53 protein-coding genes and 1 riboswitch (1 of these 54 cut by a window edge) are annotated in these 56608 nt (G+C 59.9%); of the genes, 15 read left to right on the top strand and 38 right to left on the bottom strand.

All coding sequences use genetic code 11. From position 1 onward, the window contains the following. The 3 genes from OKC28_RS02015 to OKC28_RS02005 all read right to left on the bottom strand — a co-directional run. Positions 1-898: the 5' portion of an adenosylhomocysteinase gene (locus OKC28_RS02015; protein WP_021137850.1), read on the bottom strand. The gene continues 224 nt to the left of window position 1, outside the view; only the first 898 of its 1122 coding nucleotides appear in the window; the start codon lies at positions 896-898; the stop codon falls past the left edge of the window. Between the two features lie 186 nt (positions 899-1084). Next, a complete protein-coding gene (locus OKC28_RS02010) occupies positions 1085-1810 on the bottom strand; it encodes a hypothetical protein (protein WP_270687026.1) in 726 nt (241 codons plus the stop codon). Further along, positions 1810-2370 (bottom strand): YceI family protein, encoded by a 561-nt coding sequence (locus OKC28_RS02005; RefSeq protein WP_058395707.1) that lies wholly within the window; start codon positions 2368-2370, stop codon positions 1810-1812. Before OKC28_RS02005 ends, OKC28_RS02010 begins: the two co-directional genes overlap by 1 nt. 110 nt (positions 2371-2480) lie before the next feature. Here OKC28_RS02005 and OKC28_RS02000 point away from each other — a divergent pair, with 110 nt between their 5' ends. Next, positions 2481-3383 carry a LysR family transcriptional regulator gene (locus OKC28_RS02000; RefSeq protein WP_270687023.1) on the top strand — a complete coding sequence of 301 codons (903 nt, stop codon included), beginning with the start codon at positions 2481-2483 and terminating at the stop codon, positions 3381-3383. A gap of 8 nt (positions 3384-3391) precedes the next feature. On the opposite strand, the gene OKC28_RS01995 is transcribed toward OKC28_RS02000, so the two are convergent. Further along, positions 3392-3793: a hypothetical protein gene (locus tag OKC28_RS01995; RefSeq protein WP_010674174.1), complete on the bottom strand. Its 402-nt coding sequence runs from the start codon at positions 3791-3793 to the stop codon at positions 3392-3394. 66 nt (positions 3794-3859) lie between these two features. Between OKC28_RS01995 and OKC28_RS01990 the strand changes: the two genes are divergently transcribed. Continuing rightward, a complete protein-coding gene (locus OKC28_RS01990) occupies positions 3860-5593 on the top strand; it encodes a formate--tetrahydrofolate ligase (protein WP_270687021.1) in 1734 nt (577 codons plus the stop codon). A gap of 265 nt (positions 5594-5858) precedes the next feature. Here the strand turns inward: OKC28_RS01990 and OKC28_RS01985 are convergent, their stop codons facing one another. The 3 genes from OKC28_RS01985 to folE all read right to left on the bottom strand — a co-directional run bounded on the left by OKC28_RS01985 (position 5859) and on the right by folE (position 10916). Beyond that, entirely contained in the window at positions 5859-7946 is a 2088-nt protein-coding gene (locus tag OKC28_RS01985) for a methyl-accepting chemotaxis protein (RefSeq protein ID WP_270687019.1), read from the bottom strand. Between the two features lie 255 nt (positions 7947-8201). Then, positions 8202-9857: a methyl-accepting chemotaxis protein gene (locus OKC28_RS01980; RefSeq protein ID WP_270687017.1), complete on the bottom strand. Its 1656-nt coding sequence runs from the start codon at positions 9855-9857 to the stop codon at positions 8202-8204. Between the two features lie 402 nt (positions 9858-10259). Continuing rightward, a complete protein-coding gene (folE, locus tag OKC28_RS01975; RefSeq protein ID WP_059113584.1) occupies positions 10260-10916 on the bottom strand; it encodes a GTP cyclohydrolase I FolE in 657 nt (218 codons plus the stop codon). A gap of 320 nt (positions 10917-11236) precedes the next feature. Between folE and moeA the strand changes: the two genes are divergently transcribed. After that, positions 11237-12463, top strand: coding sequence for a molybdopterin molybdotransferase MoeA (gene moeA / locus OKC28_RS01970; RefSeq protein WP_270687013.1), 1227 nt, complete (start codon positions 11237-11239; stop codon positions 12461-12463). Further along, a complete protein-coding gene (gene moeB / locus OKC28_RS01965) occupies positions 12460-13215 on the top strand; it encodes a molybdopterin-synthase adenylyltransferase MoeB (protein WP_270687011.1) in 756 nt (251 codons plus the stop codon). The genes moeA and moeB overlap by 4 nt, the downstream gene beginning before the upstream one ends. A gap of 67 nt (positions 13216-13282) precedes the next feature. Here the strand turns inward: moeB and OKC28_RS01960 are convergent, their stop codons facing one another. From OKC28_RS01960 to moaA, 16 genes are all read right to left on the bottom strand, one after another. Then, complete coding sequence (locus tag OKC28_RS01960) at positions 13283-14062, bottom strand: alpha/beta fold hydrolase (protein WP_270687009.1); 780 nt, start codon at positions 14060-14062, stop codon at positions 13283-13285. Positions 14063-14192: 130 nt separating this feature from the next. Continuing rightward, positions 14193-15293: a molybdenum ABC transporter ATP-binding protein gene (modC, locus tag OKC28_RS01955; RefSeq protein ID WP_270687007.1), complete on the bottom strand. Its 1101-nt coding sequence runs from the start codon at positions 15291-15293 to the stop codon at positions 14193-14195. Next, complete coding sequence (modB, locus tag OKC28_RS01950; RefSeq protein WP_017411633.1) at positions 15290-15970, bottom strand: molybdate ABC transporter permease subunit; 681 nt, start codon at positions 15968-15970, stop codon at positions 15290-15292. The genes modC and modB overlap by 4 nt, the downstream gene beginning before the upstream one ends. A gap of 217 nt (positions 15971-16187) precedes the next feature. Then, complete coding sequence (gene modA / locus OKC28_RS01945; protein WP_270687005.1) at positions 16188-16916, bottom strand: molybdate ABC transporter substrate-binding protein; 729 nt, start codon at positions 16914-16916, stop codon at positions 16188-16190. Positions 16917-17003: 87 nt separating this feature from the next. Further along, positions 17004-17477, bottom strand: a complete 474-nt coding sequence (gene moaE / locus OKC28_RS01940; RefSeq protein WP_270687003.1) for a molybdopterin synthase catalytic subunit MoaE — start codon at positions 17475-17477, stop codon at positions 17004-17006. 2 nt (positions 17478-17479) lie between these two features. Beyond that, positions 17480-17725 (bottom strand): molybdopterin synthase sulfur carrier subunit, encoded by a 246-nt coding sequence (moaD, locus tag OKC28_RS01935; RefSeq protein WP_042655941.1) that lies wholly within the window; start codon positions 17723-17725, stop codon positions 17480-17482. Continuing rightward, entirely contained in the window at positions 17722-18216 is a 495-nt protein-coding gene (gene moaC, locus OKC28_RS01930) for a cyclic pyranopterin monophosphate synthase MoaC (protein WP_059113847.1), read from the bottom strand. Before moaC ends, moaD begins: the two co-directional genes overlap by 4 nt. A gap of 49 nt (positions 18217-18265) precedes the next feature. Next, complete coding sequence (gene moaB, locus OKC28_RS01925; RefSeq protein ID WP_270686997.1) at positions 18266-18772, bottom strand: molybdenum cofactor biosynthesis protein B; 507 nt, start codon at positions 18770-18772, stop codon at positions 18266-18268. Positions 18773-19033: 261 nt separating this feature from the next. Continuing rightward, on the bottom strand, positions 19034-19624 hold the full coding sequence (locus OKC28_RS01920) for a cytochrome c3 family protein (RefSeq protein WP_005309887.1): 591 nt from the start codon (positions 19622-19624) through the stop codon (positions 19034-19036). A gap of 94 nt (positions 19625-19718) precedes the next feature. Beyond that, on the bottom strand, positions 19719-20174 hold the full coding sequence (locus tag OKC28_RS01915; protein ID WP_005309884.1) for a nitrate reductase cytochrome c-type subunit: 456 nt from the start codon (positions 20172-20174) through the stop codon (positions 19719-19721). After that, on the bottom strand, positions 20174-21049 hold the full coding sequence (gene napH / locus OKC28_RS01910) for a quinol dehydrogenase ferredoxin subunit NapH (RefSeq protein ID WP_270686994.1): 876 nt from the start codon (positions 21047-21049) through the stop codon (positions 20174-20176). Before napH ends, OKC28_RS01915 begins: the two co-directional genes overlap by 1 nt. Next, on the bottom strand, positions 21046-21780 hold the full coding sequence (gene napG / locus OKC28_RS01905) for a ferredoxin-type protein NapG (protein ID WP_005309879.1): 735 nt from the start codon (positions 21778-21780) through the stop codon (positions 21046-21048). Before napG ends, napH begins: the two co-directional genes overlap by 4 nt. A 15-nt stretch (positions 21781-21795) precedes the next feature. Continuing rightward, a complete protein-coding gene (gene napA / locus OKC28_RS01900) occupies positions 21796-24285 on the bottom strand; it encodes a nitrate reductase catalytic subunit NapA (protein WP_058394997.1) in 2490 nt (829 codons plus the stop codon). 129 nt (positions 24286-24414) lie between these two features. Then, positions 24415-24678: a chaperone NapD gene (locus OKC28_RS01895; protein WP_059168583.1), complete on the bottom strand. Its 264-nt coding sequence runs from the start codon at positions 24676-24678 to the stop codon at positions 24415-24417. Positions 24679-24706: 28 nt separating this feature from the next. Then, entirely contained in the window at positions 24707-25216 is a 510-nt protein-coding gene (gene napF, locus OKC28_RS01890) for a ferredoxin-type protein NapF (RefSeq protein WP_058394998.1), read from the bottom strand. Positions 25217-25481: 265 nt separating this feature from the next. Continuing rightward, on the bottom strand, positions 25482-26462 hold the full coding sequence (gene moaA, locus OKC28_RS01885) for a GTP 3',8-cyclase MoaA (protein ID WP_021137874.1): 981 nt from the start codon (positions 26460-26462) through the stop codon (positions 25482-25484). Beyond that, positions 26450-26589, bottom strand: a riboswitch (molybdenum cofactor riboswitch). (Overlaps the previous gene by 13 nt.) Before the next feature lie 79 nt (positions 26590-26668). Between moaA and narQ the strand changes: the two genes are divergently transcribed. From narQ to OKC28_RS01870, 3 genes are all read left to right on the top strand, one after another. Then, entirely contained in the window at positions 26669-28381 is a 1713-nt protein-coding gene (gene narQ, locus OKC28_RS01880; RefSeq protein ID WP_270686988.1) for a nitrate/nitrite two-component system sensor histidine kinase NarQ, read from the top strand. Beyond that, positions 28381-29019 carry a two-component system response regulator NarL gene (gene narL / locus OKC28_RS01875; RefSeq protein ID WP_017411638.1) on the top strand — a complete coding sequence of 213 codons (639 nt, stop codon included), beginning with the start codon at positions 28381-28383 and terminating at the stop codon, positions 29017-29019. The genes narQ and narL overlap by 1 nt, the downstream gene beginning before the upstream one ends. Positions 29020-29122: 103 nt before the next feature. Then, positions 29123-29698 carry an LON peptidase substrate-binding domain-containing protein gene (locus tag OKC28_RS01870; RefSeq protein WP_005309859.1) on the top strand — a complete coding sequence of 192 codons (576 nt, stop codon included), beginning with the start codon at positions 29123-29125 and terminating at the stop codon, positions 29696-29698. Positions 29699-29927: 229 nt separating this feature from the next. On the opposite strand, the gene OKC28_RS01865 is transcribed toward OKC28_RS01870, so the two are convergent. Together OKC28_RS01865 and OKC28_RS01860 are read right to left on the bottom strand one after the other, a co-directional pair. Continuing rightward, positions 29928-32024, bottom strand: coding sequence for a hybrid sensor histidine kinase/response regulator (locus OKC28_RS01865; RefSeq protein WP_234577661.1), 2097 nt, complete (start codon positions 32022-32024; stop codon positions 29928-29930). Positions 32025-32044: 20 nt separating this feature from the next. Further along, a complete protein-coding gene (locus OKC28_RS01860; RefSeq protein WP_058395001.1) occupies positions 32045-33229 on the bottom strand; it encodes an FIST signal transduction protein in 1185 nt (394 codons plus the stop codon). A gap of 113 nt (positions 33230-33342) precedes the next feature. Here OKC28_RS01860 and OKC28_RS01855 point away from each other — a divergent pair, with 113 nt between their 5' ends. Then, positions 33343-34254, top strand: coding sequence for a gluconeogenesis factor YvcK family protein (locus OKC28_RS01855; RefSeq protein ID WP_059168588.1), 912 nt, complete (start codon positions 33343-33345; stop codon positions 34252-34254). Between the two features lie 51 nt (positions 34255-34305). Here the strand turns inward: OKC28_RS01855 and OKC28_RS01850 are convergent, their stop codons facing one another. The 3 genes from OKC28_RS01850 to lpcA all read right to left on the bottom strand — a co-directional run bounded on the left by OKC28_RS01850 (position 34306) and on the right by lpcA (position 36340). After that, positions 34306-34641 (bottom strand): Hpt domain-containing protein, encoded by a 336-nt coding sequence (locus OKC28_RS01850; RefSeq protein ID WP_005309846.1) that lies wholly within the window; start codon positions 34639-34641, stop codon positions 34306-34308. A gap of 320 nt (positions 34642-34961) precedes the next feature. Further along, positions 34962-35744, bottom strand: coding sequence for a class II glutamine amidotransferase (locus tag OKC28_RS01845; RefSeq protein ID WP_234577657.1), 783 nt, complete (start codon positions 35742-35744; stop codon positions 34962-34964). 17 nt (positions 35745-35761) lie between these two features. Beyond that, positions 35762-36340 carry a D-sedoheptulose 7-phosphate isomerase gene (lpcA, locus tag OKC28_RS01840; RefSeq protein WP_005309841.1) on the bottom strand — a complete coding sequence of 193 codons (579 nt, stop codon included), beginning with the start codon at positions 36338-36340 and terminating at the stop codon, positions 35762-35764. Between the two features lie 246 nt (positions 36341-36586). On the opposite strand from lpcA, the gene fadE reads away from it, so the two are divergent. Together fadE and OKC28_RS01830 are read left to right on the top strand one after the other, a co-directional pair. Continuing rightward, positions 36587-39043: an acyl-CoA dehydrogenase FadE gene (gene fadE, locus OKC28_RS01835; protein WP_256688065.1), complete on the top strand. Its 2457-nt coding sequence runs from the start codon at positions 36587-36589 to the stop codon at positions 39041-39043. A gap of 165 nt (positions 39044-39208) precedes the next feature. Further along, positions 39209-40726 carry an HD domain-containing phosphohydrolase gene (locus tag OKC28_RS01830; RefSeq protein WP_021137880.1) on the top strand — a complete coding sequence of 506 codons (1518 nt, stop codon included), beginning with the start codon at positions 39209-39211 and terminating at the stop codon, positions 40724-40726. A 79-nt stretch (positions 40727-40805) separates the two neighbouring features. Here the strand turns inward: OKC28_RS01830 and OKC28_RS01825 are convergent, their stop codons facing one another. Further along, positions 40806-42062: a TIGR03503 family protein gene (locus OKC28_RS01825; protein WP_096118410.1), complete on the bottom strand. Its 1257-nt coding sequence runs from the start codon at positions 42060-42062 to the stop codon at positions 40806-40808. Beyond that, entirely contained in the window at positions 42059-42793 is a 735-nt protein-coding gene (dnaQ, locus tag OKC28_RS01820; RefSeq protein ID WP_021137882.1) for a DNA polymerase III subunit epsilon, read from the bottom strand. The genes OKC28_RS01825 and dnaQ overlap by 4 nt, the downstream gene beginning before the upstream one ends. A 75-nt stretch (positions 42794-42868) precedes the next feature. Between dnaQ and rnhA the strand changes: the two genes are divergently transcribed. Beyond that, complete coding sequence (gene rnhA, locus OKC28_RS01815; RefSeq protein ID WP_005309827.1) at positions 42869-43333, top strand: ribonuclease HI; 465 nt, start codon at positions 42869-42871, stop codon at positions 43331-43333. Here rnhA and OKC28_RS01810 read toward each other — a convergent pair. Beyond that, on the bottom strand, positions 43321-44043 hold the full coding sequence (locus OKC28_RS01810; protein ID WP_270686975.1) for a class I SAM-dependent methyltransferase: 723 nt from the start codon (positions 44041-44043) through the stop codon (positions 43321-43323). The genes rnhA and OKC28_RS01810 overlap by 13 nt on opposite strands. A gap of 71 nt (positions 44044-44114) precedes the next feature. On the opposite strand from OKC28_RS01810, the gene gloB reads away from it, so the two are divergent. Together gloB and OKC28_RS01800 are read left to right on the top strand one after the other, a co-directional pair. Next, positions 44115-44879 carry a hydroxyacylglutathione hydrolase gene (gene gloB / locus OKC28_RS01805; RefSeq protein ID WP_270686973.1) on the top strand — a complete coding sequence of 255 codons (765 nt, stop codon included), beginning with the start codon at positions 44115-44117 and terminating at the stop codon, positions 44877-44879. A gap of 69 nt (positions 44880-44948) precedes the next feature. Then, positions 44949-46496: a lytic transglycosylase gene (locus tag OKC28_RS01800; RefSeq protein ID WP_034523263.1), complete on the top strand. Its 1548-nt coding sequence runs from the start codon at positions 44949-44951 to the stop codon at positions 46494-46496. A gap of 85 nt (positions 46497-46581) precedes the next feature. Here OKC28_RS01800 and OKC28_RS01795 read toward each other — a convergent pair whose 3' ends face one another. Then, positions 46582-47427: an endonuclease/exonuclease/phosphatase family protein gene (locus tag OKC28_RS01795; RefSeq protein ID WP_270686970.1), complete on the bottom strand. Its 846-nt coding sequence runs from the start codon at positions 47425-47427 to the stop codon at positions 46582-46584. A 111-nt stretch (positions 47428-47538) separates the two neighbouring features. Between OKC28_RS01795 and OKC28_RS01790 the strand changes: the two genes are divergently transcribed. Beyond that, positions 47539-47763: a hypothetical protein gene (locus OKC28_RS01790; protein WP_034523267.1), complete on the top strand. Its 225-nt coding sequence runs from the start codon at positions 47539-47541 to the stop codon at positions 47761-47763. Positions 47764-47769: 6 nt separating this feature from the next. Here OKC28_RS01790 and yciA read toward each other — a convergent pair whose 3' ends face one another. The 5 genes from yciA to OKC28_RS01765 form a co-directional block, all read right to left on the bottom strand. Then, positions 47770-48168, bottom strand: coding sequence for an acyl-CoA thioester hydrolase YciA (yciA, locus tag OKC28_RS01785; RefSeq protein WP_005309782.1), 399 nt, complete (start codon positions 48166-48168; stop codon positions 47770-47772). Between the two features lie 149 nt (positions 48169-48317). Next, complete coding sequence (locus tag OKC28_RS01780) at positions 48318-49130, bottom strand: NAD-dependent epimerase/dehydratase family protein (RefSeq protein ID WP_270686965.1); 813 nt, start codon at positions 49128-49130, stop codon at positions 48318-48320. A gap of 260 nt (positions 49131-49390) precedes the next feature. Further along, positions 49391-50389, bottom strand: a complete 999-nt coding sequence (locus OKC28_RS01775; RefSeq protein ID WP_034523272.1) for a LacI family DNA-binding transcriptional regulator — start codon at positions 50387-50389, stop codon at positions 49391-49393. A gap of 179 nt (positions 50390-50568) precedes the next feature. Beyond that, a complete protein-coding gene (locus tag OKC28_RS01770; protein WP_265466971.1) occupies positions 50569-52485 on the bottom strand; it encodes a transglycosylase SLT domain-containing protein in 1917 nt (638 codons plus the stop codon). A 103-nt stretch (positions 52486-52588) separates the two neighbouring features. Continuing rightward, a complete protein-coding gene (locus OKC28_RS01765) occupies positions 52589-55087 on the bottom strand; it encodes a putative bifunctional diguanylate cyclase/phosphodiesterase (RefSeq protein WP_265466950.1) in 2499 nt (832 codons plus the stop codon). A 371-nt stretch (positions 55088-55458) separates the two neighbouring features. On the opposite strand from OKC28_RS01765, the gene hpf reads away from it, so the two are divergent. Further along, positions 55459-55797 (top strand): ribosome hibernation-promoting factor, HPF/YfiA family, encoded by a 339-nt coding sequence (gene hpf / locus OKC28_RS01760; protein WP_005309768.1) that lies wholly within the window; start codon positions 55459-55461, stop codon positions 55795-55797. A 102-nt stretch (positions 55798-55899) separates the two neighbouring features. Here the strand turns inward: hpf and OKC28_RS01755 are convergent, their stop codons facing one another. Further along, positions 55900-56409: a VC2046/SO_2500 family protein gene (locus tag OKC28_RS01755; protein WP_270686952.1), complete on the bottom strand. Its 510-nt coding sequence runs from the start codon at positions 56407-56409 to the stop codon at positions 55900-55902. Positions 56410-56608 lie beyond the last annotated feature (199 nt).

The following is a 56608-nucleotide window of genomic DNA, read 5'->3' as shown; positions in this document are numbered from 1 at the left end:
GGCGCGTCAGCGCCAGTACATGGGGGCACACCTCCTGGCTTGGCCAGGGCAACTGAGAAAGACAAAATGCAAACTCGTCATCCGCCGAGGTGACCGACGCCAGCATGGTACCGGGGCGCAATCGCTGCAAATCGGCCAAGTCCAGCGAGCCGTTGCCGGTGGAGCAGATCACCAGCTCGGCCCGGCTGAGGGCCTCTTCTTTTCCCACCAGCTTGAAGCCGTGGGAGAGCGCCTCCACCTGGCGCAGCACATCTGTCTCCACCAGCTCCAGGTGCAAATTGCGGCACCTGAGCTCGCGGGCAATGCTGCGCCCCACCTTGCCATAGCCAAACAGAGCAGCTTGGCAGACGTTGAAGGTACGGTTGAGGGTACGGACCAGAGACTCGGCGGAATAGACAACACTCAAGCCAATCTGGATATCCTCGGCCTGCTTGAGGGGACTGCGCGCCACCGAAATGACAGGGGTGGCCAGCACCTCCTGCTCGTAGCGCTGATGACCATTTTCGGTCATCTCCACCACACCGAGAAAACGGGGACCGAAATACTCACTCAGGGTCGCCTGGGTCTTGGCAAAGTAGCCACCTATATCCAGTATGATGAGCCGCTCGTGGGGGGCGACCAAGGGGGCGATATGATCGATCACCCCCTGCGGCGCATTGGTCCACTGCCGGTTCAGTGGTAGCACGGGATAGTGCTGCTGGGCCCAGGTCAGAGTCGGTCCGTGTACTGACTTGGGTTTGGGCAAGATGGCGCCGATCCGCCCGATTTGCGCGAGGGCCTGGATAAACTGGGGGCGATCGGGAAGCAGATGGGTAACCAGCAGGATGCAGAGACCGTCGAGACGTCCCTGCTCGGTGAAATGGCGAAAAAACAGATGCTCAGATCCTTGACTGCGCAACTGTGGCCTCCTTAGCGCGCCGCAAACATGCAGGCAAACAAAACCCGGCATGACCGGGTTCTGTGTGTGTCCAGATAATTGAAAATCCTTTTTATCTGAAACCACCAAGTGGCTCAATCTTTATCTGTACAGACTATGACGAGGTCGGCAACTTTAGCGTTAATAGCCTGTTTTTTATGCTAAAAATCAGTAAAGAGAGGCCTCGGGCCACACCTTCCACAGACTCAACCCCGTGCCCGCACCCGCCAGCAGGATCAGCACAAGCCAGCGCTGTAGCCAAGGTTTGTTGCGCAGGGCCCACTCCAGCAGGGGCAGCAGCCAGACCGGCAGCAAGACAGTGAGCGGTACTTCCACATACTGCCAGGCAAGCATCTGCATAAAGGCGAGCGCCAGGGCCAGGGCCGCAGGGGTGGCGGTCACACCCGCAAACACAGCGATCAGGGCACGGAAACCGGCAAAGGCAGCGAGCGCCCCGGCCAGCTGGGCAATCAGCAGGCTGCCATCGATACCGATCACCAGCGCCAGCCAGATAAAGCCAAGGGCAAAGCCCAGCCCTTCCCGGCTGTCACCACGCAGATCAGCCCAGCCAACCCAGACGATGGCAGGCAGCAGCGCCAGCCAGATCCGCGGTTCACTGGTCAGCACAGAGGCGAGCCCCTGCCACCACACCAGGGCACCGAGCCCCGCGAACAGCAACAAACCGGCCCGTTTATCCGCCAGTTGCGCAGCAATCGCCGGCACCAGCAAGGCCAGTGGCAGCCACTGCCACGCCTTGACCGGCAGCCCATAGACGCCACCCAGCAAGCAGCCTACCAGCCAGAGCGCCAGGGCCCCCCACAGATACCCGAGTCGTGGCCAACGCCATGACAGCAAAGGGGCCGCCAGGGTTTGTAGCAAGAGTGCTGCGCCCATTACTTGCGCACACCTTCGACGAACAGATTGATGCTCATCTCGTCCGGGATACCCGGCAACATGTAGTTCACGCCAAAGTCGCTGCGCTTGATGGTGGTAGAGGCGTTGAAACCGCTTCGATAGCCGCCCCAGGGATCCTTGCCTTCACCAATCTTGACCAGGTCAAACGCCACTTCCTTGGCAACGCCGTGCAGGGTCAGGGTACCTTTCAATACGCCCTTCTCCTTGGTCCCTTCATACGCTGTGCTGACGAAGGTCATCTTGGGATACTGCTTCACGTCCAGAAAATCGGGGCTGCGCAGGTGTTTGTCGCGGGCTTCATGGTTGGAGTCCACGCTGGCGGCGTCGATTTCGAAGCTCGCCTTGGCCGCTGCCGGGTTGGCATCGTCCATGCTGAAGGTGCCGCTGAAGGTGTTGAAACGGCCTACCAGCTCGGAGAAGCCGAGGTGCCCCACCTTGAACTGGACTGTGGTGTGAGCCGCATCGACGTCGTAATCGGCCGCCATCAGGGGAGCCGCCATAAACAGGCAGGAGGCCAGCAGGGCCTGAGTCATTTTCATCCGTTCGTTCCTTCATATTGGGGGTTCACAACAACAACCAAGATGCTAACCTCCATATCGGAATAGATAATCAGCGATTTATTAAAATAATTATCAACTGAGAGTGAAAGATGGACCAGATAGCCGCCATGCGCACCTTCATCAAGGTGGTTGAATGTCAGAGTTTTACCAAGGCCGCCAACCAGCTCGGCATCTCGGTCGCCATGACCTCCAAGCTGATGCAGCAACTGGAGGAGTCCCTCTCCACCCGCTTGTTGTCGCGCACCACCCGTCAGGTCAACCCCACTGAGGCGGGACAGTTCTACTACCAGCGCTCCCAGGCCCTGCTGGCAGAGCTGGAAGAGACCCACAGCCAGCTCACCCGCAACAACCAGCAGCCCCAGGGCACCCTCAAGCTGTCCGTGCCGATGGACTTTGGCTACCTGCATCTCTCCCCTGCCCTGCCGCTGTTTCGTGAACGCTTCCCGGATCTGAAACTGGAAATAGAGTACAGCGACCGGCGGGTGGCTCTGGTGGAAGAGGGATTCGATCTGGCGCTGCGCATCGGCAACCTGCCGGACTCCTCTCTGGTCGCCAAGCCGCTGGCCATGATGAAGTTGGAGGTGTGTGCCAGCCCCACCTATCTGGCCCGCAGGGGCACCCCGAACAGCCCCGAGGATCTCAAGCAGCACGACTGCCTCATCTATACCCTGACCCAGCCTGACTGGATCTTCAAGCAGGGAGGAGAACAGCTGAGCGTGCGCCCGCAGGGGCCGCTTCGGGCCAACAATGGCGTGGCCCTGACCCGGGCCGCCTGCGATCATCAGGGCATTATCTTGCAGCCCACCTTCATCGTCGGGGATGCGCTGCGTTCGGGGGAGCTGGTCCCCTTGCTGCCGGAGTGGGAGAAGGGGCAGGTGGGTCTCTATGCCCTCTACCCGCACCGCCGTTTCGTGTCGGCCAAGGTGCGCTGCTTCATCGAATTCGTGCAGGAGCGCTATCTGGCGCCCCACTACTGGGACAGGGAGAGCTGAGCCCGGGCTCAGGGGGTGGGCATCAGCTCGGCCACCAGCAGGTGATCCTGCTGGCTCATCTGCCAGCGTGGCAGACGCTGGCGCAAGGCGGCGAGCTCGGCCTCCCCCAGCGCATAGGGCAGGGTGACGTGCAGGCAGTGGCAATCCAGCATGGCCGCCAACTGCATCATCAGGGCGAGGTTTGCCTCGTCGCTCTTGTGCTTGTTGATGCGCTTGCCGAGCTCGTGGCGAAAGTGGGTCTCGGGATCCTGGGTCATCGCCTGCCAGCCGTAACCAAAGAGCGGGATGAAGGCGCTGACGATGCCAAGGGCGGTGAGGGGCCGTTTGGGCGGGTGATAGAGGGCGTTGAGATCCAGCAGGATGGGGCTTTGATGGGGCTCACGACTGCCGGATAAAATAGTATTGCTCATTGGATTACCCTGTTGATTCCTCTAGACTTCGCCGCATATTTGACCTGACATGCCAACGAGGTGCTGATGCTAAGCGATATCGAGATCTCCCGCCAGTCCCCCCGCCTGCCCATCGCCGAGGTGGCAGCACAGCTCGGCATAGCGGCCGCCCATCTCCACCCCCATGGCCATTACAAGAGCAAACTCGACCTCGCGCGGCTCCATCACGCCCCCGCCCGCGAGCCCGGCAAGCTGGTGCTGGTGAGCGCCATCACGCCCACCCCCCTTGGGGAGGGCAAGACAGTCACTACGATCGGCCTCTCCATGGGGCTCAACCACATCGGCCAGCCCAGCATCGCCACCATTCGCCAGCCGAGCCTAGGTCCCGTATTCGGGGTCAAGGGGGGCGCCGCCGGGGGCGGTATGGCCCAGGTGGTGCCGATGGAGGAGATGAACCTGCACCTCACCGGGGATTTTCACGCTCTCACCGCCGCCCACAACCTGGCCTCTGCCGCCCTCGATGCCCGCCTGTTCCATGAACGCAAACTCGGTGACCAGTTCAGCGCCAGAACCGGTCTGGCGCGGCTCGATATCGACCCGGCCAACATCCTCTGGCCCCGCACCCTGGACATGAACGACCGGGCGCTTCGCCACCTCACCCTCGGCCAGGGCGGTGCTGCCGATGGTGTCGAGCGCCCCGATCGCTTCGTCATCACCGCCGCCTCCGAGCTGATGGCCATTCTGGCGCTGGCCAGGGATCTCAAGGACTTGCGCGCGCGTATCGGCCGCATCCAGCTCGCCCTCGACCATCGCGGCAAGCCCATCACCGCCGAGCAGCTGGAAGTGGCGGGGGCCATGACGGTGCTGCTCAAAGAGGCCCTCAAGCCCACCCTGATGCAGACCACGGAGCAGACCCCTGTGCTGGTCCACGCCGGCCCCTTTGCCAACATCGCCCACGGCAACTCCTCCGTCATCGCCGATCGCATGGGGCTGGGTCTTGCCGACTATGTGGTGACCGAGGCGGGTTTTGGCTCCGACATGGGGCTGGAGAAGTTCTTCAACATCAAGTATCGCCAGTCCGGCCTCGCCCCCGCCTGCGTGGTGCTGGTGGCCACGGTGCGCGGCCTCAAGGCCAACAGCGGCCTGCTCGACATCCGGCCGGGCCAGCCGCTGCCGGCCAGCCTGCAAGGGGAAGATCTGCCCACCCTGACAGCGGGGTGCGCCAACCTCGCCTGGCATATTCACAACGCCCGCCGTTACGGGGTGCCCGTGGTGGTCGCCATCAACCGCTTCCCCACCGACAGCGATGCCGAGCTGGCCCTGCTGGAGGCGGCGGCGCGCCAGGCCGGTGCCTGTGGTGTCGCCCTCTCCCGGGCCTTCACTGACGGTGGCGCGGGTGCGGTGGATCTGGCTCACGCCGTGGTGGCGGCCTGCAAGCAGCCCAGTGAGGTCAGGCTGCTCTACCCCGATGAGATGAGCCTTGCCGCCAAGCTCGCCACCCTGGTGGAGTGCGGCTATGGCGGCCGGGGCATCACCCTCTCGGACAAGGCGCGCCAGCAACTGGCCAGACTCTCGGCAGAGGGCCAGGATCACCTGCCCGTCTGCATGGCCAAGACGCCGCTCTCCATCAGCCATGACCCGGCCAGGAAGGGCGTGCCGACGGACTTCGAGGTGCCCATCGAGGAGGTGAAACTCTGCGCGGGGGCAGGCTTCGTCTATGCCCTGGCGGGCCCCATCATGACCATGCCGGGCCTGGGCAGTCTGCCGGCCTATCGCCATATCGACATCGACGATGACGGGGAGATTGTCGGCCTGAGCTGACGCGCAGGCTGGCAGCCTGCCCTCCCTGAACGCCATATGGACATCGACGATGACGGGGAGATTGTCGGCCTGAGCTGACGTGCAGGCTGGCAGCCTGCCCTCCCTGAGCGCCTGACGGCGAGATAGCCCGATTGCGCCACATGATCGGACAAGCAGTCTGGCGCCGACCGTACGCGGCGCTAATCGACTCTGACATCAACAGACCCGCCATCAACAACAAGGCCCCGCCGATTGGCGGGGCCTTGTTGTGCATATCAGAACGCCATCAGTAGTGGAAGCGTCCCAGCTTGCTCATGACCGTCTCGGTCAACCCGTGCATCTGCCGGCTCTGGGCATCCTGCTCCCGGGCCACCCGGGTGGAGGCGCTCGCCAGCTCGTGGATGTTGCTGACGTTCTGGTTAATCTCCTCGCTCACCTTGGATTGCTGCTCGGCGGCGCTCGCAATCTGGGTCGCCATGTCCTGGATACGGTCGGCGGCCTGCACTATGGTCGCCAGCTCGCTTACCGCCTGCTCGGCATCACGCAGCGCCAGGCTGCTCAACTGGCGTCCCTCTGTCATGGTGTCGACCGCGGCGCGCGTGGTATCCCGCAGCCTGTCTATCATCAGCTGGATCTCCTGGGTCGAGGCCCGGGTCTTGGATGCCAGGGTACGCACCTCGTCGGCCACCACGGCGAAACCGCGACCATGTTCACCGGCCCGTGCCGCCTCGATGGCTGCGTTTAGCGCCAGCAGGTTGGTCTGCTCAGAGATGGTCCGGATCACATCCAGGATGCTGCCAATCTGCACCCCCTGCTGCTGCAAGGCGGTGATCCTGTCCGACACCTCGCTAACCTGGGCACTCAACTGGCGGATGCCGTTGGCAGAGGCGCTCACCACCTGCTGACCCTTGTGCACCGCATGACGGGTCTCATCCACCGCCTGGGCCGTGATCTGGGCGCTGCTGGAGACGGAGTCTGCGGTTGATGACATTTCATGGATGGCCGTGGCCACCAGCTCGACCTGCTCCAGCTGGTGATGGCTGTTCGCCAGCCCCTGCTGGGCCGGCCTGGCCGAGTTCACCGCCGCCTGCTGCAACTCGTGCACGCTGGTGGCGGTGTCGGTCACTATGCCCTGCACGGTCGCGACGAACTGGTTGATCCCCTCCGCCAGCACCCCGGTCTCATCGCGCCGGTGCTGGGTCAGCCGCTGGGTCAGATCCCCTCCGGCGCTGGAGAGACGCGCCACCATGCGAGCCGTCTCCTGCACCGGCCGGGAGATGGACCCTGCCGCGAAAGCGAGTCCGACCAGACCTATACCCGCCACCAGGATGCCCACCATCAGCTGGGTCCAGACCCCCTTGCCAAAGGCCTCGGCACGGGCCTGCGCCATCCGCTCGTACTCGGCATAGAGGGCGCTGCCCGGCACCTCGATGGCGATCCCCCAGGCCTGTGTGACCTTGTTGAGGCTGATGGGTGCGAAGACCCTCAAGCCATCGGCATGCTCGTCGCTGCCCCTCTCGCCGCGTTGCAACTGGGCCAGCAAGGATGGATCCTGCAAGCGCTGCCCTACCCCGTCGCCATCGCGGGAGTCGGCGGCGATGATGCCCATGGGGCTGATGATGCGCACCCTGCCCTGCCCGTCGAATACCCGTCGGCTGATGTCAGCGGCCAGCCGTTGCAGGTAGTTGAGGGAGTAGTCGATGCCCACCATGCCGAGGTATTGATCCCCGTTCAGCACAGGCACCACGAAGGAGGTGAGCAGGGTGGGCTGACCGTTGACCTGGTAGACGGAGGGGTCGACGGCGCAGCTTGCCTTGCTCTCCTGCGGGCAGAGATACCACTCGGAGGCCCGGATCCCGGTCGCGCTCGGCGTCTTGCTGTAGAAATCCCCCAGGGGTTTGAGGTCAAAACCGGCCGGGCCGCGGCTCCAGTAGGGGGCGAAGTTGCCCGATGCCTGGCTATGCCGGCCATCACCGGTATGGAGCGCATCCTGACCGTCGAAACGATCCGCCTCCCAGCCACTGTAGATGCTGAGGAAATCCGGGTTGCGATCCCCGATGTCCTTGAGCAGGGCCGTGACCTCGTCCCGATCGAGAGGCTCGGACTGATGGACATTGCCCGCCAGCAGTGCCGCCAGGGTTTCGGCCGCATCCAGCGCCAGTTCGAAGGAGCGTGCCACCTCGCTCGCCTGACCATCCGCCAGGGTCAGCAGCCACTGCCTGGCCTGCTGGTGGGCCGCATCGTGGCTCTCCTGCTGGATCTTCTCCTGCATGCTGGCCAGGGAAACATAGCTGTAACCCACCACGCTGAGGACGGTGGTCAGCAGGATGCAACCCGCAAAGAACATGACTTGATACTTGATGGAACGGAACATGGCGGATGGTGGGTCTCTTGAGCCAAAACAGGGGGCATTATACGGGATACGGGCTCGCAAACAGGTCGTAAACGGCCCCGCATGAAATTAATCGCCGATTTGTGAGCGAATTCGAACATCCGGCCTGTCATCCCCCCATCCGGTAGGTGACGGGGCAGGCGGGCCGGTTGAAACGGGCACAGGGGGGGCGATGACAAACAACAAGGCCCCGCCGATTGGCGGGGCCTTCTGCGCTGTGCCGGGTGGCAACAAGACTCAGAGGGTGAAGCGCTGGGTCATATGATGCAGCGAGGTGGCCAGCTTGCTCAGTTCGACGCAGGCCTGGGCAGTCTGCTGCGCCCCCTGGGCGTTCTCGTCGGCGGCATTGTGGATGTTGACTATGCTGCGGTTGAGCTCCTCGGTCACCGCATTCTGCTCCTCGGTGGCGGTGGCGATCAGGGTGTTCATGTCGGTGATCTGGGTGACGGCACCATTGATGGTATCTATGCTGCTGCCCGCATCCCGCGCCAACCCGACGCTCGCCTGCATCTGCTGACGGCTCAGCTGCATGGCGCTGCCCGCCTCGGCGGCGCGGCTCTGCAGCAGCTCTATCATCTTGCTGATCTCGGCAGTGGAGTCCTGGGTACGCTGCGCCAGGGAGCGCACTTCGTCCGCCACCACCGCAAAACCGCGACCCTGCTCACCGGCGCGAGCGGCCTCGATGGCGGCGTTGAGCGCCAGCAGGTTGGTCTGGCCGGCGATGTCGCGAATAACGTCCAGCACCATGCTGATGTTGGCGCTGTCGGTCTCCAGCTGCTGCACCACGGCGCCCGCCTGTTCAATCTTGACCGACACATCCTCGATGCTGCTGATGGCGCTGCGCACCACCTGGTTGCCCTGGGCCGAGGTATGGGAAGCATCCTTGGCCGCACTCATGGCATCCGTGGTATTGCGGGCCACTTCATTGACGGTGGACTGCATCTCGTTCATGGCGGTAGCCACCTGGGAAACCTCGCTCTGCTGGCGCGCCATGCCGGTAGCAGACTGCTCGGAGATGGCACTCACTTCCTCCACAGCACTGCTGAGCTGGCTCACGGAGCCGGCGATTTCGCTCACCAGATTGGCCAGCGCGTTTTGCATCCGGTTGAGGGCCGAGCCCAGTTGACCCAGCTCGTCGCGGTTGAAGCGGTTGTCCTGGATCCACTCCTGCAACTCTCCCTTGCCCAGATCGCCGTTGGCAATGCGCTGAGCCTGACGGGCCAGCATGATGAGCGGATCCCGGATTTGACGGGTCAGCACCACAGAGAGGCCGACCACCAGCACCAGACCGACCAGCAGCGACACTGTGACGCTCAACTTGGCGGAGTCATAAGCGGCCACCACCACCTTGCGCGACGCCTTGGCATAGCCATGGTTGATGCGAATGAGGTCACTGACCGACTTGGTCAGGTTGAGGTAGAGCGGGATCCCCTCGCTCATGAAGACCTGCTGGGCAGCCGCCAGCTGATTGCTATCCTGCAACTGCTTCACCCTCTGGTGCAGCGCCGCGTAGCGGGCCCAGTCAGCCTTGACGGTATCGAAAGTGCGGCGCTCTTCCACATCTTCCGCCCAGATAGTGGCGTCATGCTCGACCAGTTGCTGGGCGACCTGTTCAAACCTGCGGCTGGTTTCGCTGCGATACTCCGCTTTTTTCTGCGGATCCGAAGCCACCAGGAAGAATCCCAGCTCATAGCGACGCAGATCACTGATGCTCTCGCCGATGGCACTGGTGCGGTTGACGGCGGGCAAAATGCTGTCGGTGAAACCGATGGCGGCCCGGTTCATGTTGCTGAACTCGAGCAGCGAGAAGCCGCCGATAAAGGCCACCATCAGGCCGAGCACGGCAAAGCCGGCGGTGAGCTTCTTGCCTATGGTCATGGTACTGGTATTCATGGCATGTCCTGGATATGAGTGAACAGATAGCGCCCGTTTGATCCGCGCCTGTCGGCACGGACCTGTGACTGCCATCCATGGCGGCTCATCCAGCCCTGATGAATATGTATCCTTACATGAGCGAGGCGAGAACCTTTCAAGGGTGCGGGGTGCCTGCCTGACAAGCCCGTTCAGGCCCGCTGGGAGGCATGGCGGCGGCCAACATAACCACAGATGCCCGCCCCTTGTGGCTCAACATGGGCCCAAAAGAGAGCCAAAGTGAACCATACCGAGGTATATCGACCGCACTGGTCAATCCCTTAAGGAAATTTGTGGATGAAACAGGAGAGATGGCCGACAGGCCCCATGAGCTGAAGAGGGAGAAAGGAGGCATGCCACCATGGCGCCATGCCTCCTGACAGATCAGCCCTTCAAGCCGCCCAGAAACTCGGCGCGGGTATCGGGTTGGGTCTTGAACACACCACCGAGGGAGGTGGTGGTGGTGTAGGAGGTGGAATCCATCACGCCCCGTGCCTTCACGCAGAAGTGGGTCGCCTTGATGCTGATGGCCACATCCTTGGTGCCGAGCAGGGTCTGCAACGCCAGCAGGATCTGCTGGGTGAGGCGCTCCTGCACCTGGGGACGGCGGGCGAAGAACTGCACTATGCGGTTGATCTTCGACAGCCCGATCACCTTGCCACGGGGGATATAGGCCACATGGGCCAGCCCGTCTATGGTGACGAAGTGGTGTTCGCAGGTGCTGGTGAGGCTGATGTCCCGCACCATGATCATCTCGTCCACCTTCATCTTGTTCTCGATCACAGTCACCTTGGGAAAGGTGGTGTAATCGAGGCCTGAGAAGATCTCGTTCACGTACATCTTGGCGATGCGGTGCGGCGTCTCCGCCAGACTGTCATCGGTCAGATCCAGCCCCAGCGTCTCCATGATGGCGCGCATGTGGCCTTCGATCTTCTCCTTCTTCTGCTGACCATTCAACGCATTGGCCACCAGAGGTGTCTCGAGGCCCTCGGCCTCGAGGGCTGCCCTGACCAACAGGGCTTCCTGGCTTAAGCTCGTCATCTTGTTCCTCTCCCACGCTCAGGGACTGTAATGGCCACCTTGTCTGTGGCGGCACTTTGTTGTGGCGCAATAGTAAACGGCGATTATTGCCATAATTCAAGCTAACTCAAGTCCGTCTCCTGACTTTATGCCAATCCGTCGGGTTTTACCCCTTGATGACCCACCCCATACGGGGAGGATTGCGACAAACAATCTCTATTCCGCCGCCATTCCACCACCACCCTGTGTCAGGCAACCTGGTGCCAGCCCTTGATAAGCCTGCCCATCCACACTGATTTTTGGGATAATCTGCCCTCAACCACACCAAAGAGGTAATGACGATGGGATTTGATACCAGCGGACTACTCCCCCTGAGCGATGCCCTGCAAGGGATGCTGGACCAACTCGCCTGCTGCTGCGACACAGAGCAAGTTCCCCTGCCCCACGCCCTTGGCCGCGTGATCGCTGGCGATATCGCCTCCCCTCTGTCAGTGCCTCCCTTCGACAACGCGGCCATGGACGGTTACGCAGTACGGCTGGCGGATCTGGCTACCGGCACTCCGCTCACCATGGCAGGCAAGGCGTTTGCCGGTCAGCCCTATCAGGGGGAGTGGCCCGCCGGTCACTGTGTGCGGATCATGACCGGTGCTCCGATACCCGTGGGCACAGACGCTGTGGTGATGCAGGAAGAAACGCAGGCCGACGGCAACCAGATCACCTTTCTGGTGCCGCCCACCCCGGGCCAGAATATCCGCCGCTGCGGGGAAGACATTCGCGAGGGGGCCAGCGTACTGAGTGCAGGTTGCCGCCTCACCCCGCGAGAACTGCCACTGCTGGCCTCCTTGGGCATCGCCACCGTGCCGGTGCGCCGCCCGCTAAAAGTCGCCATCTTCAGCACGGGGGACGAGCTCAAGCCGGTCGGTACCCCGCTCGCCCACGGCGACATCTATGACTCCAACCGCTACGGGGTCAAGGCTATGCTGGCGCGCCTTGGCTGTGAGTGCCTCGACCTTGGCATCATACCGGACGACCCTGCCGCCCTTCGCGCCGCCTTCCTGCGGGCCGACAGCGAGGCCGATGCCCTCATCACCACGGGTGGCGTGTCGGTCGGTGAAGCAGATTTCACCAAGCAGTTGCTGGAGGAGCTCGGCGAGATCGGCTTCTGGAAACTGGCCATCAAGCCGGGCAAACCATTCGCCTTCGGCCGCCTGCCCCGCGCCTGGTTCTTTGGCCTGCCGGGCAATCCTGTCTCTGCCATGGTCACTTTCGATCAGCTGGTGCAACCGGCACTGGCCAAGCTGGCCGGCCAGCAATTCGAGCGTCCGCTGCAACTGCGGGCCATCGCTGCCGAGCCCCTCAAGAAAGCCCCGGGTCGGCTCGATTTTCAGCGCGGCATTCTGAGCCAGGGGCCAGACGGCCTCGAAGTGCGCAGCACAGGCTCCCAGGATTCCGCCGTGTTCAGTTCATTGTCCCACGCCAACTGCTACATAGTGCTGGAGCGTGAGCGGGGCAAGGTGGCTGCAGGGGAAACCGTCACCGTCGAGCCGTTCGGGAGCTTGCTGTTGTGAGCGACATTCTCTCTGACGCAGAACTCTTGCGCTACAACCGCCAGATAGTGCTCAAATCCTTCGACTTCGAGGGGCAGGAGGCGCTCAAACAGGCCAGCGTGCTGGTCATTGGCGCGGGGGGCCTGGGCTGCGCCGCCAGCCAGTATCTGGCGGTGGCTGGGGTCGGCCAGCTCACCCTGGTGGATTTTGACAAGGTGGAACTCTCCAACCTGCAACGCCAGGTGCTGCACACGGATGCGCGCATTGGCCAGCTCAAGGTGGCGTCAGCGGCAGAGGCGCTGCGCGCCCTCACTCCCTGGCTCAAAGTAGAGACTCACGCCGCGGTTGCCGACGAAGCACTGCTCGATGCTCTGTTGCCCCGGCACCAGCTGGTATTGGATTGCACCGACAACCTGGCCATCCGCAATCTGCTCAACCAATACGCGTGCAAACACGGGGTACCGTTGGTCAGTGGTGCCGCCATCCGGCTCGAAGGGCAGTTGTGCAGCTTTACCTGGCAGGAGAGTGAACCCTGTTACGCCTGCCTCAGCGCCCTGTTTGGCGAGCAAGCGCTGACCTGCGTCGAAGCGGGGGTGCTCGCCCCCGTGGTCGGACTGGTCGGCAGCCTGCAAGCGCTGGAGGCCATCAAGCTGCTGGCGGGGATGGGCCGCAGTTACAGCGGCCGCCTCCTGATGATCGACGGCCTCACTGGCACCTTCCGCGAGATGAAGCTGCCAAAACGCCCCGACTGCCCGGTCTGCTCTCACCCTTGAACCCGGTTGATACCCACAAAAAAGCCGAACCTGCAGGTTCGGCTTTTTGCTTTCTGGCAGGATCTGTTCAATGGGTCGAGAGGATCCGCTGCAGCAGGTGATTGAACCCAGAGGGATCTTCTGCCGGCCAGGCATGGTGGCCATTGGGGGTATGAATACTGGCGTTAGGCAGGGCGGCGAACTGCTCCACCCGTTTGGCGAGCGGCAGGTAGTCGTGACTGGTGGAGATGATGGCCACCGGCTGCCAGATGGTGCCAAGCCGTGCGCGTACCGACCAGCCGGGCAGCGCATCGAGCAGCGCCCGATAGGTCTTCTTTTTGTTGCTGCGCACGAAGCGCAGCCGAAAAGTGTGGCGCACCTGGGCGAGATCGGGCCCTGGGAAGAGCTCGCGCCCCAGCCACCAGGCAAGAGGGCGCATGCCAAACCAGCGCAGCCACTTGAGGCGCTGGGCGTAGCGTTCCTGCTCCTTGGGGGTCTCCAGCAAAAACTCGCTAAAGCCGTTGACCAGCACCAGACCTCGCACCTTGTGCGGCAGTTGCAAGGCCAGCTCCAGCGCCACCATGGCCCCCAGCGACAATCCCACCACCCAGGCGGGCTCAGGCTGTTCATCAAGCCAGTTCACCACGTCGGCCGCCAGGGTCGCCACGTCGAACGGTCCCTCCTGCATGCTCTGGCCGTGGCCGCGCAAGTCCAGCGCCACCACCCGGTAGTGTTCGGAAAAACGCTCTATCTGCGCCTGCCAGTCGAGGCTGGAAGAGCCAAGCCCGTGCAACAGCAACAGCAAGGGGCCCTCCCCCGCACTGCGCAGGGCAAGACCATTGGATTTCATTACCTGATTGCGACGCATCAGTTCATCGCCTCTCGACTCATTGCCTGAACCATGCCCTGTTTATCCCGATAGTCACCAGCCAGCTTGCGGGCATATCCTCTGCGCTAGCCGGGTATGCCGCACCACAATGTATCAGATCACCACCCATTCAACCTTCACTGACCAGACTGACCGCCTTGATATAGGCGTATATCTGCTGCTCCGGCGCCAGCGCCAGACGGGTGGCGGAGCGACTGGTGATCCGGGCCAGCAGTATCTGCTCACCCAGCGCCAACTGCAACAGGGTCTGGCCGGGGCGCACCTCGCGCACCGCCATCAAACGGGTGGTGAGACAGTTGGAGAGACTGGAGTGCTCGATAGGCGCCGTGGCGATCACCACATCCCGCCCCGCCACCTTGATCTGCAAGGGGCCACTCTCGTCCGGCATCCGGTTCATGGTGACCCGCAATGTCTGCTCGCCGAGCTGCAGGGTCGCCATCTGCTCGTCGTCATCGTAGTGGGCCAGGGTGGCATCCAACATCACACCGGCATCGTCGCGACTGGCGAGCGACAGATCCGTGCGGGCAAAGATCTCGCTCGGCCTGCCTTGCGCTTCCACCCTGCCACCTTCCAGCAGCACCAGCTGATCGCAGAGCAGGCTCACCTCCTCCATGGCGTGGCTGACGAAGATCATGGGGACGCCGCTTTCGCGCTGCAACCCCTTGAGCACGTGGGCCTGATGGATGCGGCTGCGGCTGTCCAGCGCCGAGAAGGGCTCATCGAGCAGCAGCAGATCGGGCTCGGCCAGCAGCGCCCGCCCCAATGCTACACGTTGGCGTTGACCACCAGAAAGCGCATGAGCAGGCTGCGCCATCAGATCGGCAAAGCCGAGCCGCGCCGCCAGCGCCTCGGGCTGCCAGCGTCCTCGCCCCTTGCGGGCCGCCAGTTGCAAATTGCCGAGCACCGTCAGATGGGGGAAGAGGCGCGAATCCTGAAACACCAGCCCGATACGGCGTGCTTCGGGCAGCAGTTCAGCGCACTCCCGATCGCCCCACCACAAGCGATCCCCGCTTTGACGATCGAGCCCGGCGAGGATGCGCAGCAGGGTGCTCTTGCCGCAGCCGGAGGGGCCAAACAGACCGAGAATGCCCCCCAGCTCCAGGGTCAGTGCACAATCGAGGGTAAAGGGACCAAACTCGCGCCGGGCCTCAAGTTGCAAGGGATGGCGGTACAAGGCGTTGCCCTGCGACATATTGGCTGGCTGGTTCATCCGAACAGTCTCCGTTGCCTGCGCTGCAACACCCCGTAGACCAGCACCAGCATCACCAGCGAGAAGCCCATCAAGCCCCCCGCCAGAATATGGGCGTTCTGGTAATCCATCGCCTCCACGTGATCAAACAGGGCGATGGAGAGCACTTGCGTCTCCCCAGGGATATTGCCGCCAATCATCAGCACCACGCCAAACTCCCCCAGGGTGTGGGCAAAGCCGAGGGCCGCCGCCATCACGAAGCTGGGCAGGGTCATCGGCAAAATAATGTGGAAGAAGCGCTCAACCGGCCCCAGCCCCAGGGTGGCGGCGGCTTCCAGCTCCTTGTTACCCATGTTGACGAAGGCGGAGGTGAGCGGCTGTACCACGAACGGCAGCGAATAGAGGATGGAGGCGAACAGCAGGCCAAGAAAACTGAAGGCAAGCGGGGCGCCGAAGGTGTCACGCCACCAGGCACCAAAGCCATATTCAGGGGAGAAGGCGAGCAACAGATAAAAACCCAGCACTGTGGGGGGCAGCACCAGCGGCAAGGCCACCAAGGCCTCCACCAGCGGCCGCAATCTGTGCTGGCTGCGGGACAACCACCAGGCCAGCGGCGGCGACAGCAGCAATAATATGCCGGTGGTACAGGCTGCCAGCTTGAGGGTGAGCCAGATCGCCAGCAGATCCCCTTCACTCATCGGACTCACTCCCAACGCCAGGCTCAGCACCAGACATTGCAAATGAGCCGCACTCCCAGTAGACCTGATCCTGAGTCAGGCAGGTCATCGCCAACAGATATCTACTCATCGTCAGGCTCCCGGTTGAATGCAGCCAACGGCATGGTGTCCATCCTCATTGCAAAGAGTGGCCGACCCTAAGGCCGACCACTCAGGGTATCGCGTCAGCCCCATGTCCTTATCGGGGCAGGGCATAGCCCGCGGCCTTGATCTGCGCCTGACCCGGCCCCTTGAGCCAGGCGACCAGCGCCTCCACCGCGGCCCCTTCCTTCAATACCAGCCCCTGCTGCTCGATGGCGGGATAGAAGTTGGCAGGCACAGCCCAGGCTTCGCCGGTCTTGCCCGCTTCCACCAGATTGGCCCAGGCCACGAAGCCCAGCTCGGCATTGCCGGTATCGACAAACTGCCAGGTCTGGCCGATGTTGGCGCCGGTCAGCAGCCGGTACTGCTTGGGATCGATCTTGAGATGGGTGAGGGTCGCCATGGCGGCAGCGCCATAGGGAGCTGTGCGGGCATTGGCGATGGCAAGGTTGCCTTTCCAGCTGCGCAGGGTCGCCTCGTCAGGAGCAGGCCCCCCCTTCTTCCACAGTCCCAGCTGACCGATGGCGTAGGTGAAGCGATCGCTCCCCTTGCCCTCTGCCTCCAGTTTTTGAGGGGTGGCCACATCAGCGGAGAGGAAGAGATCGAACGGCGCGCCGTGACTGATCTGGGTGTAGAGCACCCCGGTGGCGGCAGACGAGATGGCCAGGGTATGGCCGGTCTTGGCCGTGAACGCCTTGCCGATGCGCTCCATGGTGCCCTTGAAGTTGGCAGCCACAGCTACCTTCACTTCATCGGCCTGCACGGCACCGATATGCAAGGTGGCGGCGCAGACCCCTGCGATGACAACAGATAACAGCGGTTTCATTCCCTTTCTCCTGATGAGGCCCGAACATCCGCGCCCCGAAGCGGGGCCGTGGTTCCCGTTGAACCTGCGCCCCTCATGATGAACAGGTCAGGCTTGCCAGCGGGCGGCGGCGGCGTTGTCGCTATCCTTGGCCTCGACCCAGCGTTGCACACCCTCGGCGGTCAGCTCTTTTTTCCAGAACGGCGCCCGGGTTTTCAAGAAATCCATGATGAAGTGACAAGCATCAAAAGCGGCGTCGCGGTGGGCGCTGCTCACCGCCACCAGCACGATTTGATCGCCAAGCCACAGCTCGCCGATACGGTGGATCAGGGTACACTCCTGCAACGGCCAGCGGCGACGGGCCTCTTGCACGATATCGGCCAGCGCCTTCTCGGTCATGCCGGGGTAGTGCTCGAGGGCCAGCCCCTTCACCTCCTCCCCCTGATTGAAGTCGCGCACCTTGCCAACGAAAGTGACAATGGCGCCACTGTCAGCGCGGGTGGCGAGGCGGGCATATTCGTCCGCCAGCGAGAAATCGGCCCGCTGCACCAGAATGCGATCTGTGATGGTTGCGTCGCTCATCGTCAGCCTCCGGTCACCGGCGGGAAAAAGGCCACTTCATCGCCATCATTGAGGGGCGTGTCGAGGGGCACCAGGGTCTGGTTGACCGCCACCAGCAGTTTGCCAGCCTCCAGCGCCAGCGCCCACTTGTCGCCGCGCTCACAAAGCGCCGCGCGCAGTTGTTCGGCGGTGGCGTAGTCGCAGGGCAGGCTCAGCTCGTCACACGCTACCAGCTCTCTTACTTGCGCAAAAAACAGTACCTTGATCATGCGTTATCTCCTGCATTCGATCCCAACTGAAAGTGGCCGGACTTGCCGCCCTTTTTCTCCACCAGTCGAACCTGTTCGATCACCATGTCCTTTTGCACCGCCTTGCACATGTCATAGATGGTCAGCGCTGCAACCGATGCGGCCGTCAGTGCCTCCATCTCCACCCCTGTCTTGCCGGAGAGTTTGCAGAGGGTGCGGATATGAACCCTGTTTTGCTCAGGCAACGGCACTATCTCCACCTCGACCCTGGTCAATGCCAGCGGATGGCAGAGCGGGATAAGATCCGAGGTCTTCTTGGCCGCCATGATGCCGGCGATGCGGGCGGTAGCGAACACGTCACCCTTGTGGTGCTGACCGCTCAGGATCAGGGCCAGGGTGTCAGATGCCATGGCGACGAAGGCCTCGGCGCGGGCCTCACGTTCGGTGACCTGCTTGTCGGTCACGTCCACCATGTGGGCTTCGCCGCTTTGGTTGAGATGGGTCAGGTTCATCACGCTCCCCTTTAAGGCTGACATAGTGTTGGGATCAATGACTCGCGACTCAGAGATGGGCCACGAAGTTGCAGGGCTGGGTACGGGCATCGAGCTGATCCCGGATAAGCTGCTCCCAGCCGAGCTGGCAAGCACCGGGAGAACCGGGCAGGCAGCAGACCAGAGTACGGTTGGCGAGCCCGGCCAGGGCACGGCTCTGCATGGCCGCCCCTTCGATTTCGGCAAACGAGAGCTGGCGGAACAACTCGCCAAAGCCCTTGACGGTGCGATCGAACAGTACGCCGACCGCCTCCGGCACCCAGTTCTGATCGGTAAAACCCGTGCCGCCATTGATCAGCACCACCTGTATGGTTTCATCGGCAATCCACTGGCTGACCCGGGAACGAACCTGATAAAGGTTGTCGGCGAGCAGGGCACGATCGGCCAGCTGGTGACCTGCTTCTGTCACGGCAGACACCAGATAATCACCCGAACTGTCATTGGCACTGGTACGACTGTCGGAGACCGTCAACACGGCGATCTTGAGAGGAATGAATGCGCTGTTTTTCTGTCCCATGGGCAGCTCCTGATAGCAAAAGACCGTGAGAAAAGAGAAGAAGAGAGTGGTCAGGATCCCGGCTTGCGGTACCTGCTCTCGGGATGGCCAGTGCCTGCTCGGGCATAACCTTGACCACCCGCTCACTCCCTGCGACTCACGGCGGCCCGATTCTACCAAAACTCGCGCAAGAGGGGGGATTTAAAGGAGGCACAAATACCGTTTCAAGCTGGCTGGCGGGAATATGAACAGACCGGACAACCCCGGTCTGTTCAAGATGGCTTAAAAGCCCTTGACCCCCGTCATGTCAGGCAATTGGTGAGCTATGCCCTTGTGACAGTCGATGCAGGTGTTCTCGCCACTGGCCAGACTGGTGGAGTGCATCTGGGCACCCCGCTTGCCTTGCAAAGAGAAGTCCATGTACTCGAAGTTATGGCAATTGCGGCACTCCCTCGAGTCTGTATCCTTCATGCGTTGCCACTCCCGCTCGGCCATTTCGCGCCGGTGCGACTCGAACTTCTCGCGGGTATCCACCTTGCCAGTCAACATGCCCCACAGCTCTTTCGAGGCCTGTACCTTGCGAATGATCTTGTAGGTCCACTCGTGAGGCACGTGGCAATCCGGGCAACTGGCCCGCACACCGGAACGGTTGGCATAGTGAATGGTGTCGCGGTACTCCACGAACACGTTGTCTTTCATCTCGTGGCAACCGACACAGAACTTCTCGGTATTGGAAGCCTCCATGGCGGTGTTGAAGCCGCCCCAGAAGATGACGCCACCGAAAAAGCCCATCAGCAGCAGCACCCAGAGTGCCGCCTTTGACGGTGACTTGAACGTGGTCCACAGACGCTGGATAAAGCCGGGTAATTTCATCTATGGGTTCCTCAGTTCAGTGCTTCGTTCACTGGAGTGTTAAAGGTGTTCCAGACTCGCTGAACAACGCCGAATAATGTCATCTGCGAACTCCTCAGTTCAGTGCTTCAACCGGTTTAAAGGTATTTTCCACCAGCGGCTTGGCATCCGCTTGCGGTACGTGGCACTGCAGGCAGAAGTAGCGACGCGGCGACACTTCACCCAGGGTCATGCCGTCACGGGTCTCAAAGTGAGTGGGACTGATCTTGGGGGCCTTCATCTTGCTGGCATTCTTGAAGCTGTGACAGGCCAGACACTTGTTGACCTTGGTGTCCACTTCATAGTTGCGAACATCGTGGGGGATCAGCGGCGGCTGATGCATGTACTGGCGATCGTAGAGATCCCCGTCCTTGCGAAAGTTCTTCAAAGGGGCGGCTTCAGCCTCCGTGGTGAGATCCGTGCTCCCCCGCTCGGATTTGATCCCCCCTGTGCTATTGGTGATCTCGGGGATGGCGGCCATCAAGGAACCCGCCATCAGGCAGGCCAGCATTGCTCCAATCAGCTTTTTCATTATGTGTTCTCCGACATTTTCTCTGCCTTGACGGCAAAACCTACAGTGATTTCAAAAACTTGCTCCGCGCAGACATCAATGCAACGGCCGCAGTTGGTACACTCTTGAGCCGCAATCAGGGGCCCGTGACCACGCTTGGCACCGTGAACGGGGCCGCGCAGAATGGGGCGCTCCGGGCAGACCGCATAACAATCCATGCAGTTGCTGCACCGCTCGCGTCCCTTGGCAGAAATTTTGATAAACCCGACCCGGTTTATCAGGGCGTAGAAGGCCCCCACAGGACAGAGATGACCACACCAGCCCCGCTCCACCACGAACAAGTCGAACAGGAAGATCATCGCCAACAGTGCCCAGCCAGCCCCCATCCCAAACAGCAGACCGCGCATGGCCAGGGACACCGGATTGACCAGCTCCCACACCAGCACGCCCGCAATGGCCGGGGCCACCAGCACCATGGCCAGCAACCAGTAGCGCGTATTGCGACTGAACTGGCCATTGCCCTTGAGGCCAAGTCTGGCCCTGGCCCAGGCGGCGGCATCCGTGACGAGGTTGACCGGACAGACCCAGGAGCAGAACACCCGCCCCCCGACCAGCCAGTACCCCAAGAGCACAATGACAGCCCCGATCCAGAGGGTGGTGATGGGCCAATGACCCGCCGCCACCGACTGCAGCAGGGTCAAGGGATCGCTCAGCGGCACCGTTTCCAGCAACAGCGAGCTGGAGAGGTTGCCCTTGAGGATCCAGACACCCGCCAGCGGCCCCAGCAGGAAGAACCCCAGCACGCTGAACTGGGTCAGACGACGCAGCAACAGGAAGCGGTGTGACCGCCACCAGCCCAGTCGCACCCTTGCCTCTGCTCCCGGATAACGACTCATAACCCCTCCGGTTTACGGGTCGGCAGTGTGAGCCGCTCACCGATGAGTGACTTGCCCGCTTTGCGCTTCTCTTCCCAGCCGAGCCGGTAGTGATGGCCAAGCTCCCCTTTGGCGAGCTGGCGCGGCACCACCTTGATGGCGGACTCCTCCAGCACGCAGGCATGCTCGCACTTGCCACAACCGGTGCAGATGTCGCTGTGCACCGTCGGCAAAAACATGGCGTGTTTGCCGGTGCGCGGGTTGCGCACCAGTTCGAGCGAGATGGCCTTGTCAATCAAGGGACAGACCCGGTAGCAAACATCGCAGCGCAGACCCAGATAGTTGAGGCAGGTCTCATGATCGATGAGCACAGCCACCCCCATTCGTGCCTGATCGATGTCGGTCATCCCCTGATCCAGGGCTCCGCTTGGGCAGGCCACCACGCAGGGGATGTCGTCACACATCTCGCATGGCACGGCGCGCGCCTGGAAATAAGGGGTGCCCGTGGTGACAGGTTCAAACAGCCGGGCAAGCTTGAGGGTGTCGTAGGGACAGGCGTCGACGCAGAGCCCGCAGCGCACGCAGGCACTGAGGAACTCGGCCTCGTCGAGGGCTGCCGGCGGACGCAGTGCCTGGGCGGGCACCGCCGCTGCCTGCTGACGCGCCATTCCGCCCAGACCGACACCAAGCAGGCCCACACCGCAGGCCCCCTTGGCCATGTCGGCCAGAAACTGGCGGCGACTACGACTCATCTCGCGCTCCCCGCCTTACGCCTTGACGACCTTGACGGCGCACTTCTTGTAATCCGTCTCTTTGGAGAGCGGATCCGTCGCATCCAGGGTCAACTTGTTGACCAGCTGGCTTGCGTCAAAGAAGGGCATGAACACCAGGCCTTTGGGCGGACGGTTGCGACCACGGGTCTCGACCCGTGTCTTCACCTCGCCACGGCGAGAGGAGACGATCACCTCTTCGCCACGGCGTACGCCACGGGCCTTGGCATCTTCCGGGTGCATGAAGAGCACCGCATCCGGGAAGGCACGATAGAGCTCGGGCACCCGACGGGTCATGGTGCCTGTGTGCCAGTGCTCCAGCACACGACCGGTGGAGAGCCACATGTCGTACTCTTTGTCCGGCGCCTCGGCGGCCGGCTCGTAAGGCAGTGCGAAGATAACGGCGCGGCCATCGGGCTTGCCGTAGAAACGCACCCCCTCGCCCGCCTTCACATAAGGGTCGAACCCTTCGCGATAGCGCCACAGCGTCTCCTTGCCATCCACTACCGGCCAGCGCAGACCGCGCGCCTCATGGTACTGATCGAACGGCGCCAGATCGTGACCATGGCCACGGCCGAAAGTGGCGTACTCCTCGAACAGACCCTTCTGGACGTAAAAACCGAAGGACTCGGACTCGTCATTGAACTCGCCCTTGCTCTGCTCTTTGGGGAACTGATCGACCTGACCGTTGGCGTAGAGCACATCGAACAGTGTCTTGCCCTTGAGCTCGGGTTGTTTGGCGATAAGCTCCGCCGGCCATACTTCCTCTACCTTGAAGCGCTTGGCGAATTCCATCAGCTGCCACAGATCGGACTTGGCCCCTTCCGGCGGCTTGACCTGCTGGTGCCAGAACTGGGTGCGACGCTCGGCATTGCCGTAGGCCCCCTCTTTCTCCACCCACATGGCGGTGGGCAGAATAAGATCAGCCGCTTGCGCCGTGACGGTCGGGTAAGGGTCGGACACCACTATGAAGTTGGCCGGGTTGCGATAACCGGGCAGCGCTTCTTCGTTCATGTTGGGGCCGGCCTGCATGTTGTTGTTGCACATCACCCAGTAGGCATTGAGCTTGCCATCTTTGAGCATGCGGTTTTGCAGCACGGCGTGATACCCCACCTGCTCAGGGATAGTGCCTTCCGGCAGTTTCCAGATCTTCTCGGCGATGGCGCGGTGCTTGGGATCAGTCACGACCATGTCGGCGGGCAGGCGGTGGGCAAAGGTGCCGACTTCCCGCGCGGTACCGCAGGCAGAGGGCTGGCCGGTGAGGGAGAAGGGACCACTGCCCGGAGTGGAGATCTTGCCGGTCAGCAGGTGGATGTTGTAGCAGAGGTTGTTGGCCCAGACCCCACGGGTGTGCTGGTTGAAGCCCATGGTCCAGTAGGAGACCACCTTCTTGCTCGGGTCGGCATAGAGCTGAGCCAGTTTTTCCAGCTTCTCTTTCGACACGCCACTGAGCTTGGAGACAGACTCCAGGTCGTAGTCCGCCACAAACTTGGCGAAGTCATCGAAACTCATCGGCGTGGAGTCGCCATTGCCAGGGTTTTTTGCCCTGGCTTCGGTCGGGTGCGTCGGACGCAGGCCATAGCCGATGTCGGTGGTGCCCTTGCGGAACTGGGTGTGCTTGTTGACGAACTCCCAGTTCACCTTGTCGTTCTGGATGATGTAGTTGGCGACATAGTTGAGGATCGCCAGATCGGTCTGGGGCGTGAACACCATGCCGTTGTCTGCCAGTTCGAAGCTGCGGTGCTCGAAGGTGGAGAGCACATGCACCTGCACATCCGGGTTGGAGAGGCGACGATCGGACATCCGTGACCAGAGGATGGGGTGCATCTCGGCCATGTTGGATCCCCACAACACGAAGGCATCAGCTTGCTCGATGTCGTCATAGCAACCCATGGGCTCATCCATGCCGAAGGTACGCATGAAGCCAACCACGGCGGAAGCCATGCAGTGACGAGCGTTGGGATCCAGGTTGTTGGTACGAAAACCCGCCTTCATCAACTTGGCGGCGGCGTAGCCTTCCCACACTGTCCACTGACCGGAGCCGAACATGCCGACGGCGGTGGGGCCCTTCTCTTTCAGGGTCGCCTTGAACTTCTCGGCCATGATGTCGAATGCCTGATCCCAGCTGACGGGGGCAAAGTCACCATTCTTGTCGAACTTGCCATTGGTCATGCGCAGCATGGGCTGGGTCAGACGATCCTCGCCATACATGATTTTGGAGAGGAAGTAACCCTTGATACAGTTGAGGCCACGGTTGACCGGCGCATCCGGGTCACCCTGGGTCGCCACGACACGTCCATCCTGGGAACCCACCAGCACGGAACAGCCGGTACCGCAGAAGCGGCACGGGGCTTTATCCCACTTGATGGCGGTCTTGTCGGTACTGGTGATCAGGTTCGCCGCCAGGGTGGGGGCACTGACACCGGCCACGGCTGCGGCAGCTGCCACCGCGTTGGCCTTCATAAAGTCGCGTCGACTCAGCTTCATGACATCTCCTCGCATTGCGTAATCACATCAATGACAGCCATTGTGACGAGCCGCGCTGGCTCAGCTTTATGGCGCTTTATTGCTTTTATCGGGCATCGTGAACCTCGCGGCTCCGGCCTCACGGCGTTTCTATTCCTTGCATTCGACATCGAGCTCATCGAACTGGTGGTAAATCAAGGCAGCGGACAGCACGCCCGGCATTGCCTGTATCGCATCAATGGCTGACATGATGGGACGCTGGCTGGGACCTTCCAGCGTCACTACCAGCTTGCCCTCGTCGCTGACAGCGTGGACCTCGGCCCCTTCAAGGGTCGCAATCTGCTGCGCGAGCTGGTGACGAAAGGGGGGTTGGGTCAGCACCACCAGGCTCGATACATGGAACTCTTGGTTCATTTTGGCTCCTGCTTCACACATACATGATTCATGTTGGAGCCTCGGATCTGGGCGCACCGACCCGGATGCTGCCCACCGGGCAATCCATCACGCAGGCGCCACAACCGGTACACGAGGCAGTATCTATGCTGGGAGTCGGCACGCGGCCCAGCATGGGAGAAAAGCGGATCGCACGGGTTTCGCAGCTGTCCTGGCAGCGCTGGCAAAAGACCTGCGCACTGGCCAGACAGTTGGCTTCAATATGGGCTATGTATTGCCAGGGCGCCTCCGTCACGGAACGAAATACCGGCGCCTTGCAGGCTGTGACGCAGTCACCGCAGAAGGTGCACTCACCGCGCAGGAAGTCCACCGCAGGGAAACCACCGTCACCCTTGATGAGGATCTGCTCCGGACAGGCCGTCAGACAGTCACCACAACGGGTGCAGTCGGCCACAAAATCGGGCCAGGCGACGGACCAGGGCAACTGCACCTGAGGCTCGCTCGATGTCAGGCGTCCCCGAAACAAACCACGACGTGACAGGTTGACCCTATCCGGCATATCAACTCCTTCCTGGTGGTAACGTCTGGTGCCATATAGCGCACAAGCGAGTCTCATGACAGGCATTTTCAATACCTATTATAAGAGTGGGTGTATATTGCGGCCCTGACAAGTTCAGGGATATACCACCAGGGAGATAAACAGGGGGTATTATTGCGCTGGATCAAACCCTTGGCGCAGGAACAAAGAATGGGGGCAGGTCAAAATACCCCCATTTGAGGATTGCTTATTAATCGATGGCTATTTTTGCAGAGGGGTTGGCGGCTTAACCGCCGATGGAAGCCAGATGAGGGGTCATACCGGCATTCCCCTCATGCAACCTGTGAGTGGCCGCCTTGCCGATGAGGGCCTGACGAATGCGCTGTTGCAACGCATCCTGCTGGCTGTCGGCTGACAGCAAGTCACGCAGTTCCACCCCGTTATCACCGAACAGACACAGGTGCAGCTTGCCCACCGAGGAGACCCTCAACCGGTTGCAACCGGCGCAGAAATCCTTGCTGTAGGGCATGATGAGCCCCACTCCCCCCAACGAAGCCGGATGCATGAATACCTGCGCCGGACCATCATCAGTACCGCGCAACTGCTGTACCCAGCCGCCATCCAGCAGCCGCTGCTTGATGAGCTCGCCGCTGGCGTGGTGGTCACGAAACAGGGTGTCCATCTCGCCGGTCTGCATCAGTTCGATGAAACGCAGTTCGATGGGCTTGTGCCTGATCCAGGCCAGAAACGCATCCAGCTGATGGTCATTGAGCCCCTTGAGCAGCACCGCATTGATCTTCACCGATTTGAAGCCGGCGGCCAGCGCCGCCTCAATACCATCCATCACTTCCGCCAGCTTGTTCTCACCGGTGATCTGGTGAAACTGGCGGGGATCCAGGCTGTCGACGCTGACATTGAGGGCGGTGAGGCCCGCATCGAACCACTCCCGGGCCCGCTCTTTCAAGCGATAGCCATTGGTGGTCATGGCCACCTTTTCGATACCCGGGGTATTGGCCACTGTCTCTATGATGGAGGTGAAATCACGACGCAATGACGGCTCCCCCCCGGTCAGACGTACCTTGCGGGTGCCCATGGCGGCAAAGCCGGAGACAATGCGGCGGATCTCATCGAGAGACAGGAACGACTTTCTACCCTCGGGACGATAACCGTCGGGCAAACAGTAGGTACAACGAAAATTGCACACGTCGGTAACCGACAGGCGCAAATAGTAAAAACGACGGGAAAAACCATCTTGCAGTGGCAACATAAACACCTTTCCAAATACGGGAGGCCAGGGCATTTCTTTCCTGACCCTTACAGCTCGAACATCGGCTGACGGCGGCTTTCCCCTATCCCAAGGACTTAGGCAAAACAGCTCGGAGTTCATCTAGTTTTTCGATGCTAGCACAAGTTGGAGTACACTCCCACGCAACTTTATGGGGTTATTGCCAGAGGTCGGGGACGCCAGCCAGCATGGGAAAATGGTTCAAAGTACATTCGGTCAGCAGCGCCATCGGGCGTTCCATGGTACTCATTCTGTTCATGGCGAGCCTGATCGCCGTCGTGGCCATGGTGACCCTGTTCTACTCGGTGCCCGATGCCAAGGCGATCAACCTGTCGGGTTCGCTGCGGATGCAGGCCTATCGCATGGCCTACGAAATAGAGCAGGGCCAGCCAGTGCTGGGACGGCTCGATCAGTTCGAACAGACCCTGCATGCACGCGAGCTGCAAGAGACACAGCGCTGGATCACTCCGGCCTCCCTGCGCCGAACCTATGGCGAGGTATTGCTGCAATGGCAGATGATGCGCGAGCACATCGAGAACGCCACCCCCAAACGCTACACCGACAATACGGAACAGTTTGTCGCGGCCATCGATGACTTCGTCAATCAGATGCAGTACCACGTGGAGTTCAAGGTGCGCATGCTGGCATTGGCGGAGGGGCTGGGCCTGCTCTCCATCATCACCATCGCCTGGTTTACCGTCCGCTTTACCCGTCAGCAGGTGGTGGCCCCGCTCAACCAGCTGGTTTATTGCGCCCGCCAGATCCAGCGCCAGGAGTTCGATCTCACCCTGCCTCCCCATTGCGAGAATGAACTGGGAGAATTGTCGGCCGCCTTCGTCACCATGGCAGATGAGCTCGGCAAGCTCTATCGGGAGCTGGAGAGCAAGGTAGAAGAGAAAACGGCCAAGCTGCAACAGGCCAACGACACCCTCTCCTTTCTCTATTCCACCGCCCAGAAGCTGCATGCGGCGCCGCTGAGTCGGCGCACTCTGCTCAAACTGCTGGAGCGGGCCGCAGCCCATCAGCACATAGACCATATCCGGCTGACCCGCTTTGAACACAACGCCATGCCGGACTACATCGCAGGCCGCAAGGGCTGGCCCGGCGATCTCGACTCAGTGGTGAGCTTTCATCTGCAGATGGATGAGCAGGAGTACGGCCGGCTCGACATGATAAGCACTCACCCCATCGACGAGCGGCTGATGAAAAACTTCTCCATGCTGCTGGCTCAAGTGCTGCACAAGGATCAGACCCTGCTGCAACATCAGCGGCTGTTGCTGATGGAAGAGAGAGCCGTCATCGCCCGCGAGCTGCACGACTCGCTGGCCCAGGCGCTCTCCTACCTCAAGATCCAGTCAACTCTGCTCAAACGCTCTTTTGCCAAGGGCGATAACGCCAAGGCAGAGGCGGCCATGCAGCAGATAGACGAGGGACTCAGCAGCGCCTACACCCAGTTGCGCGAGCTGCTGGGCACTTTCCGCCTCAGCATCGGCGATGCCAATCTGGGGGAAGCCATCAAGGTGATGCTGGAGCAGCTCAAGCCTCAGACCCAGGCCGAGATCAGGCTCCATTACGGTCTGGCTGATACGGATCTTGAAGCGGGTCAGCACATTCATATTCTGCAGCTGATCCGTGAGGCAGTGCTCAATGCCATCAAACATGCCAGCGCGCAAGTGATTGATGTTAGCTGTGAGACCCTCGCCGATGGTAACATTCAGGTTCAGATTTCAGATGACGGTGTTGGAATAGGGATCGCAAGCTCGGCGGTCAACCACTATGGCCTCAGCATCATGAATGAGCGTGCCAGCAAGCTGCATGGTCTGCTGACCATCAGCGAACAGCCGCCCAGAGGCACCTGCGTACATCTGACCTTTCCCACCAGCCTAACAAGAGATGCCTGATGGACGAGATGAAATATAGTGTTCTGGTCGTGGATGACCATCCCCTCATGCGCAAAGGGATTGTGCAACTGCTGGCCCTGGAAGAGAACATAGAGGTGATTGGCGAGGCGTCCAACGGCACCGATGCCGTCGCCATGGCCAAAGAGTCCGAACCGGATCTGATCCTGCTCGATCTCAACATGAAGGGGCTCTCCGGTCTGGATACCCTCAAGGCGCTGCGCACCGAGGAAGTCACCTCCCGCGTGGTGATCCTGACCGTCTCCGACGCTCGCCAGGACGTGGTCGCCCTGCTCAAGGCCGGCGCCGATGGTTACCTGCTGAAAGATACCGAGCCAGAGATGTTGCTGGCCCAGCTGGCAGACGTGATGACCGGCAAACAGATCCTGAGCGAGCCGCTGCGTCCCTACCTCGAGAACATCTACGAGCTGGACCACCTGCAACAGAAGCTGGAAAGCTTAACGCGTCGCGAAATGCAAATCCTGCGCGAAATTGCAAAGGGCCTCTCCAACAAACAGGTCGCTTCCGTGCTTCATATCTCCGAAGGCACGGTCAAGGTTCACGTCAAGAGCCTGCTGAAGAAACTCGAGGCGCAAAGCCGCGTGGAAGCGGCTGTCATGTACCTGGAGCAGCGCAACTAACCATCCCCTTCCCCACAAAAAGCCACCATTCGGTGGCTTTTTTCATCCTCTGGCACAGTCGCTGCATTGTCCTATTCAGCAACTACTCAATGGAGGACGGAACATGAAACTTCAACCTTTGGCATTGTTCCCCTTGCCTTCCCACATACTGCCTGGTGGCAAGCTTCCGCTGCGTTTGTTTGAACCGCGCCACCTGCAGATGCTCAAAGAGTCATTCATCAATGACCAGGGGTTCGGCATAGTGATGGAAGAGGCGACCACCACGGGTAAATCCGGGCGGATCCTGCCGGTCGGTACCCGGGTCAAGGTGACCGACTTTTATACCCTGAATGATGGTCTGCTCGGCGTCACTGTGCTCGGCATGGAACGCTTCTGCATTCATGAGATGGAAACGGACGAGATGGGATTGCGCCGTGCCAGGGTCGAAGCCCTGCCGAACTGGCCAAGCGCCCATTCAGACTTCAGTGACAAGCCGCTGGTCACCCGGCTGCGGGAAGTGTTCGAGCAGTATCCCGAGCTCGATGAGCTCTATCCGGACAAGCAGTTTGACGATGCGGCCTGGCTCTGCCAACGCTGGCTCGAGATCCTGCCCATGCCGATCTATGAAAAACAGATGTTGATTGCCAAACAAAATAGCGAAGCGGCTCGTCAATTCTTGCGCCGACTGATCGCACAGTGAGTCAAAGAGTCTTTGCAAAATGCGAATATTCCCACAATGAAAATAACAATTTCGCATTTTGCAAACAGCGGATAGCAATAAAAACAGACAATACCGCTGCAAGCCGCATAAACAGGTTCTGAAAAAGTTGGCACGACTTTTTCATATAGAACAGTACAACCCGATTTATCCCGTGCTTTCTTCAGTATTTGCTGAAGAATTGGTCAACCACCCAGGTTGACCATTTTTTTTACCTGCGAGCCGGCAGTTCGGGATGAAAATAGCGTTGCAGGCACTCTCTCAGCCGCATCAGGCTGATGGGTTTGGCCAGAAAGTCATCCATTCCCTGAGCCAGACAACGAGCCCTGTCTTCGGCCATGGCATTGGCCGTCAAGGCGACGATGGGCATCTTGCAGCCCAGCTCCCGCAGGCGGCGAGTCGCCTCCAGCCCATCCATCTGCGGCATCCGCATGTCCATCAGGATGAGATCCGGCTTTTGCTCCGCCACCTGGGCCAGCGCCTCCAGACCATTGGCCGCCAGCCGCACCCGGGTCACCAGTTTTTGCAGCATGAGCGAGACCACCAGCTGGTTGACCGGGCTGTCTTCCACCACCAGCACATCAAGATCCTGAATGGGCAATTGATCCGGCTCGGGCCGGCTGCTGCACTCGCATGGCAGCGCCATGCCGGGCAGCTCGAACCAGAAGCAACTGCCCTGACCAGGGGCACTCTGCAATCGGATCTCGCCGCCCATCAGCTCCACCAGCCGTTTGCTGATGGCCAGCCCCAGGCCAGTGCCGGAGAAACGGCGGGTCGCCGAGCTGTCGACCTGGGAGAAAGGCTCGAACAGGAGCGCCTGATCTTCGGCCGAGATACCGATGCCGGTGTCGGTGACCGAGACTCGCAGCCGCTCATGGCGCCAACCCAGTTGCAAGGATACGCTGCCCTGACTGGTGAACTTCACCGCATTGCCGAGCAGGTTGCTGATGACCTGTGACAGGCGTACCGGATCCCCCTGTAACTGGGGGGGCACCGCCTCATCCACCAGCCAGCGCAGGATAATCCCCTTGCTACTGGCACGCGCTTGCAGCGGCTCGATCAGGGATTGGCACAGCTGGGTCGGGTGCAGGGTCTCGCAATGAAACTCCAGGGTGTGGGATTCGATTTTCGAGAAGTCGAGCACATCGTCGATGATGGTTTGCAGCAGGCGGGCCGAGTGGGTGGCATGTCCCAGCAGAGTCTGCTGCTGGGGTTCAAGCTGGGCGTGCTGCAACAGGTCCAGCATGCCCAGCACCGCGTTCATGGGGGAACGAATTTCGTGGGTCATCATGGCCAGGAACTGCGACTTGGCGCGGTTGGCTGCCTCAGCCTCATCTCGTGCCCGTGCCAATTCCTGCTCGCGGCGGATCTGGTTGCCCACATCCCGCGCAGTCCCCCGATAGCCGATGAATACACCGGCGGCATCGAAGCAGGGCTCGGCGTTGATCTCCATCCAGCAGGGGCCCTTGACCAGGCTGACCTGGGCCCGTACCGCCCGCACCGGCAGATGCAGCGCGATGAGACGACGGTACTTGCCCCACTCGGGATCCCGTCTGTCATAGGCGTAATCGTAGAGGCTCTGGCCAGGCTGATGCACCAGCACGTCCCCGTGATAGCCGGGCGCCGACACATAGCTGAGCCTGTGCTCCGTGTCCGTCTCCCAGAACCAGTCGGAGGCCATGCCGGCGAAGCTGCGAAAGCGCTGTTCGCTGGTCTGCAATGCCAGGGTCTTGAGTTCAACCTGTTCTTGCAACCGGGCACGATAGGCGATGTTGACCAGGGCTTGGGAGATGAGCGGGCGGCAGCGCTGCATCGCGGCCTTGCTCTTGAGATCGAAGGTACCCATGACGGCGTGACGGCAGATGAGGACACCGGAGAAACCGGGGGCACGCAACCCCGTCATCATGACGCTGGCCCAGCCGGATACGTGGGCCAGCGGCGCCAGCTCAGGCAATTGGGTGGGATCATAGATGACCAGTGTTTCCCCCTCGATGGCACGGGAGAAGAGGGGCGTCAGTTGCCAGTCCCGACCCACTTCGCCATCCTGGGTGCTGAGGTGAGTGACGCCGACATCCCCCTCCCAGGCCACCACGTCTGCATGTTCGAAACCGATGAAGGGCTTGAGCACCTGGATCAGGCTGTCCAGCACCTGCTCCAGGGTCTGGGCATCAGCCAACGTAGCCACGCCACACAGCAGGGTCTGCGACTCCTGGCGATATTTGGCCTCGCGTTCCCGACAACGCACCAGCTCCACCAGCGTGGTCTGCAGCTTGTCCCCGAGGGCTTCCAGTTCGGTATTACCTATCATCTTGTTTCCAGCGCCATATATCAGCTGTCGAGGAAGATCACGCTCGATACCATCAGGTTGCCGTGTGCCAGCTCACCGTGGGGTAAACGCCCCTGCTCACCGAAGGTAAACGGGGTAATGAAGGGGATATCCCCCAGCCGTGTGTGAAATTGGTCGACGAATTGGCATAAGCTATCACCAAGAGCCAAGCGACAACCAGCACAAAAGATCACTAGGGCCCCGAACGGCCGCATCTCTGTGGTCATGCCGTATTCGGGTTCGATGCGGGTCGCGTTCAGACTCCGCTGCAACAGCCCCTCCTGACTGCTGTACATCAGCAGCAATTTCTCCCCGATCTGGGTATCGGTAAAGAGGCGCAAACCGCCCCCTTCTGTCACCGCCTCCGGGTGGGAGAGCTTGTAGTAGGGCATGTCGTCCAGAGTGCCCACCTGACGAGCCAGCGGCGAGAGCGTTGTCTCCCGCAGTATGGGCCCCACAGGCCAGGGCGTGGTTCGTCCAATCCAGCGGGCATAGACCTCGGCGGCAGGCGCATGATCAATGGTGAGGATCTCCCGTCCTGCCAGGGCGGTAATGGTGCCACGATGCTCGGTAGGGACATAGCTGGAGTGGAACTGGAACGCCAGCTGGCACTCAGGATAGAGCACGGCCAGCGCGACGCCCTCGCGGGCACTGCCCTCGTCCCAGCACAGCTGCCAGTCACCACCGACGCTGTTGTCCGCCGCTGAGCCCCCCACGACAGGGACGGTCGTGCCCAGTTCGGCTTCGATGCTGGCAAGCATCGCCTCCTCCTGACCTGGACTGGCGTGCAACAAGATGAGCTGGGGCAATTCACCAGGACGCCCGCCATCGGCGATGGCACTGCGCAGCAACTGGCGCACATCCACGTCATCACCCGCCTGCCCGGCCACCCCGTAGGCACCCTTGTCATCATAGAGAGCCGCCACCGCCAGCCCGAATCCCTGACGAGCGTGGTGCCCTGTCTGGGTCATGACACCGCCGCAGGAGCTGCAACCTATCAGTCGAGTGGTTGGAAACTGCAGTTTGAGGTGGCGACGCAGTTCCTCGGCATCGTGGGCTTGGGTAAAATAGACCAATAACAGCGAAGGGGAATGGGGTGCTTGAGCGAGCAGCCGCTCACTGACCTGCCGCGCAGCCAGCAGGGAGGTCTCTTCAAGAGAGTGAGCCGTCAGAAAGTTCAACACCATCTCCTAGTTGTTCATGATGCTGGAGGTAAGCAAAAATCATACCTTAATCAACCAATTATCCCGTTTCGTCGGCTAGAATGGCCCTCGATTGAGCCCAACCACAGGACAGCTGCATGTGGCAGAAAAATATCAATGACTTTGACCGGGTCGTCGCCATCGGTGGTGGCCACGGCATGGGCCGTGTGCTCTCCTCACTCTCGTTTCTCGGCCAGCGCCTGACCGGCATAGTCGCCACCACGGACGACGGCGGATCCACAGGACGGCTGCGCAAGAGCCAGGAGTGCATCGCCTGGGGAGATCTGCGCAACTGCCTCAATCAACTGGTCACCGATCCCAGTATTGGCAGCCTGCTGTTCGAATACCGCTTCGCCGGCCGCGGCGAGCTGGCGGGCCACAACCTCGGCAATCTGATGCTGCTCGCGCTCGACAACCTCTGCGTACGCCCTCTTGATGCTATCAAGCTCATCAGTGACATGCTGAAAATAGAGTCACAATTGTTACCCATGTCAGAATTTCCCACCGATCTGTGTGCCCACACCGTCTGTGGCAACCAGATCCTGGGAGAGGTCTCCATCGATCAACTCGATACGCCTCCCCTCTCCCTGAGCCTGAGCCCGGAAGTGCCGGCGACCCGCGAGGCGGTGCAAGCCCTGGCTCAGGCCGACATGATCATCCTCGGACCCGGCAGCTTCCTCACCTCCATCATGCCGCCCCTGCTGCTGGCCGAAGTGGCACAAGCCATCAACGAGAGCGATGCCATGCTGGTGTTCATCTGCAATCTGGTGGCCGAAAATGGCCCTGCCAGCCAGTTGAGTCTGCTCAATCAATGGCGCTGGCTGGAATCACGGGTCGGTGCAGGCCGTGTCGATGCCATTCTGGCGCCAGCAGGGGAATATCCTGTCGAGCTTGCCAGCCAGCTGATCCAGGCCGAACTGGGTGAGGCGGACCTCCCCCATCGCCACGATCGACTGAAACTCAAATTGGCGCTGGATAGGGTTATCCAGCAACTGATCAATCAACGCTAGTAACTGGCAAAGACGCGCAGCGATGAACACTGGGGTCACTGCGCAACAAGCTCAGTGATAGTTGGCAAGGTGGGAAAGGACCTGAGGCAGGGATTGCTCCAGCTGGGTCAGCAAGCGGGCAACCTCGTCGGCATCTTCGTGCTTGCAGGCCAGCTCCAGTGCCACCACCTGTTGATAGCTGAGTTGGGCGCCGTAGCTGCCGCAGGACGATTTCATGCTGTGGGCAAGCCGGGCAAGCGCGGGCCAGTCCCGCCGTTCATAGAGAGGCCGAAGCTGGGTGAGCTGCTCACCCACCTCCTCGATGAACACCGAGATCACCACCGGCATCATCTCCTGACCTATATCTTCCGCCAGCTGTCGCAGCACCTTCTGATCCAACCATTCCATCCCTCAGCCCTCTCTGGTGGTATTCAAACAGACCATACTATAGATGCCCGGCGTGACAGCGTCATCCCTCACCCATATTCACTTGCTGACCGGCAAACAGTTGAGAGAAGGAAAGTGTGATCGAGCTCTATTAATTCGGTGAGAGGCAGGCGCTATTGAAATATAAACATTGCCAATAAATTAACAATTAAATAACAATGAAGGCCGTGAGAATGATGCGGCTCAGCAACACCTCTCTCATCCCTTTTTGCCTGTATGGCTGCTGCGAAGAACCAGGGTAGGATTCTACCCTGGTATTTTTTTATATTTAAATCAAATGATTACCGTTCCTGACTGCCGCATACGCGCTCACCCAACCGAAACAGGCTGAACTCGCCGGGCGCCATTTTGACCCAATTTTCATTGCCAGTGAGCGGGCGGGTCGCCACCAGGGTGACCACATCATCCGGAGTTGTCTCGCTCTGAAAATCGATGGCCACATCTTCATCCAGCAGCCGGGCCTCGCCAAACGGAGCACGCCGGGTGAGCCAGTGCAGGTTGTTGCTGCAATAGGTCATCACAAACTCCCCATCCGACAGCAGCATGTTGAATACCCCGAGTCCGCGCAATTCATCGCACAGGGTCGCCAGATAGCGAAACATGGCGGGGAAATTGGCGGGACGCTTGGGATATTTCTGCTCCAGTCGGTTGAGCAACCAGCAAAAAGCATGTTCGCTGTCTGTGTCTCCCACCGGACGGTGCCGCCCGGTTGCAAGTCGCTTGTAGCCAGTCAGCTGGCCATTATGGGCAAAGGTCCAGTAGCGGCCCCACAGTTCACGGGTGAACGGATGGGTGTTTTCCAGCGACACGCAGCCGCGGTTCGCCTGCCGGATATGGCTGACCACGGCGCGACTCTTGATGGGCAACGCCTGTACCAGCTTGGCTATCGGCGACTGGGCACTGGGCTCGGGATCCTTGAAGGTGCGAAACCCCCTCCCCTCATAGAAGGTGATCCCCCAGCCATCCTTGTGTGGCCCCGTCTTGCCGCCGCGCAGCATCAGACCGGTAAAGCTGAAGCAGATATCGGTCGGCACATTGGCACTCATGCCGAGCAGTTCGCACATAACCAGCGGACTCCTTATTACTTGGCCATCTCTTTTTCGACCAACTGGATCAGGATATGAATCACCTTGATGTGCACTTCCTGAATGCGGTCGGCATAACCAAAGTGCGGCACCCGGATCTCGACATCGGCCAGACCCGCCATCTTGCCACCATCCTTGCCGGTCAGCGCTATCACCTTCATGCCCTTGGCATGGGCGGCTTCGATGGCCTTGAGGATGTTGCCCGAGTTGCCACTGGTGGAAATGCCGAGCAAGACGTCACCGCGACGGCCGACCGCTTCCACATAACGGGAGAACACATAGTCGTAGCCAAAGTCGTTGGAGACGCAGGAGAGGTGGCTGGGATCGGAAATGGCAATACCGGCATAGCCTGGACGGTTCTCGCGATAACGGCCCGTCAGCTCCTCGGCAAAATGCATGGCATCGCAGTGGGAGCCACCATTGCCACAGGAGAGCACCTTGCCTTCCTGTTTAAAGGAGTCTGCCAGCAGTTTGGCGGCTGCCTCTATGTTCTTCAGATTCTGCTCATCTGCCAGGAACGCCTGGAGCACGCCAGCAGCTTCGGTCAATTCATTGCGGATCAGTTCTTGGTACATGATGTCTCTTCCAAAATGTGGGCGGCGTCATTGTCGCACAAGCCAATCCAATCGTCGCCCCCCAGCCAGCCAAGATGCCGCCTGCAGGACGTTATGCCGCTCACGGCGTGAAGGTAACGAGCTTGTAAACAGCTTGATAAGTTTGTGCGTATGAATTACAACAGGGGCCATATCCAACAGGTCAGACCTCTGGATCAGTTAATCTACTGCTTAGCCAACTTCGGCAACTCATGCAAGGAGCGAAAAATGACGACGACCCTCACTCTGCTCGGGGTGATCCTGGTGATCGGCGCCATGGCTTATCGCCGGGCGTCTCTGTTCACATCCACGCTTGCCACGGCCGCCGCCCTGGTCGCTGGCACCCTCTATGGCCATGTCCCCCTGCTGGTGTGGGCACTGTTCGCCGTGATTGCCATCCCCCTCAACCTGGTGGATTTTCGCCGCAATCAGCTGACCAAGCCGCTGTTCAAGATCTACAAGTCGATCATGCCGGAGATGTCCCGCACCGAGAAGGAAGCCATCGAAGCCGGGACTACCTGGTGGGAAGCAGACCTGTTCGCCGGCAACCCGAACTGGAAGAAGCTGCACGCCATCCCGGTCAGCGTGCTGTCAGCCGAAGAGCAAGCCTTCATGGATGGCCCGGTTGAAAACGTCTGCCGCATGGTCAACGACTGGGAAGTGACTCACGAGCGGGCCGATCTCTCCCCCGAGGTGTGGCAATACCTGAAGGACAACAAGTTCTTCGCCATGATCATCAAGAAGAAATACGGTGGTCTGGAATTCTCCGCCTATGCCCAGTCCTGTGTACTGCAAAAACTGTGTGGCGCCAGCGCCGTGCTGGCCTCCACAGTAGGCGTCCCCAACTCCCTTGGCCCGGGTGAACTGCTGCAACACTACGGCACCGATGAGCAGAAAGACCACTACCTGCCCCGCCTGGCGGTAGGCAAAGAGATCCCCTGCTTCGCCCTGACCAGCCCGGAAGCGGGTTCCGACGCCGGCTCCATTCCCGACTTCGGCATTATCTGCAAGGGTGAATGGGAAGGGGAAGAGGTGCTTGGCATGCGCCTGACCTGGAACAAGCGCTACATCACGCTCGCCCCTATTGCTACCGTGCTGGGTCTGGCCTTCAAGCTGCGCGACCCGGATCACCTGCTGGGTGACGAAGAGGAGCTGGGCATCACCTGTGCCCTGATCCCGACCCACATCAAGGGGGTCGAGATAGGCCGTCGTCACTTCCCGCTCAACGTGCCGTTCCAGAATGGTCCGACCCGTGGCGACAATGTGTTTGTACCGCTCGACTTCATCATAGGTGGCCCGGCCATGGCCGGTCAGGGCTGGCGCATGCTGGTCGAATGCCTCTCGGTTGGCCGCGGTATCACGTTGCCCTCCAACAGCACGGGCGGCGTCAAGATGCTGGCCCTGGCGACCGGCGCCTACAGCCGCATCCGCCGCCAGTTCAAGCTGCCCATCGGCAAGATGGAAGGCATTGAAGAGCCGCTGGCCCGTCTCGGTGGCAACGCCTACATAATGGGCGCTGCCGCCAACCTGACAGTGACCGGTATCGATCTGGGGGAAAAACCCTCGGTCATCTCCGCCATCGTCAAATACCACCTCACCGACCGTGCCCAGAAGTGCATCATAGATGCCATGGACATCCACGGCGGCAAGGCCATCTGCATGGGCCCGAACAACTATCTGGCCCGTGGCTATCAGGGAGCCCCCATCGCCGTTACGGTGGAAGGGGCCAACATCCTGACCCGCAGCATGATCATCTACGGTCAGGGCGCCATCCGCTGTCACCCCTATGTCCTGCCGGAGATGCTGGCAGCCAGCCATCCGGACAAGGAGCAAGCGCTGAAGGATTTCGACAAGGCCATGTTCAGCCACGTCGGCTTTGCCATCAGCAACCTGGTGCGCAGTTTCTGGCTGGGCTTGACCGGTGCTCGCTTCGCCGCAGCCCCTTACAAGGATCAGACCAAGGGCTATTACCAGCAGCTCTCCCGCCTCTCGGCCAACCTGGCCTTCCTGTCAGACATGGCCATGGGCACCCTGGGCGGCGAGCTCAAGCGCAAGGAGCGTGTCTCCGCTCGCCTGGGCGACGTGTTGAGTCAGCTCTACCTCGCCTCAAGTGCCCTCAAGCGCTATCAGGATGAGGGGCGTCAGCAGGCGGATCTGCCACTGCTGCACTGGGCACTGCAAGATGCGATGTTCAAGGCGCAAGAGGCGATCGACGAGCTGCTGCGCAACTTCCCGAACCGCTGGATTGGCCTTGCGCTGCGCGTCATAGTGCTGCCCCTTGGCCGTGACATGAAGCGCCCGAGCGACAAGCTGGACCAGCAAGTGGCCCGCCTGCTGCAAACGCCGAGCGAGACTCGCAGCCGACTGGCACAGGGTCAATACCTGACCCGCGAAGAGGGCAACCCCTTCGGCTTGCTGGAACAGGCGCTGGATGACGTGCTGGCGGCCGAACCGCTGTTTGACAAAGTATGCAAAGCTGACGGTATCAAGCGTCTGTTTATGCAACTGGACAAGGTGGCGGATGCGGGTCTGGCGCTCGGTGTACTCAACCAGAATGAGGCCGACTTGCTGCGCCGGGCCGAAGAGAGCCGCCTGCGTACCATCAACGTTGATGATTTCGACCCCATCGACTTGGTTGCCAACAAGGCCCTGTTCGAACCATCGACCTATCACAGAGCTGCCTGATACGCAGAAAACGAACCTGACGCCTCCCATGTGGAGGCGTTTTTTATGGACCTGGATCACGATGACAACAAAGAGATTTCACAGATCAAACTTTATTTCTCAATAAGTTTCCTATCCTTAGTGAAGCAGTTAATGTAAGCACAGGATCCCAAACAGGATTGCATGATGGATGACCAAATCCTGATTATTGACGATGACGATCTGCCCCTTCAGGAACAGCAGCAAGCTGGATGGAAGGTGATGATTGTGGATGATGAGCCCGAAGTGCATCGCATCACCAAGATCACCCTGAGCAAGTTTGAATTCGATAACAAACCCATTGAATTTTTGCATGCTTATTCAGCTGCCAAGGCCAAGGAGTTGCTCGCCAAGACCCCGGACGTAGCTTTGTTGCTGCTCGACGTGGTCATGGAAGTCGATCACGCCGGTCTCGATGTGGTCAAATTCGTGCGCGAAGATCTGCAAAACAAGATGGTGCGCATCGTGCTGCGAACCGGGCAACCGGGACAAGCGCCGGAAGATGATGTGGTCACCAACTACGACATCAACGATTACAAGGACAAAACAGAGCTCACCTCCCAGAAGCTGCGCACCCTGCTGCGGGCCAGCCTGCGTTCATACCGCGACATCCGTACCTTGGAGAGCAATCGCCAGGGACTGGAAAAGGTCATTGAGGCTTCCAAGGGGATCTTCGAAAAACGGGCGCTACGCCAGTTTGTCGAGGGCGCGCAGGAACAGCTCAGCGCTCTGCTCAATCTGGAAGAATCCCAGATCTATGACGTGAAGCAGCTTGCCTATGAGGTGAGGGATCAGATCCTGGAGCCTCTGCTGCCCGGCCACCCGTCCGTGCGGCTTGTCGATGCTCCTGCTATTTTGCGTCAGGCTATGACCAATCGTGCCAACGTCTATGATGGCAACCAGATGGTGCTCTACTGTCAGAACCCCCGCCATCACCTGTTGTTTCACATCGAAACCACCCGTCAGCTCAGCCAGATGGACATGGGGTTGCTGAGTCTGTTTACCGAAAACATCATAGTGGCGCTGGAGAACATCCGGCTCAACGAGGTCATTGCAGATAACCAGCGCGAGATCATCTATCGCATCGGCGAGCTGGTGGAAACCCGCTCCAAGGAGTCCGGCCTGCACGTCAAACGGGTCGCCCTCTACACTGAGCTGCTCTGCCAGCTGCTTGGCATGAGCGAGGAGCAGAGCGAGCTCATCAAGCGCGCCTCTCCCCTGCATGATATCGGCAAGGTCGGGGTCCCGGATGCCATCTTGCACAAGCCAGGCAAACTGACCCCGGAAGAGTGGGAGATCATGAAAACCCATGCCCAACTGGGGCAGGACATGCTCTCCGGCAGTGACCTGGCCCTGTTCCAGATAGGTGCCACCATAGCCGGTAACCACCACGAAAAATGGAATGGCAGCGGTTATCCCCGCGGTCTCAAGGGAGACGATATTCCGCTGGAGGGACGAGTCGTGGCGCTGGCCGACGTGTTTGATGCTCTCGGGTCGGATCGCTGCTACAAGAAGGCGTGGCCGCTGGACAAGGTACTGGCGCTGATCGAAGAAGAGAAGGGACAGCACTTCGATCCCCAACTGGTGGAGCTGATGCTGGCCAATCTGGACAAGTTCCTCGAGATCCGCGATCAGCACAAGGATATCTACGTCGGGGATCATTGACCCCTTTCACACCCGTGCACCAACTGCCGCATATAAAGAAGCCGCCTCAACAGGCGGCTTTTTAGTGAAGGCCTGCTCGTTACTGTTCGGGCAGGTTCAGGTCCAGTTTGGCCTCGGGTTTGGCCCCTTCGCTTTCGGCCTTGTGCGCGGCCATCGCTTTCTTCATCGCACGGCGCTTTTGCAGCAAGATGAATCCCACCCCACCGAGCAGCACAACCAGTATCCCAGCCCCGCCTAGCAACCATATCAACCAGCCGCTGCTCTCTTTTTCCTCAAATTTGACCTGGGTCGGTACCGCAACCGATGCCACAGGTGTTACCGGAGGGGGGGCCGCCTGCACGGGGAAAATATTGAACGATTTGACCGGCAGTATGACCTGGATCTCGCGGCCCAACCGGGTTGTCCCAAACAGAGTCGCACTCACCTCATACTGACCAACCGCCTTGAGCGCCGACAGATCCACTTCGACTTTGAACCCGGTTGCCACAGCACTGAAAGGCAGACTCTCATTGGTCGTGTTCATCGCCTTGCCTTTGACGACCACGGAGGCGGGATCCAGCTCATCACCGTCGATCAAAAATGAGAGCAGGGCGCCGGCCTCTTGTGACGGGGGCGTCAAGGTGAAGTTGACGGGGAGCGGATAGACAAGGACATCCTGAGACCGGGCCCGGGAGAAGACCTGATTGCCGGTGCTGTACAAAGCCCGATACTTGCCGGCCGGAACATCGAGCAGAGCCTCGGCGGTCATGACGCCATCTCCCGGCACCTCGTCGAGCCCCTTGCCATCATCAAGGTAGCGGCCAAGCACTTCATCCAGAATGGGCTCACCCTGTTGGGTATCATCATTGAAACGCTGCAACTTCACCGTCATGCCGAGATCCGTGAGGTAATACCCGTCTTTGGGCGGCGCATCGTCAATCAACAGCCAGGATTTGAGTTTGATCACCTCCCCTTGATAGAGCTGGGTCGGCAACTGCTCGGTTTCAAGCTTGATGTTCGACAGGATCCGCACCCGATTGTCAGGGTCTACCTCGCCGATGGCCTGCCAAGGACCTGGCATGGGATCACGAATGGTGATGAGATCATGATCCTTGAGCGCCAGCCAGCCCACCTCGGGTGGTGTGACCTTGCCGACATAGAGCTTGCTGCCATCGGGACGCACCAGGATCACGGAGGAGGTGCCCGGCTTGCGCGTGACGATGAAGGTAATCTCCTTCACGCCATAATCGATGCGAAAGCGATTATCGAGCAGGGGAATGTCAGAGGGGGCAAACACCTCGTTGGCCGTGACCGTCAATGAGGTCAACAGCAGCAGGCCACTCCATAGCTTGCTCATTGCCGCCACAGGCAGGCACCTCCCTTCTTCTGGACCAGATCTAACCTGGCCTCGTGCACCGCTTCAATATCGGCGCCGGCGCGCACTACCTTGAGCGGCGGACGATTGCTCTCCAGTCGACGAATGCTGGTGTCCTGATTGCGCTCGCTCTCACTGCTTTCGGTGGCCAGGTTCAGCTTGGTCTGGCCACCCGTCATCAGCAGGTAAACGTCGGCCAGGATCTCCGCATCGAGCAAGGCGCCGTGCAGGGTGCGGTGAGAGTTGTCTATGCCGTAGCGATCGCACAGCACATCCAGGTTGTTACGCTTGCCCGGGAAAAGATCCCGCGCCATCGCCAGGGTATCCGTGATGCTGCATATATCCCTGGTTTTGAAGTTGAGCCCGAGCTTGCCGAACTCATAGTCCATGAAGCTCACGTCAAAGGGGGCGTTGTGGGCGATAAGCTCGGCGCCACGAATGAACTCGATGAAATCGTTGGCGATCTGGCTGAACGAGGGCTTGTCTGCCAGGAAGGCATCCGTGATGCCATGCACCTGGATGGCCTCGGGATCCACCAGCCGATCCGGCTTGATATAGACGTGGTAGTGATTACCGGTCAGCTTGCGGTTGATCACCTCCACACAGCCAATCTCTATGATGCGGTGTCCCAGATAGATGGGGCCACCGGCTGTGTTCATACCTGTGGTTTCAGTATCCAGAATGATCTGGCGATTCAGTTGGGGTGTGTTCATGATCCAATCTATGTCAAACTTCGGCCTTACCCGCTAGTTTACCCCAAGACTCACGCTAAAAAAGATCGATTGCTCATGTTAAAACACATTGATTTATACACGGATGGTTCCTGCCTCGGTAATCCCGGCCCGGGTGGCTATGGCGCCGTCCTGGTCTATGGCGATCACCGCAAGGAGATTTCCGGCGGTTTTCGGTTGACCACCAATAACCGGATGGAGCTGATGGCCGCCATCATGGGGCTGCGCACCCTCAATGCCGCTTGCCAGGTACGGCTCACCACCGACAGCCAGTATGTGCGCCAGGGGATCACCCAGTGGATCATCGGCTGGAAGAAGAAGGGGTGGATGACCTCAAATCGTCAGCCGGTCAAGAACGTCGATCTCTGGAAAGAGCTGGATGCCGAAGTGGCCCGCCATCAGATCGAGTGGCTCTGGGTCAAGGGGCACTCGGGTCACCCCGAGAACGAACGCTGCGATGAACTGGCGCGCGATGCCGCCAGCGGCAAGGAACTCGCCGAAGATACCGGCTACCAGCCCTGACGTACCATGCCCGGTGCCGCTATCGACTCAGGCAAACGCCAGCGACGACGCACCGGGATGAGCGGAAAACGCCGTTTGCGCGCCGCTATTACATAGACGGATGCAAACGGTCTGCAGTAATCCCGCCCCACACTCTCCCGCCACCAGCCGATCCGGCTCTGTTTGCCCATGAACGAATAGCCGAAGCGTTCGTCAAACATCACCTCACAACCGAGCAGTTGCAACCAGTCAGTGACCCGTGCAGGGGTGAACATTCGTGCCGACCAGGGCAGACGTTGGCGCAGGAAAGGCAGACAATGACCAATACCGACCAGACTGAGCGGGTTATAGCCGCTGACGATGAGCCAGCCATCGTCGGTCAGCACCCGCTCTGCTTCACGCAGTACCTGGTGGGGATCGGGCGAGAAGTCGAGGCAATGGGCAAGCAGACAGGCATCAACACTACCAGTGCGTACCGGCAAGGCCAGCGGATCGCCCTTGATATCCAGCAAGCGACCACTGGTCGCCACCCCTATCTGGTGACGAATGGAAGAGCAACCGCAAGAGAGCTCTGCGCTCAGGGCGCCCACTTTAAGCAGATGATAACCAAATAGATGTGGGCACCAGCTATCGAGCCGCTCCTGGATCTCGGCAGCCACCCAGTCCCCCATGGGTAACGCCGACCAGCTGGTCGGGACCTCGATCTGTTGTTCGGTACGTGCCAACTGCATAATGGGGCTCAACTTGGGGTGCGAACGCCATCCAGTTATATAAGATACCCTCCCTAAAGAGAAGCTAACTCATGTATACCGTTATCACAGTTCCTGCCTTTACCGACAATTACATCTGGTTGATCAGACACGAAAATCACTGCCTGGTGGTCGACCCGGGCGATGCGGGCCCCGTGCTGGATCGGCTGGCTGCACTGGACTTGCAGCTCGATGCCATCTTGCTGACTCACCACCACCAGGATCATGTGGGCGGCGTCACCGCCCTGCTCAAGCATTTCCCCCATGCCAGATTGTATGGCCCCAAACATGACCCCATGCCCGATCACCATGGCCAGTGGCTCGATGACGGGGATCAGATCAACTGGCATGGTTTGAGCCTGGATGTCATTCATGTGCCCGGTCATACCCATGGCCATATTGCCTACCACGGCCATGGCATGCTGTTTTGCGGTGATACGCTCTTCTCCGGTGGTTGCGGTCGCCTGTTCGAAGGCACCCCGGCCCAGATGCATGACTCGCTGCAACGGCTCGCGGCCCTGCCCGATGACACCCTCATCTATTGTGCCCACGAATACACTCTCTCCAACCTGCGCTTCGCCTACACAGTCGAGCCCGACAACAAGGCGATCCAGCAGCGGATCGGCATGATCAGCAAACTGCGCCAGCAGGGCCTGCCGAGTATCCCTTCTCGCCTGGGCGATGAGCGCGATTTCAACGTTTTTCTGCGTTGCGAGCAGGATTCCGTGAAATTTTCTGCTGAAAAACACGCCTTAAAATGCTTGGAAAATCCAGAGGATACCTTCGCCGTCCTTCGCAGCTGGAAGGACGTTTTTTGAACGAACCTTGATCAGGGGGCCATTGCCCCTTATGATGCCAGCTGTTTTTCAAGAGATGACCTGAGCGAGATGAAGGTACGAACGGCCTTATTGGCGGCGCTGTTTCTCAGCGGCTGCCAAAACCTGAGCCATCAGGATGACCGGGCGCTAACGGCAATCGAGCCGATCAAGTCCCCCCAAGTCAACAAAAAAGCGTATAAGAAACATTCGACGCGCTTCCTGTTCGGTGACGAACAGATCGACGCACTGGATGACACGGATAACCTGTGGGTGCGTATCAGCGATGATATGCAGTTTGAACCACAGGACAATGCCCGTGTCAGCCAACAGCGTGATTGGTTACTGCGCAATGATAAGCATCTGGCGACCATTGCCAGCCGGGCTGAGCCCTACCTGTATCTGATGGTAGAGGAAATCGAACGGCGTGAGCTGCCAATGGAGCTTATTACCATTCCCATGATCGAGAGCATGTTCGATCCCCACGCCCGCTCCCGCAGCAATGCGGTCGGCCTGTGGCAATTCGTGCCTGCGACCGGCAAGAACTTCGGTCTGCGCCAGGACAGCTGGTATGATGGCCGACGCGATGTATTGGCCTCCACCAATGCCGCGCTGGATTATCTGGAGTACCTGAACCGCTTCTTTGATGGCGACTGGCTGCAAACCCTGGCTGCCTACAATGCCGGTGAAGGACGAGTACGCAACGCCATTGTGCGCAACCAGAAGGCCGGTCGTCCCACCGATTACTGGTCTCTCGATCTGCCGCGCGAAACCCGGATGTATGTCCCCAAGATCCTGGCGATGGCTGACATGATCCGCAATGCGGACAACTACAATGTCACCCTGCCGGTACTGGCCAACAAACCGCAGCTGCGGGTGGTCAATACCGGAGGCCAGATCGACTTGAATGTGGCAGCTCAGCTGGCGGGCTTGCGTCCGGCTCAGCTGAAAGAGGTCAACCCGGCCCTGAGCCGCTGGTCGACGTCTCCCCAGGGCCCCTATCGGCTGCTGGTACCGGTCGAATATGCCGATACCCTGGAGCTGGCGCTGGCCGATCTGCCACAGGGCGAGCGTATACGCACCCGCTCCTATCAGGTCGTCAGTGGCGATACCCTCTCCCGCATCGCCCAGAACAACGGGGTGAGTGTGCAACAGCTCAAGTTGGCCAACAACCTGCGTGGCAACAATCTGCGCCGTGGCCAGACCCTGATGATCCCGACCGGCAGCAGCAAGGCTGTTGTCAGTCCGGCCGTTCAGAGCAAGCCGCAGCAAGTCGCCAAGCGCAGCGGTGGCAAGCTCCAGTACAAGGTGCGTTCCGGTGACAGCCTCTGGAGTATCAGCCAGGCCCACGGAGTCAATCATGACGAGCTGGCAAAGTGGAACGGTCTCAATGCCAAATCGTCCCTGAAACCCGGCATGAAGCTGGTGATCTGGCCCAAGCAGGGCAAGAGCAGCAACAAGTCCATGGTCTATCAGGTACGCCGCGGTGACTCTCTCTCCGCCATTGCGGCCCGTTTTCAGGTAGCCGTAATGGATGTGATGCGCTGGAATCAGCTCGGCAAGAGTGACTATCTCAAGCCGGGTCAGGAACTGACCCTGTTCGTGAAAAACAGCAGCTGATTGTTCACCACTCCATACGAAAACACCCCGCCAAGTGCGGGGTGTTTTTTTATCAAGTCTTGCTAACCCTATCGGGGAGCATCCATCAGGGGGTGATGGCCTGGGCCGAAAAGCGCGCCATGATGGGATTGTGATCCGAGGCATCGGTGGCCGGGCTGCTCACTTCCACCAGATCCAGATTGCGGTAATAGAGATGATCCAGCGGACGGCCAAATGCGGTACGGCGCAGATCCGGCACAGGAATGGCTTCCTGCAACCCCAGCTCCCCCACCAGCTTGTTCAACCAGAATTCCCGCTTGTCGCTCCAGGTGTTGAAATCCCCGGCCAGAATGACGGGCCCCTGATGACGGCGAATGAGAGCCGTCAGGTCATTGAGCTGTTCGCGGAAGGTGGCCATGCCCAGTTCGAAGTTGACCGCATGCAGGTTTACCACCAACACACCGTCAGGATCGCCCTGCAAGGGGTACAGGCTGACCAGACCAGATTTTGGAATGCGTAGCAGAGGCTCGGGGGAGCGAACGCCGCAGACGAAGGCCTGTGGCGTTTTGGCGACCGTCATGACGCCAAATGAAACGCCGCCCTGAGTAAAGGCTTGCAACTGCTGCCACTGAAACTCACCGGCCTTGAGCCAGTCCAGCATGTCCGGACGGGTCGCCGACTCCTGCAACAACACCAGATCCTGGGATTTGGCATACTCGTCCAGCCCCTCGCGCCAGTTTTTACGCTGACCCTTGTAGAGGTTCCAGACTGTGATGCCAAACTCGCGGGGCAAGGCGGTGGAGGCCAGCGCCACCAGTGGCGGCTTCTGGCAGTTGACGCCGGGAATGATGCCCTGCGCCGTGACCATATGATCCTGATCCGGTACCTCGAAACAGCCAACCAACCCCAACGTCAACAGCGACGTACCCAGAATGCGATAACTATTTTTCATTGGCTAACAACCACCTGCCTCTGCATTGTGTCATGACCATCACAAACGTCACCGCTGCCGACTAGGCTCATAGCTCGTGTCCGGCCCGGCTCATCCAGAAGGAATTCAACGATGGCGAGACAGCACCAGTACCGCGTGACATTTTATGATCAACAAGGAAATTGTCATCAAGTGGAGCTTTCCACCGTCTATCAGATCAGACGGGATCCCCAGTGCGATCTCTGCCTGTTCGACACCGAGCAGTGTGTCGGCTCGGAAGAGATGCTGGAACGCATGATACGGCAAAAAACCGGCTTTGAGCAGGAAATATCCATCATCAACGCCCGACTTGTCTGAGCCGGATCAGACGGGTACCGGACGGGATTTACCCTGCTCGTCGATGGCAACATAGGTGAAAATCCCCTCGGTCACGCAGTAACGTTGAGCCTCGTTTGCACGCAGCACCGGCTTGACCCAGACCTCCAGCTTCAGACGCATGGAGCTGCGGCCAATCTTCAGGCAACGCCCGTAGCAACACACCACATCACCGACCTTGACCGGGCTGTGAAAAGTCATGCCTTCGACGGAAACGGTACAAATACGTCCTTTTGCCAGCTCCTTGGCCATGATGCCCCCACCTATATCCATCTGGGACATGATCCAGCCCCCAAAGATATCGCCATTGGGGTTGGTATCGGCTGGCATCGCCAGAGTTCTCAGCAACAGTTCCCCGTCAGGGTGACGTTTTGTATCTACCATCATTACCGCTCTCTCTATCATGAATGGCGGCATGATAGGGGGCGAGCCCCGCCTTGGCAAACCTCAATTGCCCTGCGTTCTCAGCCAAAATGGGCCTTTGGAGCCGCATGTTACCCGGCAGGGAAACACAATTGAACGAAGGCGAGGCAGCCTCAGTGACCCAGTGCGGCCTGCTCGGCAAACCAGTGGGCCGGATCGGGCCAGCGGTAGCTAAAACCGAGACGCTGGCAGATAAGCTGGCCCTCGATGGGGGCAAAGGTCCCGGCAGGTTCGATGAAGCCGGGTGCCGGCAAACCGAGCAGGCGAGCCGCAAATGGATAGAACTGCTCGCGGCGCGGATGCACGGGAGCGCTCAGGTTATAGGCATCCCCGTTTTCTGCGTGCGCCAGCATCAGCTGACAGGCCGCCACCACATCATCCAGATGCACCAGGTTTACCGCTTGGGCTCCGCCATCGAGAGTCTTGCCCGCCAGAAAACGACCGGGATGGCGATCCGGGCCGTAAAGACCGGCGGGGCGCAGCACCATGGCGCACTTAAAACCGGCGGTCAACACAGCCTGCTCGGCTGCGAGCATTCGCTCCCCTCTGGCGTGACCGGGTCTGGGCTGCTCCCCTTCCCCCTGCCCTGGCGCCCATACCGAAGTGGCGCTGACGAACAGCACTCTCTGCACACCCGCAGTTTTTGCCAGCTGGCATAACCGGGCGATGGCCGCAGGGTAATCCTCCGTCTTGCTCGGTGGCACGCAGATCACCAGCTCGCGGCAGACCAGCGGCAAAGCATCCAACCGGGCCGACAATTGCAGCGGCCAGGCCTTCACGCCTTCGGCGGTCAAGCGCTCGGCCTTCTCGACCGAGCTGACCGTCACTACCACGGCCTTGCCTTGCTCCTGCAACGCCCGCGCCAGCGGCAACCCCAGCCAACCGGCTCCCACTATTCCCGTCTGGTTCCTGCATTCTGTTGTCATTGGCAAAAAATCCTGGCAAAAAAAAACGGCCATCCATGATGACCGTCGAAAGTAACGAAGGAAATAGCTGGATTGACCAGTTACCTCCCACAGCGGGAAAATCGGGAGCGCAGGCTCCTAATTCGTGGGGCCTATGCTAGTGGCAGGCTGGCCAAAAAGCTTTGAAGCGGATCACAGTTGAAAAGGATTTCTGAAAACGGTTTCAATTTTTAATGCGGAGTCAGCAAAAAATTGGCCCATTCAGGGCCAATTTCATCTCATCAGGCGACAGATTCGCGACTGACCAGTTCTGCTTCGAACTTGAGCGTCAGCCCGTCAACCGGCTTGTGATCCAGCAGACGCAAGGCCAGCTCGGCCGCGCGGCCACCCATCTCCTCGATGGGATAGCGCACTGTCGTGAGCTTGGGGTAGATGTAACGGGCATAAGGGATGTCATCAAAACCCACCACAGAGATCTGCTGCGGGATCTTGTAGCCACGCTCCAGCAGACAGGAGATGGCTCCCGCCACCATGGCGTCATTGAAACCGAGCACGGCAGTGAATTCTACGCCCCGCTCCAGCAGCTCGCCCATGGCCACATAACCGCCGTTTTCATCGGCGAAGGCACGGCCAATCAGCGCTGGATCCAGCTCAATGCCCGCCCGTTGCAGGGCGTAGCGGTAGCCCGCCATCCGCTGCAAGCCATCCACAAACTCTTCGTCATCCGAGGTCACGAAGGCAATCTTGCTATGCCCGGCATCCAGCAGATGCTGACACGCTGTGGTGATACCGGCCTGGTTATCCAGCCAGACACAGCGATCCTCTGCACCCGGTACCTGTCGGTTGATGAAGACAATGGGGGTATTGCCTGCCACCAGTTCGCTCAGCTCCTCGTCCGGCAGTGCCTTGCTGTGCAAAATCAAGGCATCGCACTGGCGCTGCAGCAGCGCCTGAATGGCATGACGCTCACGTGCCGCATCATGGTTGCCGGACATGACGATGGTGAATTTGTCCGCCTTGTCGACCATGGTCTCGATGCCGCGCATCATCTGGGCGAAAAAGGGGCCACCGCACAGGTCCCCTACCAGTACGCCGATGCAGTTGGATCGCTTGCTGACCAGCGCCTGGGCAAAACTGTTGGGACGAAAATTCAGTTCCTTCATGGCCGCCAATACGGCCACACGCTTTTCTGGTGCCACTTGTGCCGTGTTGTTGATCACCCGCGACACAGTTGAAATGGACACATTGGCCAACCGAGAAACGTCTTTAATCGTTGCCACTATCAATTCCTTTGTTGGGGAAGCCTGTCTGTGTTGATCGGGCGATTATATCGAACCTGTCAGACCAAGACGTGGCGCCCGATCACCTGACAGGTTTCCTTTTGTAACAAAACCTTGTGGGATAATAACCATTTTGGGGAAGGAAAGGGAATTGGGCAGCCGCCAGGGCGGCTGCCGTCTCAATAAGCGTGACTCAGCTCACGTTCGGACATGAAGCGCAACGGCTGTTGCAGCTTGTGCTGGTAGATGAGATCGAACGACAGCACATTCTGCACATAGTTGCGCGTCTCCTTGTAGGGGATGCTCTCGACCCAGACATCCATTGGCCGATTGCGGCTCTGCTCCCGCCAACGTTTCACCCGCCCCGGCCCGGCGTTGTAAGCCGCCGTCGCCAGAATACGGTTGCCGTCATACACATCCAGCAAGCGCTTGAGGTAGGCACTCCCCAACCTGACATTGAGGGTAGGCTCGAACAACTGCTCGGGATTGCGATAAGGCACCCCCAGCTTGCTGGCTGTCTCCTTGGCGGTACCCGGCATCAACTGCATCAGGCCGCGCGCACCCACCGGCGATTCTGCCCGCGGGTAGAGGGCGCTCTCCTGACGCGACACCGCATAAAGCAGGCTCATATCGACCGAGCGCTCCCGCGCCATCTGGCTGAAAGTCTGCTTGTAGGGTTTGGGAAAACGCAACTCGATCGCATCCCAGGCTTCGGCGCGGATACTGGCCAGAATAGCCAGCTCATGCCAACCCTGATTGAGCGCTATATGACCGAACTCGATGCGCTGGGCAACCGGGTTGCGATCCATGTTGTGGACCCACTCAGCGCGCGCCGCCGTGATCTCGTTCATGTTCAGCAGCTCACGCACCCGCAGCAGGAAAGGCCAGCGGTGAGTTGCGGTACGCCAGTCAGGCACCTTGGTGCCGGCGCTCTGGTTCTTGATGCGATAAGGCACGCCGGTACGCTGAGCCGCCATGAAGCCATAGAAGCCGCGCAAGTTGGCCGTTTCCAGATAGAGATCCCGCGCCGGTTTCTTCTGCCCCTGCACTTCCAGCGAGCGGGCCAGCCAGTAACGCCAGCGATCCTCTTTCTGCAAGGCCATCGGCATGCGCTTGACCCAACCGGAGAGGCCGCGCCAGTCCTGTTCCCAGATGGCAAGGCGGGCTCTGAGCTCCAGCAGATCCGAATCATCGAGCCGCACGACAGTGGCATCCACCCAACTGCGCTGGGAAATGGATCGATCCAGCAGCAGGCGACGGGCCACAGCCCGCTCCACCGGCGCCACCTCGGCAGGTGTCAAACCAAAGCGGGAACGAGCTTGCGCAAGCTGGCGCAGCACGGATTCGGGCTGCTGATTGGCATAACGGGCCAGTCCCAGTGACAGCAGTCGCCGGGAGGGTGCTGCCGTGGAAAAGTAAGCCGGATTCATCGCCCTTGCAGGCTGCTCGAACAAGGCGATCATCTGGTCTGCATAAGGCTGCATGCCGCTGCCGAGCTGGGCGCCCAGATGGCGGATCAGGTTGGGGTTTTCCGCTTCAAACGCCAAGGTCATGCGGGTCCAGACCTTCTCCTGAGTGCGCAATCCGGCCTGCTGCCAGAGCTGGAACAAAGGGGTACAGGCATCGGGACGGGATTGGCCGCTCAACCAGAGCTTGCCTGCCTCCTGCAAGGCCTGGGTCTGCTGTCCCGTGTAGTAGCGGGCCTGATAGTGCATGCAGAGCAGATCGGTGGAACTCGGCTTGGCCGGGTAGAAGCGCAGGAACTGGGACCACTGCTGGCTCTGGGCCAGATGGGTCAGGTAGCTGCGTTCCAGGCGATTGGATTGCGGCGTATCGCCGTGTTCGCGAATGAAACGGGTTACTTTGTCATAGTCTGCCGCCCCGGGCCGAAAGGCCAACTGGTAGTAATCCAGATAGGACAACAGCGGATAATGGGTCAAACGGGCACGAATTTGCAGGAAACGAGCCTGATCGTTGGCACGTACCGCGTCATAGGCCTGACGATAGAGGGACTGATCCATTGTCTGTGCCGCGACTGGCATCAGAAGTCCTGGCACGAACAGCGCCGATAATATGATTCCCTGCACGGCTTTCACCAAAGACGTCTCCATTGAGCAGCAATGCCACCGCCCGCTGGCGGTGGTGTCATGTCCACTCATTCTACCCGTTAACATCAAGGGCTACAGCTCGCCCACGATACTATTTTTCTGCCACCACACAGGTATGGTCGTTGTGGGTCAGACGCCGGACATAGCGCTCCAGATAGGGCACAGGCAGCGGCTTGGAGGCGAGGTAGCCCTGATAGAAATGGCAGCCCTGAGCTTGCAGGAACTCCAGCTGCTGGCGGGATTCCACCCCCTCTGCCGTCACGTTGAACCCCATGTGACGCGCCATGGCGATGACAGCCTCGACGATGGCCATGTTGTCGCCATCCTTGGGGATGTCCTGAATGAAGGAGCGGTCGATCTTGAGCTCATCGGCCGGCAGCCGTTTCAGGTAACTCAGGGAGGAGTAGCCGGCACCGAAGTCATCGATGGCGAAGCTGATGCCAATGGCCTTGAGCTCGCTCATCTTGCTGATGGTGTCTTCCGCATGCCCCAGCACCACCGACTCGGTGATCTCCAGATTCAGGCAGGCGGGGTCCATGCCGGTAGCCGCCAGTACGTCGTGAATGCATTCGACAAAATCGGTGGCATGGAACTGCTTGGCACTCACATTGACCGACAGCTGGGGGATATGGATGCCGTTTTCCTCCCACAGCACATACTGGGCGCACGCCTCGTGCAGCACCCAGTTGCCGATGTCGACGATGAGATCCGTCTCCTCGGCGATGGGAATGAACTCGGCGGGTGAGACCAGTGCCCTCCCCGGCGGTTGCCAGCGGATCAGCGCCTCAACGCCTATGATGTCGCCTCCTTCCACCATGTGCTGGGGCTGGTAATAGAGCGTCAGCTCCTGCTGGCTCAAGGCATTGCGCAATTCGTTATGAATGAGCAAGCGACGATCCGCCTGTTGCTGCATGGAAGCATCGAAGAAACGCCGGGTCTTGCGGCCCGCCGATTTGGCCTGATACATGGCGGTATCAGCCTGCTTGAGCAAGTCATCCACCCCCTGCTCACGCCCAGGAAAGAGGGTAATACCGACGCTGGCACCTATGTGCAGCACCTGCACACCATGGTTGTAAGGCGCAGCAATCTCGCTGATGAGCCGCTCGGCGATGAGGTCGGCCTGCATCTCTGCTTGAGGCGGGCTGGCCGAGAGGGAGGGCAGCAGCAGCACGAACTCGTCACCGCCAAGTCTGGCCAGGCAGTCCCCCTGACGCACCAATCGCTTGAGGCGGCTGGATACCTCTTTGAGCAACCAGTCGCCGGTAGCGTGACCGAGGGAGTCGTTGATGGTCTTGAAGTGATCCAGATCGATGAACAGCAGGGCCCCGATCAGGTTGTCACGGCTCGCTTCGCTGAATGCCTGCGCCAGGGTTTCGTGCAACTGACGGCGATTGGGCAGGCCGGTCAGCTCATCGTAATAGGCAAGATCCTGAATGCGGCGCTCAGCCGCTTTGCGCTCAGAGATGTCTTCGAAGCAGATGACAAAATGGCTGATAACGCCTTTGTCATCCTGCACTGGCGTGACGATTTCCCACTGGGGATAGGTGTGACCATCGAGGTGCAGGCGCTGAGTCTCCCCCTGCCAGCGGTTGAGGGTATTGAGCTCGTAGCCAAGGCCATCAAGCCCTGACCAAAGCTCATTGCCCAGATGCAGACCTATCACCCGCTGGCTGTCAAAACCGGTGATCTGGCTGAAGGCATGGTTGACCCGCAGGATCTTGAAATCAGGATCCGTGATGATAATGCCTTCATGAGTTTCAAACGCCACCGCAGAGAGTCGCAACTGGGCGTCGCTCTGCAGTCGCTCCAGCTCGGCCACCATACGCACGGAGAAGATGGTCAACACTGATCCCAGATTGGGGATCTCAATCTCGCCGGAGAAAAGCAGGGCCAGATGACCCAGGATCTGGCCATTTCGGTCAAACAGCGGCTGGGCGTAATAACGCTGCCCCGCCTTTAGCTGGGGGTTGAGCTGACAATGGGCCTCAAGGGTGACAACACAGGCTTCACCGCGCCGATAAACCTGATGACAGGGCATGCCAGCGAGCTCGTACTCCTTGAGGTCGATGCCGTGACAGGCCAGCACCTTGAGGCGATCGCTGCCGGTGCGCTCTGCCAGCCAGACCGCATCCGCAACCAGAATATGAGCAAGCTGATTGACCAGGGTATCGAAGAAATCGAGCCCGGTTCTGGCGGAAAGGGCCTGGGCCAGCTGGGCCAGCAAGGGGTCTTGCAACAGAGGAAGCTGCTGGGATAACTCGGCAGGCAAGGGGGTGCTGCGGGTGGTATCGAGCGGCGCAAGCCAGCCACAGCAAACCTGCTGGGCGGGGATGTACTGACCGCTCCAGAGCACGTGGCGCACGCTCCCCTCTTCATCGTTCAAATGGCCGATAAACTGGGCCGGTTGGTGCGAGTGATAGAGTCTGGAGAGAAAATCGGAGAATCCGGGTTCATCATCTGCAGCCAGCTGACCGGCCCAGGGGTGTGCGCCCTCCCCTTGCCAAAGCTGGTAAGAGGCATGATCGGACAGGCTCCACTGCTCCTGTTGTCGATCATAAAACCACATCATTTGAGTGGCTTGCTGTTTCATGTACTACTCCAACACCACAACAACCACGTTCAATGCCCGAATAACTTGATAGCGCCCACATTCACAGGTCGCACTACGGCATGACGAGGTGCGGCGGGAAGTGCGAAAGATGCGAGACTAAGCGGTGGAAACCGGACATGAGGTCGACATGCGGCGCTGCCAAGAAGGGACAGAAACGATCCAAGTTTTCCCATACTGCCTGCCTGTTTCATGGAGCTCAAGCGCTTTTTGGTGCAGAACGGGAAAAGATCACAATTTATATGTCCCGTGATAGTAAAGGGCTCATTTCGTGACCAAGATCACATTTCATTATTCCCCCATGAGTAATCTGAAGGTGAAGACACAAGCAAGACGACCCGAAGGGGGCCAATATGAAAATCGAAATTACCAGCAAAATCATCGACATTACCCCGGCTATCCGCGAGCGCATTGAATCCCGCTTTGAAAAGCTCGAACGTCTTCAGGTGCCTCTCATCACACCTCATGTGATTGTCTCCAAAGAGCGTCTGATGTTCATCATTGAAGCCACTGCTGGCATCCCCAACGGCAAACTGTTTGCCCAGGCAGAACACGAGGATCTTTACGCCGCCATCACTGAACTGGGGCAAAAGCTGGAGCGTCAGCTCACCCGTCACATCGAAAAACCCATTGCCCGTCGTGCGGCGGCCAGTGCCAAGGAAATTCCCCAGCCGGACGAAGCCGACGCATAATCCGCAATCACATCACACCAATTTGAATTCAAAGGCGGGATCTTCCCGCCTTTATTGCATGCTGACTTTTGTACGATCCCCTTCATGCTTGTGCCGCTGTCCTCAACTTAACCAGTGCAACCGCGTATCCACCCCTTCTTGCAGTGCATTGAGGACTGGCAACATGAGCAAGGGATCATCACGCCTTGGTTGATCCGCCAGTTTGTGCTGCCAGCGCTCGCGACCCAGGGGCGAGAGGTTGTCATAGACGGCAGGATCCAGCGCAGCTTGCGGGCCGAGCAAAGGCGGTGATCGCAGCGCCAGCCAAAGCCTCACATCCACCATGGATCCCCCCTGCTGCAACCGCTCATTGAGGTACGCAGATCCCCCATCATCCTCGCCTCCTTGCAAGGGGGTCACGGCCGGTAGTTCAAAATGGCTGCGCCAGACCCGGGTATCTGGCTTGGAAACCCGCACCGGATCGAACCAGGGCTGCTCTTCCACAGCATCGGTCAGCAGGGCCAGGTGCAGACGAAAGTCGGCCCTGTCTCCATGCTGGAGATCACGGTTGAGACGCTGCCCCAGCTGGGCCTCGTCAACCAACAGCTGCTCACGAATCGCGCTGGGTAACATGAGATAACTCTTGGAAATAGTGGTTTCATTGCTTATCGGCCGCAAATCGGATCCTTTGAGCAGGAAAAATCCCGCCAAGGGGTTCACAACGACAGAAGATCTGTTAGTATGCGCCTCGCACTTGTGGAGGGGTTCCCGAGCGGCCAAAGGGATCAGACTGTAAATCTGACGGCTCTGCCTTCGAAGGTTCGAATCCTTC

It is taken from the genome of Aeromonas sp. D3 (genome assembly GCF_027705025.1).
GTDB lineage: Bacteria > Pseudomonadota > Gammaproteobacteria > Enterobacterales > Aeromonadaceae > Aeromonas > Aeromonas salmonicida.
The sequence above is the reverse complement of the archived record's forward strand: the minus strand, read 5'-3'. Positions and strand labels throughout refer to the sequence as shown.

What these genes read in the sequence shown, in the direction of transcription:
- OKC28_RS01830 (WP_021137880.1), top strand. Translation starts at nt 39,209, where the DNA reads ATGGATGACCAAATCCTGATTATTGACGATGACGATCTGCCCCTTCAG.
- yciA (WP_005309782.1), bottom strand. Translation starts at nt 48,168, where the DNA reads ATGATGGTAGATACAAAACGTCACCCTGACGGGGAACTGTTGCTGAGA.
- OKC28_RS01780 (WP_270686965.1), bottom strand. Translation starts at nt 49,130, where the DNA reads ATGACAACAGAATGCAGGAACCAGACGGGAATAGTGGGAGCCGGTTGG.
- OKC28_RS01790 (WP_034523267.1), top strand. Translation starts at nt 47,539, where the DNA reads ATGGCGAGACAGCACCAGTACCGCGTGACATTTTATGATCAACAAGGA.
- modA (WP_270687005.1), bottom strand. Translation starts at nt 16,916, where the DNA reads ATGAAACCGCTGTTATCTGTTGTCATCGCAGGGGTCTGCGCCGCCACC.
- rnhA (WP_005309827.1), top strand. Translation starts at nt 42,869, where the DNA reads ATGTTAAAACACATTGATTTATACACGGATGGTTCCTGCCTCGGTAAT.
- OKC28_RS01915 (WP_005309884.1), bottom strand. Translation starts at nt 20,174, where the DNA reads ATGAAAAAGCTGATTGGAGCAATGCTGGCCTGCCTGATGGCGGGTTCC.
- OKC28_RS02010 (WP_270687026.1), bottom strand. Translation starts at nt 1,810, where the DNA reads ATGGGCGCAGCACTCTTGCTACAAACCCTGGCGGCCCCTTTGCTGTCA.
- OKC28_RS01895 (WP_059168583.1), bottom strand. Translation starts at nt 24,678, where the DNA reads ATGAACCAAGAGTTCCATGTATCGAGCCTGGTGGTGCTGACCCAACCC.
- OKC28_RS01920 (WP_005309887.1), bottom strand. Translation starts at nt 19,624, where the DNA reads ATGAAATTACCCGGCTTTATCCAGCGTCTGTGGACCACGTTCAAGTCA.
- folE (WP_059113584.1), bottom strand. Translation starts at nt 10,916, where the DNA reads ATGACGAGCTTAAGCCAGGAAGCCCTGTTGGTCAGGGCAGCCCTCGAG.
- OKC28_RS01870 (WP_005309859.1), top strand. Translation starts at nt 29,123, where the DNA reads ATGAAACTTCAACCTTTGGCATTGTTCCCCTTGCCTTCCCACATACTG.
- OKC28_RS01980 (WP_270687017.1), bottom strand. Translation starts at nt 9,857, where the DNA reads ATGAATACCAGTACCATGACCATAGGCAAGAAGCTCACCGCCGGCTTT.
- moaE (WP_270687003.1), bottom strand. Translation starts at nt 17,477, where the DNA reads ATGAGCGACGCAACCATCACAGATCGCATTCTGGTGCAGCGGGCCGAT.
- OKC28_RS01800 (WP_034523263.1), top strand. Translation starts at nt 44,949, where the DNA reads ATGAAGGTACGAACGGCCTTATTGGCGGCGCTGTTTCTCAGCGGCTGC.
- OKC28_RS01995 (WP_010674174.1), bottom strand. Translation starts at nt 3,793, where the DNA reads ATGAGCAATACTATTTTATCCGGCAGTCGTGAGCCCCATCAAAGCCCC.
- narQ (WP_270686988.1), top strand. Translation starts at nt 26,669, where the DNA reads ATGGGAAAATGGTTCAAAGTACATTCGGTCAGCAGCGCCATCGGGCGT.
- modB (WP_017411633.1), bottom strand. Translation starts at nt 15,970, where the DNA reads ATGAGTGAAGGGGATCTGCTGGCGATCTGGCTCACCCTCAAGCTGGCA.
- OKC28_RS01860 (WP_058395001.1), bottom strand. Translation starts at nt 33,229, where the DNA reads ATGGTGTTGAACTTTCTGACGGCTCACTCTCTTGAAGAGACCTCCCTG.
- OKC28_RS01855 (WP_059168588.1), top strand. Translation starts at nt 33,343, where the DNA reads ATGTGGCAGAAAAATATCAATGACTTTGACCGGGTCGTCGCCATCGGT.
- lpcA (WP_005309841.1), bottom strand. Translation starts at nt 36,340, where the DNA reads ATGTACCAAGAACTGATCCGCAATGAATTGACCGAAGCTGCTGGCGTG.
- fadE (WP_256688065.1), top strand. Translation starts at nt 36,587, where the DNA reads ATGACGACGACCCTCACTCTGCTCGGGGTGATCCTGGTGATCGGCGCC.
- OKC28_RS01765 (WP_265466950.1), bottom strand. Translation starts at nt 55,087, where the DNA reads ATGAAACAGCAAGCCACTCAAATGATGTGGTTTTATGATCGACAACAG.
- OKC28_RS01985 (WP_270687019.1), bottom strand. Translation starts at nt 7,946, where the DNA reads ATGTTCCGTTCCATCAAGTATCAAGTCATGTTCTTTGCGGGTTGCATC.
- OKC28_RS02005 (WP_058395707.1), bottom strand. Translation starts at nt 2,370, where the DNA reads ATGAAAATGACTCAGGCCCTGCTGGCCTCCTGCCTGTTTATGGCGGCT.
- dnaQ (WP_021137882.1), bottom strand. Translation starts at nt 42,793, where the DNA reads ATGAACACACCCCAACTGAATCGCCAGATCATTCTGGATACTGAAACC.
- moaB (WP_270686997.1), bottom strand. Translation starts at nt 18,772, where the DNA reads ATGGGACAGAAAAACAGCGCATTCATTCCTCTCAAGATCGCCGTGTTG.
- napA (WP_058394997.1), bottom strand. Translation starts at nt 24,285, where the DNA reads ATGAAGCTGAGTCGACGCGACTTTATGAAGGCCAACGCGGTGGCAGCT.
- OKC28_RS01990 (WP_270687021.1), top strand. Translation starts at nt 3,860, where the DNA reads ATGCTAAGCGATATCGAGATCTCCCGCCAGTCCCCCCGCCTGCCCATC.
- narL (WP_017411638.1), top strand. Translation starts at nt 28,381, where the DNA reads ATGGACGAGATGAAATATAGTGTTCTGGTCGTGGATGACCATCCCCTC.
- OKC28_RS01825 (WP_096118410.1), bottom strand. Translation starts at nt 42,062, where the DNA reads ATGAGCAAGCTATGGAGTGGCCTGCTGCTGTTGACCTCATTGACGGTC.
- OKC28_RS01850 (WP_005309846.1), bottom strand. Translation starts at nt 34,641, where the DNA reads ATGGAATGGTTGGATCAGAAGGTGCTGCGACAGCTGGCGGAAGATATA.
- hpf (WP_005309768.1), top strand. Translation starts at nt 55,459, where the DNA reads ATGAAAATCGAAATTACCAGCAAAATCATCGACATTACCCCGGCTATC.
- modC (WP_270687007.1), bottom strand. Translation starts at nt 15,293, where the DNA reads ATGAACCAGCCAGCCAATATGTCGCAGGGCAACGCCTTGTACCGCCAT.
- gloB (WP_270686973.1), top strand. Translation starts at nt 44,115, where the DNA reads ATGTATACCGTTATCACAGTTCCTGCCTTTACCGACAATTACATCTGG.
- OKC28_RS01795 (WP_270686970.1), bottom strand. Translation starts at nt 47,427, where the DNA reads ATGAAAAATAGTTATCGCATTCTGGGTACGTCGCTGTTGACGTTGGGG.
- moaA (WP_021137874.1), bottom strand. Translation starts at nt 26,462, where the DNA reads ATGTTGCCACTGCAAGATGGTTTTTCCCGTCGTTTTTACTATTTGCGC.
- OKC28_RS01865 (WP_234577661.1), bottom strand. Translation starts at nt 32,024, where the DNA reads ATGATAGGTAATACCGAACTGGAAGCCCTCGGGGACAAGCTGCAGACC.
- OKC28_RS01755 (WP_270686952.1), bottom strand. Translation starts at nt 56,409, where the DNA reads ATGTTACCCAGCGCGATTCGTGAGCAGCTGTTGGTTGACGAGGCCCAG.
- napG (WP_005309879.1), bottom strand. Translation starts at nt 21,780, where the DNA reads ATGAGTCGTAGTCGCCGCCAGTTTCTGGCCGACATGGCCAAGGGGGCC.
- moaC (WP_059113847.1), bottom strand. Translation starts at nt 18,216, where the DNA reads ATGAACCTGACCCATCTCAACCAAAGCGGCGAAGCCCACATGGTGGAC.
- napF (WP_058394998.1), bottom strand. Translation starts at nt 25,216, where the DNA reads ATGCCGGATAGGGTCAACCTGTCACGTCGTGGTTTGTTTCGGGGACGC.
- moaD (WP_042655941.1), bottom strand. Translation starts at nt 17,725, where the DNA reads ATGATCAAGGTACTGTTTTTTGCGCAAGTAAGAGAGCTGGTAGCGTGT.
- OKC28_RS02000 (WP_270687023.1), top strand. Translation starts at nt 2,481, where the DNA reads ATGGACCAGATAGCCGCCATGCGCACCTTCATCAAGGTGGTTGAATGT.
- OKC28_RS01960 (WP_270687009.1), bottom strand. Translation starts at nt 14,062, where the DNA reads ATGCGTCGCAATCAGGTAATGAAATCCAATGGTCTTGCCCTGCGCAGT.
- OKC28_RS01845 (WP_234577657.1), bottom strand. Translation starts at nt 35,744, where the DNA reads ATGTGCGAACTGCTCGGCATGAGTGCCAATGTGCCGACCGATATCTGC.
- napH (WP_270686994.1), bottom strand. Translation starts at nt 21,049, where the DNA reads ATGAGTCGTTATCCGGGAGCAGAGGCAAGGGTGCGACTGGGCTGGTGG.
- OKC28_RS01810 (WP_270686975.1), bottom strand. Translation starts at nt 44,043, where the DNA reads ATGCAGTTGGCACGTACCGAACAACAGATCGAGGTCCCGACCAGCTGG.
- moeA (WP_270687013.1), top strand. Translation starts at nt 11,237, where the DNA reads ATGGGATTTGATACCAGCGGACTACTCCCCCTGAGCGATGCCCTGCAA.